The sequence below is a fragment of the Microbacterium sp. HM-570 genome, assembly GCF_054165885.1.
Genome location: NZ_CM135111.1, coordinates 229858 through 287364, shown reverse-complemented (window position 1 = coordinate 287364; position 57507 = coordinate 229858). Strand labels below are relative to the sequence as shown.

Genomic DNA, 57507 nt, shown 5'->3' with positions numbered 1-57507 from the left:
GAACGAGATCCGGTCGAAGGCATCCGCTCGCAGGGAATCACGGTCGATGGCACTCACGGCGGGACTGAGACGGTGGTTGCCGCGTTTGAACGGCATCGCGGTGGACGGGATGTTTCGGACGGCCCGGTTCGCTCGGCTGCGGCTCGTGACGCCGGACGACGCCGATTGGCCGCGCGGCCTCGAGGATCTCGGCGCCCACGCGCCGATCCTCCTCTGGGTGCGCGGAAGAGGAGAGGCCTTGTCGCTGCGGGGTCCGCGCGTGGCGCTCGTGGGGGCACGCGCATCCAGCGCCTACGGTGAGCTCGTGGCGGGCGAACTCGCCGCGGACCTGGCCGATCGCGGCGTGTGTGTCGTGTCCGGTGCTGCGTTCGGAATCGACGGCGCCGCTCATCGTGCCGCGCTCGGGACGGGCGGTACCACGATCGCCGTGCTGGCAGGAGGGGTGGACCGCCCCTATCCGACGAGGCATTCCGAGATGATCGCGCGTATCGCCGACCACGGCGCTGTCATCGGCGAGGTCGCGCCCGGCGCCGCCCCGACTAAGTCTCGCTTTCTCGAGCGCAACAGGCTGATCGCGGCGATGTCGGACGCGACCGTCGTCGTCGAGGCGGGTTGGCGGAGCGGATCGCTCAACACGGCGGGGCATGCGGCCGCGCTCGGCCGGCCCTTGGGCGCTGTGCCCGGTCCGATCACGTCCGCAACCTCCGCAGGCTGCCACCGCATGCTGCGGGAGTTCGACGCGACCTGCGTAACGTCGGCCGCGGACATCATCGAGTTGACCGGATGGGAAACACACCCGCTACAGACCGCGGCGCGACCGGTTGCTCGGGATGCGGCCGGGCGAGACGGGATGCCGGGCGAGAGGACCCAGACCGATGGGTCCGCGGAGCACACGCCGAGCAGCTCGGGGACGACAGCAGGGCGTGGCGTGCTCGATGCGCTGGGCACCCGCACGCGGAGATCCAGCGATGAGATCGCGCGACGAGTGGGATTGGCGCCGACCCAGGTGGAGGCGCAACTCGGTCTGTTCGAGCTCGAGGGGCTCGTCATGCGAGAGGACGGCGGCTGGCGGCGCGCCGCCGCGCGACCGGAGCGGGGATGAGCGCATGCTGGGATCGTGGACTGGCACGAGGCATCCGAGGCGTTCGAAACGCACCTCAGCACCGTGCGTCGCCTCTCGCCCGCGACGACCCGCGCTTACCGCTCCGACCTCCGAGACCTGATCGAAGTCGCCCTGCTGACCGGTGTGCAAACGCCCGCCGATACCGACCTCGAACTGCTCCGTGAATGGCAGGGACTGGCGAGTGAGCGCGGCGACGCGCGGGCCACCCTTGCACGTCGAACCGCGGCCATTCGGTCTTTTTTCGCCTGGGCGCTTGAAACGGGAGTTGTGACGCAGGATCCGAGCCTGCGTCTGGTCGCACCCAAGCGTGGACGCACGCTCCCGACCGTCGCGACCGCTCCTGCTGTCGCTGAAATGCTCGACGGGCTCAACGCGCTCGCTGAGGGGGGCGATCCGCTACCGCTGCGCAACCGGGCGATGCTCGAACTGCTGTACGGGGCAGGCGTTCGCGTCTCCGAGTTGTGCGGCCTCGACCTCGGCGATCTCGACCTCGACCGGGGCACGGCACGGGTGCTCGGCAAGGGATCGAAGGAGCGCGTCGTGCCGTTCGGCGCGCCCGCCCGTCGCGCGATCGACGCTTATGTCACGCGGGGACGGCCCGAACTCGTTGTGGAGACCTCAGACAGCGAAAGCGGCCCGGCCTCGGCGGGAGGCTCCGAGACAGGGGGGAGCGGCAGCGCGCTGTTCCTCGGCTCGCGCGGTGGCAGGATTTCACCGCGGGCCGTCTATGCCGTCGTCTCACACCGGTTGGCACCGACCCTCGGCGTCGAGCACGTCGGCCCGCACGCGCTCCGGCACTCGGCCGCGACCCACCTGCTCGACGGCGGGGCCGACCTGCGGACGGTGCAAGAGATCCTCGGGCACGCGAGCCTCGGCACGACCCAGATCTACACGCACGTCTCGAGCGAGCGGCTCCGCGCCGCCTATCGCCTAGCTCACCCGCGCGCGTAACGTCGAGGCGGTCATCGAACGGACGCGACTCGCCGCGCGACGTGAGTGACATGCGGCGAGTCGCGACCGTTCGCGAGTGGGCGGATGCTGACGGTTGCTGTGCTTGTCAAAGCGACCCGTGGGCCCGGCGGTCACCTCGACAAACTCAGTGACCGGGTGCTCAGTGAGCGGCTCGGCGTGCGGCGTACGGAAGCAGGACCGCCCGGGGCATTGCGCCGAGCAGCACCAGCGGGTTGAGATATTCGCCGTCCATGCGGGCACCGAGATGCAGGGCCCCGGGTTCCGTATGTCCACCGACCGACAGCATCCCGACCACGTCACCGCGCTGCACCCATTCGCCGGCAGCCACTGTTGCTTCGACGGGCTCCAGCGTCGAAACGATGCCTCGGCCGTGGTCGATCGTCACGACGCTCCGGTCAACGACGCGGCCCGCGAATGCGACGACGCCGTCATCGGGAGCGCGGACGGATGTCTCACCGCGCGGCGCAATGTCGATGCCCCGGTGGCCCGGACCATAGGCGTGCGCGGGTGCCACGTAGTCTCGGACGATTCGAAACGGTGGCGCCACCGGCCACGACCAGGCATTCGCATCGCCGCGGTCCGTTCCACCGATTTCCGTCTCATCGGCCAGCGCGGCGGCGCCGAACGAGCCGGCGAGCAGCACCGCCGTGAGGACGACCGCGCCCGCCCGCACGAAGCGGAACGGTGCGGCACGAGGCATCCGATCAGCATGCGTCCCTCAGTGCAGCGTCGACCGTCGGTCGCCGACGTCGGGGGAAACCACCCGCCGCCCGGATGCGGGGGAGGAGCCGTGTGCGGCGGCCACCATGTCGCTGTCCTCGACTGATACACTGGCAGAGCACCTCGTTTACGGGGTGACTTCGCGTGCCCAGAGCGCTGTGATCCGAGGATCACGCGTGGCACATACTCCCCACGGTCTCGCCTCACGGCGAGTGGGAGTGTGCCGGACACCAGGACACGTCGCCCGACCGGAGCGACGAATCAAACCGCAAGAGGCGCCGCGTGGTGCCAAGACAGGAGTCGGCCATGGCCGTCGTTACCATTCGCCAGCTGCTCGATTCGGGCGTGCACTTCGGACACCAGACGCGTCGGTGGAACCCGAAGGTGAAGCGCTTCATCCTCACCGAGCGCAGCGGCATCCACATCATCGACCTGCAGCAGTCGCTGTCGTACATCGACAAGGCGTACGACTTCGTCAAGGAGACGGTCGCCCGTGGCGGCACCGTGCTGTTCGTCGGCACGAAGAAGCAGGCCCAGAGCGTCGTCGCCGAGCAGGCGACCCGCGTCGGCCAGCCCTACGTCAACCAGCGCTGGCTCGGTGGTCTGCTGACCAACTTCCAGACGATCTCCAAGCGTCTCGCGCGTATGAAGGAGCTCGAAGAGCTCGACTACGAGGTTCCCGCGAACAGTGGCTTCACCAAGAAGGAACTGCTGATCAAGAAGCGCGAGCTCGACAAGCTGCACAAGTCGCTCGGCGGAATCCGCAACCTGACCAAGACGCCCTCGGCCATCTGGGTCATCGACGCCAAGCGCGAGCACCTCGCGATCAACGAGGCCAAGAAGCTCGGTATCCCCGTGATCGGCATCCTCGACACGAACGCCGACCCGGACGAGTTCCAGTACCCGATCCCCGGCAACGACGACGCGATCCGCTCGGTGGGCCTGCTCACCCGCATCATCGCCGACGCTGCCGCCGAGGGTCTGATCCAGCGGCACCAGCCCTCGGGCGAGGCCGAAGCGGCAGAGCCGCTCGCCGACTGGGAGCTTGCGCTTCTTGAGCAGGGCACTCCCGAGCAGTCCTCCGCTGACACCGCGAAGGTTGCGGAAGAGGCTCCTACCGAGGCCGTCGCCAGCGAGCTCGTCGCCGACGAGCAGGCCATCGAGGGCGCTTCCGCCACCGAGTCCGCCACGGACGCCGAAGGCGCCACCGGTCACGACCAGACGATCGCCGAGGCCGCGGGTCTCGACGCCGCGGACGTGAAGGCCGCCGAAGACGCAGCCGCGCCGGCCTCCGCCGAATAAGCGCGTGGGCTCGCCGGGCGGGATTCCGTCCGGCGAGCCATCACCCCGACATCCACGACACACCGAAGACACCGCAAGGGGTTCACACACCATGGCAAACTTCACGATCGCCGACATCAAGGCGCTGCGCGAGCAGCTCGGCACCGGCATGGTCGACACGAAGAAGGCGCTCGAAGAGGCCGACGGAGACGTCGAAAAGGCCGTTGAGATCCTGCGCCTCAAGGGAGCGAAGGGCAACGCCAAGCGTGCCGACCGCTCCACCAGCGAGGGACTCGTCGTCGCCCGCGAGGTCGGCGGCAAGGTCACGCTCCTCGAGCTGGCCTGCGAGACCGACTTCGTCGCCAAGAACGAGCGCTTCATCGCGCTCGCGGACAAAGTCGCGGATGCCGCGGCCGCCGTTTCGGCCGACTCGGTCGAGGCGGCTCTCGCCGCGCCCGCGGGCAACGGGACCGTCGACCAGCTCATCTCGGACGAGGCTGCGATCATCGGCGAGAAGGTCGAACTGCGCCGCGTGCGCACGCTGACCGGAGATCACTTCGAGATCTACCTCCACAAGACGAGCAAGGACCTGCCGCCGCAGATCGGTGTTGTCGTCGCCTACTCGGGTGACGACGCCGAGACGGCGCGCAGCATCGCTCAGCACATCTCGTTCGCGAACCCGTCCTACCTCGCGAAGGCCGACGTTCCCGAGGTCGACGTGGAGCGCGAGCGCGACATCGTCACGAAGATCTCGCTCGAGGAGGGCAAGCCGGAGGCGGCGCTGCCCAAGATCGTCGAGGGTCGCGTGAACGCGTTCTTCAAGCAGGTCGCTCTGCTCGAGCAGGACTACGCGAAGGACAACAAGCTCTCCGTCGCGAAGGTTGCTCAGGATGCGGGTATCACAGTGACCGACTTCGCTCGGTTCAAGGTCGGCGCCTGACGCTGTGACGAAGGGGCCTGGTGCGATTGCACCGGGCCCCTTTCCTCTGCGCGCTTCATCTGCGGCGCGCGGCGAGACGACCTCTGCCGTTAGGTTGGAGGCAGACGGAAGGATGCTGAGTGATCGACGAGGCTACCGGGCGCCGACGCGTCCTGCTGAAACTTTCGGGTGAGGCGTTCGGCGGTGGATCCCTCGGGGTCAATCCGGATGTCGTCAGCCAAATCGCGCGCGAGATCGCCGAGGCGGTGGACCGCGTCGAGATCGCGATCGTCGTCGGTGGCGGCAACTTCTTCCGTGGGGCCGAACTCAGCCAGCGGGGCATGGATCGCGGTCGCGCGGACTACATGGGCATGCTCGGAACGGTGATGAACGCGCTCGCGCTGCAGGACTTCCTCGAGCAGGCGGGCGCGGCGACGCGCGTGCAGTCCGCAATCTCCATGATGCAGGTGGCCGAGCCGTACATCCCGCGTCGCGCGGAGCGTCACATGGAGAAGGGCCGCGTCGTGATCTTCGGCGCCGGGGCAGGACTGCCCTACTTCTCCACCGACACGGTCGCCGCCCAACGTGCGCTCGAGATCGGGGCCACCGAGGTCCTGGTTGCCAAGAACGGCGTCGACGGTGTCTACACCGCGGATCCGCGCACGGACCCCACTGCTGTGCGCCTGGACCGGGTGACCTACAACGACGCACTACAGCGCGGTCTGAAGGTCGTCGACTCGACCGCATTCAGCCTGTGCATGGACAACCACATGGACATGCGTGTGTTCGGAATGGAACCCGCCGGCAACGTCACTCGAGCGCTTCTCGGTGACAAGATCGGCACGCTCGTCACGGTCTGACCGCTACCCCGCGGTTAGACTGGGCGAACGCTCTACCCTCTGAAGGAGTCAACGTGATCGCGGACGTCTTGGCGGATGCCGCCACCCGCATGGACCGTGCCGTAGAGGCCGCGAAGGACGACTTCGCGACCGTGCGGACGGGTCGTGCGAACCCCCAGCTATTCCAGAAGATCCTGGTGGACTACTACGGCACGCCGACCCCGCTCGCTCAGCTCGCATCGCTCAACAACATCGAAGCGCGCACGATCGTCGTCACCCCCTACGACAAGTCCGCGCTGAAGGCCATCGAAGAAGCCATCCGCAACACTCCCAACCTCGGCGCGAATCCCACGAACGACGGCAACCTCGTTCGCGTGACCATGCCCGAGCTGACGGAAGAGCGCCGCAAGGAGTTCGTGAAGATCGTCCGCACGAAGGGCGAAGACGCGAAGGTGCACGTACGTGGCATCCGTCGTAAGGCGAAGGATGACCTGGATTCGCTCAAGAGCGATGTCGGCGAGGACGAGATCTCGCGCGGTGAGAAGGAGCTGGACGCGCTGACGAAGGCACACGTCGATCTGATCGACGAGGCACTCAAGCGCAAAGAGGCAGAGCTGCTCGAGGTCTGAGCCGCATCCCGACCATGAGCGACGCACCCGACGAGTCAGAGCTTCGAAAGGCGCCGTCCCCGACGACGCGCGCGGGCCGCGGGGGTGGTGATTCCACTGCTGCGTTCCAGGAGCACGTACGTCAGGCGCGCAGCGACCTCGAACAGCAGGTTGCATACGCTCGAGACCAGTTCGGCGAAGCGAACGAGCGGATCAAGCAGCGGACAGGTCGCGACCTGATCGTCGCGATCCTGATCGGCCTGGCCATCGGCGTCGTCGTGATCGCATCGCTGATCTTCTTCAAATGGGTCTTCGCGATCTTCGCGCTGGCCGTTGCGCTCTTCGGGACATTCGAACTGTGTCGTGCGCTGCAGGTGTCCGGTCGCAAGATCGACATCGTTCCGCAGGTCGCCTTCGTATTCGTCCTCGTCTCGGCGGGGTTCTTCCTCGAGCTGTGGGCCCTGTGGGTGCTCGTCTTCGTCGACATCGCGGTGGTGATCGTCTGGCGTGTCCTCGGTCAGATGATGGCGCAGGACGCTCGTCGCTACGGCGACGTGCTCTCGGATGTCTTAATCGGCGCCCTCGCTCAGCTGTACGTGCCGTTCCTCGGCAGTCTGGCCATGGTTTTGCTGCGCCAGGACGGCGGGCAGTGGTGGGTGCTCTCGTTCATCATCATCACCGTGGCATCCGACACCGGTGCGTACGCGACCGGACTGGCCTTCGGACGCACACCGATGGCGCCTCGGATCAGCCCCAAGAAGACCTGGGAAGGCTTCGCCGGTGCGGTCGCTGCGGCCCTGATCGCCGGAGTTCTGCTCGCGTGGCTCATGATCGGTCTGCCCTGGTGGGCGGGCCTCGTTCTCGGGGCGGTCATCGTCGTCACGGCCACGGCGGGCGACCTCGGCGAGTCGATGCTCAAGCGCGATCTCGGCATCAAAGACATGAGCTCGTGGCTTCCGGGTCACGGTGGCGTGCTCGACCGGCTCGATTCGATCCTCCCGTCCGCCGCCGCGGCGCTCGCGCTCTTCTATCTGCTTTCGCCCCTGGGAGTGGCATGACCGACCCGACCTCACCGACCACCCAAGACGATCTCACCGACCCCGCCAACGAGGATGACGCCGGTGTCGGCGCGAAGCGTGAAGAGAATCGGCCAACACCCGCGCTTTTTCCGGAGGCTCCGCGCCGAGTACTCGGATACGACAAGGCTGCGGTCGACGCTTTCCTCGAGCGCGCCCGTCAGGAGTTCGAGGGTGAGCCAGCCGCGGACGGTACTCCCTACCTCGACGCCGCCGCCGTGCGCACCGCGGCGTTCCCGCTCGTGAAGCGCGGTTACGCGATCGATCCCGTGGATGCCGCGCTCGCCCGTATCGAGGACGCTTTCGCGGCCCGTGGTCGGGAAGCGGCGGTAGCGTCGACGGGAACGAGGGTCTGGGTGGAACGCGCCCGCGACGACGCACAGGTTCTGCTCGAGCATCTCTCCCGGCCCCGCCGGCGACGTTTCGCCCGCGCCGGGTGGTTGCGATTCGGGTACCGGACGGACGAGGTCGACCTGGTCGCCGAGCGGCTGGTCGAGTACTTCGAGACGGGTCGACCCATCACGGTGGACCAGGTGCGCGCGGTCGCGTTCCGAATGCAGCGGCGCGGGTATCGCGAAGAGCAGGTCGACGCCGTGCTCGACGCCGTCATCGACGTCATGCTCGCGGTGCGCTGAACACAACTCGGATCCGCGCCGCGTGCATCCATAACGTGGCACCTCGCCGGGGTCGCGGCTAAGCTCGAAGCACTGTGAGCCAGGGCAACGAGATCATCCCGACGACGACATCCACCTCTGTGGGTCGTGTGCCGTCGATGAGTTCGTCGAATCTCGCTCGCCGGGTGCCCGCACCCCAGCCCGTCCGTTGGTCTCGGCGTCGGGGGGTCCTCGGGGTGTTTGCGACGGTCGCGGCGGTCGGATTCCTCGGCGCATACATCGTGGTTCCCACCGGGGCCGCGCTCGCCGAGGCATCCGCGGAGGACACGAGCGTGACGACGTTGTATGCGGCGGCACAGAGTGACGCCCAGTCCCTCGTGGTCGAGATCGCGGGCGAGGCCAGCGCTCCCGAGCTGTCGCGCGGCAGCTACCAGGTCTATGTAAAGCCCAAACCGAAGCCCGTCGTTCCCGCCGCGGCGGCCAGCACGAAGGCTGCGAGCGGGTGGGCGCCGCCGAGTGTCGTCCCCGACCCGGGATCCGCACAGGCGATCGCGTTTGACATGGTCGCGGCTCGCGGGTGGGGTACGGGAGAGTTCGACTGCCTCGTGGCGCTGTGGAAGAAGGAATCGGGTTGGCGCGTGAACGCGCACAACAAGTCCAGCGGTGCCTACGGCATCCCGCAGGCACTTCCCGGCACGAAGATGGCGTCGGCGGGTGCGGACTGGGAGACGAACCCCGCGACGCAGATCGCCTGGGGACTCGGATACATCGGCGGCCGGTATGGCACGCCGTGCGGTGCGTGGGGCTATTCTCAGGCCCGCGGGTGGTACTGACCGCGATGCCGCGGTCAAACCGACGCAGACCCGACCCGCCCGGTGACGGGCTCGAGCGCCTCATGGCGGGCTGGAAGAAGTCCGAGTCTCGTCGTGGCGTCGAATACACGGTTCAGCCGGTGTCGGCCCACCGCGCCGTGAAGTCGTACACCTGTCCCGGTTGTGGGCGGCCGGTCGCTGCACACACCGCGCACCTCGTCGTCTGGCGCGCGGACGGCGTGCTCGGTGAGGCGGCTGATCTCGCGGCTCGGCGACACTGGCACACGCACTGTTGGAGGATCGCTTGACCGAGATACGTGGACCGCTCCAGTTGCCCGCTCGTCGCGAAGACATCGAGCTGCGCACGTTGGACGGACTGACGCTGGTGGGGGAGTTGGCCCGCCCGCAGTCGACCGAACCGGTCGCGACGCTCGTGACGCTGCATCCGCTTCCCACCGCTGGCGGGTTCATGGACTCGCATATTTTGCGCAAGGCTGCGGGTCGCCTGCCGGCGCTTGCCGATCTGGCGGTGCTGCGGTTCAACACCCGCGGCACGACGTCGCCGCGGGGGACGAGCGAGGGATCGTTCGATGGTGGACACGACGAGGCCTTCGACGTTGCCGCGGCGATGGACTTCGTGCGCGAGCGAGGCTTGCGGAATCCGTGGCTGGTGGGCTGGTCCTTCGGTACCGAGCTCGCCCTGAAGTACGGCCGCGATCATGACATCGCGGGCGTCATTCTGCTCTCGCCGCCCCTGCACCGAACGAGCGACGACGAACTCGCGGCGTGGGCGGGGGATGAGCGCCCCCTTATCGCGGTGATTCCCGAACTCGACGACTACCTGCGTCCGGATGCGGCGGTGAAGCGTTTCGCGCCGATCCCGCACATCGTCGTGGTTCCCGTCGAGGGCGGTCGGCACCTGTGGGTCGGCGAAACGCAGACCCGGCGTGTGCTGACCGAGATCGTCGCTGCGGTCAATCCCGCGGCTCTGCCGCTTGCTACGGAGTGGGACGGCCCGCTCTAGTCTGCCCGGAGCGGCCGCCTACAGCTCGTTCATGCGCGGGATGACAACCTGGCGGTAGATGATCAGGATGCTGGCGGCCACCGGGATCGCGACGAGCGCGCCGAGCAGTCCCAGCAACGAACCACCGGCGAGGGCCGCGATCACGACAACCGCGCCGGGCACTGAGACCGCGCGGCTCATGATGCGCGGTGCGAGGACGTACGCCTCGAGCTGCATATAGATCAGGTAGTAGATCGCAGCTGCGAGGGCCGTACCGGGCGAGCCAACGCCGGGCAGCAGACAGGTCAGCACGATGATCGCTGATCCCGTCAAAGTTCCCACGAGGGGAATGATCGAGAACAGGAGGGCGACCACCGCCAGAACAGCGGTGAACGGCGCTCCGATGATCGATAGGAAGATGAAGCTCAGTACGCCGTTCGTCAAACCGAGACTGAGCTGGCCCATGACGAAGTACCCGACAGAGTCGGTGATCTGCTCGGCGAGATCGATGAACCGGGCTCGTCTGCTGGCGGGCACGAGCTGATAGACCGCTGCTTTCAGGTTCGGAGTAGAAGCGGTGAAGTAGATCGTGAGGATCATGACGATGAATCCGCCGGCGATTCCTGCGACAACGGCCGCTCCGAACGCGATCACACTTTCGCCGATCGCCGCGAAATCGAGCGAATTCACCCATTCGGTCACGTACTGAAGCACACGATCGACGTCGAGGTAGGGGAAGACGCCGCCAAGCCAGGCCCGGAAGTCCTCGAGGAATGGCTCCACTCCCTCGTCGAGGGCATCGGAGATCAACACGACCAGTTGGCTGATCTGATCGACGATGATCGGCACGATCATCAAGACGATCCCTGTGAACGCCGCCAAGATCACCGCGACCGTGATGAGCACCGCCAACCAACGCTTCATGCGCCGTCGCTCGAGGAACGAGATCGCCGGTTCGAGTCCGAGTGAGAGGAAGAGCGCCGTGCCGACGTACAACAAGATTGTCGAGAGAGTCTGAATACTCGAGATCAGAACAATCCCGAGCCCCACGCCAAGCGTCGCGATAAATGCGACGCGGAACGGGTTGTGAATCTTCACGTGCACCTCCGGCTGCGACGCGCCCGACGCGCGTCACGTCAGAATACGTGCGCCGCGCTCGGATCCGGCGCTTTACGCGCGTGCGGGTGACATTCAGGCGTACTTCGGTAGTCTGGGATGTCCGCTTCCGCGCCGAAACTCTCCCGGGCGCGTCGATGGAGGAGTTTTCGTTTGCGTTTTGTCTGGGCTGTCGCGGCATTCGTGCTCGCCGCCGTACTGATCGGTGCGGGTATCGCTCAACGAACGGTTTTCGTTGGTGCTGAGACCACCGAGACCGAGATCAGCACGGAAGATGCGCTTCCTTACACGCTGATCGACGGTGCGGTGCTGACCAGCCTGCCCGGTTCGCAGACCATGACGGCGACAGCCGACTCCGGTCCTGTCTATGCCGCGTACGGGCGCACGGCGGATGTCACCGCCTGGCTCTCCGAGGTCTCCTACACGCGTGTGACGCTCGACGACACGGGCGAGATCGTGACGGAACTCGTCGAACCCGAGGTCGTCGAACCCGAGGTCGTCGAACCCGAGGTCGTCGAACCCGAAGCTACCGCTCCCGATACTGCCGCTCCCGATACTGCCGCTCCGGAGACGGGCGCGGAGGGCGACGGCGCCACGGACGACGCGACAACGGATGCGTCTGCGGAAACGTCGACGGACGCCCCGGGGCGGAACCCTGCCGGTTCTGACCTGTGGCTGGACGAGTTCACCGACGAGGGGACCCTCACGGCGCAGCTGCAGATTCCGGAGACGATGAGCGTGCTGCTGGCTTCGGATGGCACGGCGGCGGCTCCCGAGACGATTGAACTGAGCTGGCCCCTGGATAACTCGACACCCTGGGCGGGTCCGCTGATCGTGGCCGGAGGCATCCTCATGGTGCTTGGCCTGCTGCTGTATCTGCTCGGTATCCGTCACGCGCGTCGTTCACGCGGCCCGCGACGCAAGGGCATCCCGCAACCCGTGACGCAGCCTCTCGACACGATCCCCGCCGGCGACGCCGAGGCGAAGGGTGTGATCAGTTCGGGAACTCCGTCCCGCCGAGCTCTGCGCGGTGGCACTCGGGGCTTCATCGTGATTCCGAGCCTCGCGCTTGCGGGTCTGCTCTTCACCGGCTGCACCGCCGCGTCGTGGCCGCAGCTCGGGCCTTCGGCGACCCCGTCGCCCACCGCGACCCTCCTCGACGCCGACGAACAGGACGCGCCGGCCGTCACCGAGACTCAGGCGAAGCGCATCCTCGCGAAGGTGGCTCAGACCGTCTCCGAGGCCGATGTCGCGGCTGACGGAGATCTCGCGGCCACGCGCCTCGCCGGCGCAGTGCTGGATGAGCGCAAGGCGAACTATCTCATCCGCAGCAAGGTGGCAGAACACCCCGCGCTGCCCGCGATCCCGACCGAGCCGCTGCAAATCGTCCTGCCGCAGGCGTACGACGATTGGCCGCGCACCTTCATGACGGTTGTCGGCGAAGAGGGCGAGACGACCGTAGCCCCCACGGTCGCCGTGCTGACGCAGGACGACCCCTGGTCCGAGTACAAGCTGACCTACCTGGCGAACCTCGCGGCATCCGCCGAGTTCCCGGGCGGTGTCGCCCCCGCCACGATCGGTTCGGTCCTGGTTCCGCCCGACTCATCCTTCCTGGTTCTCGAGCCCCAGGAAATTGCCGCTGCCTACGCAGACGTCCTGAACAACGGCGACAACAGCACTTTCGCCTCGCTGTTTGAGGAAGACGGCGACCAGTTCCGCGTGAAGGTAGCCGAAGATCGCCGCACGCGTCTCGAGCAGTTCAACCAGACGGGTGCTCAAACGGGGAGCCTCACCTTCTCGTCCGCCGCTGGCGCGTATCCTGCCGTCGGCCTGGCCACTCTCGAATCGGGTGCGATCGTCGCGGTGAGCCTCACCGAGACCGACACCGTCAAGCCGACCAATAGCGACGCGGTCATCAAGCTCGACGGCAACCCCACGGTCGAGGCGCTCGCGGGCACGGCGAGTTCGGCCTCGGGTTTCCAGACCATTTTCTCCGACCAGCTTTTCTTCTACGTACCGAACCAGGCGGACGGCGGACAGATCCGTCTGCTCGGCTACGCCTCGAACATCCTCAGCGCGGGAGTCATCCAATGAGTCAAAACGCTAATCCAGGTGCCATCCTCCGTGGCGCCGTCGACCTGTCTTCGCTGCGCAACCGTCCTCAGCCGCCTGCCCCTGGCACGGCCCCGGCGCCCGCTGATGCACCGGCCGCGGCAGGCGCAGTCGGCCTTGTCCGGGACGCGACGGACGAGACGTTCGGCGAAATCCTCGAGCTGTCCCGCACAGTGCCGGTCGTCATCGACCTGTGGGCCGAGTGGTGCGGACCGTGCAAGCAGCTGAGCCCGATCCTCGAGTCCGTCATCGGCGAGCTCGCCGGCCGTCTCGTGCTGGTCAAGGTGGACGTGGACGCGAACCCCCAGCTGGCGCAGGCCTTCCGTGCGCAGTCCATCCCGATGGTCGTGGCACTCGTCGCTGGGCAGCCCGTGCCGTTGTTCACGGGCGCGGTTCCCGAGCAGCAGGTTCGCGAGGTCTTCGCTCAGCTTCTGCAGCTCGCGGCGCAGAACGGGGTTACGGGAACGCTCACGATCGACGAAGCGGATGTCCCCGAACCCCACGAGGAGCCGACGGAGCCGCCGCTTCCGCCGCTGCACGCACCGGCGTTTGCCGCCATCGAGGAGGGCGACTACGACGCTGCGATCGCGGCATACGAGCAGGCGCTCGTCGAGAACCCGAAGGACGAGGACGCTCGCGCCGGGCTCGGGCAGGTTCGCCTGCTCAGCCGGGTCACGGGCCTCGAGCTCGAAGCGGCGCGCGCTGCCGCGGCCGCCGCGCCCACCGATGTCGCGGCCCAGTTCGCGGTCGCCGACCTCGACATCGCCGGGGGACACGTCGACGACGCCTTCGGTCGCCTCCTCGAGCTGTTCGCCGCGTTGCCCGACGACGAGCGCGCGCCCGTCCGGGAGCGCCTGCTCGAGCTCTTCGGCTTGATCGGCGACCCCGACCCCCGCGTCATCCGCGCGCGCAGTCGTCTGGCATCGCTCCTCTTCTAGGCGCACGGCTGCGTTTCGACTCGCTGCGCTCGCTCAACGAGCGGCGTGTGCTCGTTGAGCGAGCGCAGCGACGCGTCGATACGCCCGTCTCAGCGTGAGTGGTGCAGCCAGACGACGCCGAGGGGCGGCAGCGTGACCTGCGCACGCGCCACGCCTTCGCCGGTCGCCGAGGCGTTGACCGCTCCGAAGTTGCCCACCCCGGACCCGCCGTACTCGACGGCGTCCGAGTTGAGGATCTCTGTCCAGACCCCGGCCTCGGGTAGCTCGATGTCGTAGTCGTGCACGGGCACGCCCGAGAAGTTGCAGAGCACGGCCACGGTGTTGCCGTGCCAGTCCGCACGCGAGAATGCCACGACGTTCGGGTTGTGATGAGCCCCGAACAACCGCCGGAACGCCTCGCCGTCATGATCGCGCGCCCAGAGCGGAGCGTGCTTTCGATACGTTTCGTTGAGCACCGACACGTAGGCCTGAAGCTGCGCGTGCAACGGCTGGTCGAGAATCCACCAGTCGAGCGAACGTCCCTCGGACCATTCGGAGATCTGCCCGAACTCCTGCCCCATGAATAGCAGTTGCTTACCCGGATGTCCCCACTGGAATCCGAGGAACGCCCGAGCATTCGCGAGCTTCTGCCAGTGGTCACCAGGCATCCGTGACACGAGCGTGCCCTTGCCATGGACAACTTCGTCGTGGCTGATCGGCAGCACGAAGTTCTCACTGAACGCGTAGACGAAGGTGAAGGTGATCTCGCCCTCGTGGTGCTCGCGGTACATGGGATCGCGCCCGAAGTACTGGAGCGTGTCGTTCATCCAGCCCATGTTCCACTTGAGCCCGAACCCGAGGCCACCCTGGTCGGTCGGGGCCGTTACGCCGGGGTAGCTCGTCGACTCCTCGGCGATCATCGCGATCCCCGGGTAGCGCTTGTACGCCGTCGCGTTGACCTCTTGCAGGAACCCGATGGCTTCGAGGTTCTCTCGTCCGCCGTGGATGTTGGGGGTCCACTCACCCTCGTTGCGCGAGTAGTCGAGGTAGAGCATCGAGGCGACCGCATCGACGCGCAGCCCATCGACGTGGAACTCTTCGAACCAGTACAGGGCGTTCGCGACCAGGAAGTTGCGAACCTCGCGGCGTCCGTAATCGAAGATGTACGTGCCCCAGTCCTTGTGCTCGCCGCGGTGGGGGTCGGGGTGCTCGTAAAGGGGGCGCCCGTCGAACCGGGCGAGGGCGAACTCGTCCTTCGGGAAGTGGCCCGGCACCCAGTCCATGATCACTCCGATGCCGGCCTGGTGCAGTCGGTCGATCAGGTATCGCAGGTCATCGGGCGTGCCGAACCGGCTGGTCGGCGCGTAGTACCCGGTGACCTGATACCCCCAGGATCCGCCGAACGGGTGCTCGGCGAGCGGCAGGAACTCGACATGAGTGAAGCCGAGGGAGGTGACATGCCCGATGATCTCGTCGACCGCGGTGCGGTAGGTGAGACCCGGACGCCATGATCCGAGGTGGATCTCGTAGACCGACATGGGCTGGTCGACGGGCGTCGTGCGGGCGCGTCGCTGCATCCACGCGTCGTCCTGCCAGAGGTGGCGGGCCTTCGTCACGACGGACGCGGTCGCGGGCGGGACCTCGGCCCAGCGCGCCATCGGGTCTGCCTTGACGATCCAGCGTCCGTCGCTCGTGAGGAGCTCGTATTTGTAGGCCGAGCCTTCACCGACACCAGGAGCGAACAGCTCCCACACGCCCGACCCGCCCATGGAGCGCATCGGATGGCTCTGGCCGTCCCAGCCGTTGAAGTCACCGACGACGCGTACCGCCTGTGCGTTCGGGGCCCAGACGGCGAAGGAGGTGCCCGACACACCCTGGTGGTCACGCAGGTGAGATCCGAGCACACGCCAGAGCTCTTCGTGCCGGCCCTCGGCGATCAGGTGGAGGTCGAGGTCGCCGACGGTCGGGGTGAAGCGATAGGGGTCGTCGGCGGTCCACGTCGGCGCAGACGCGTAGGTCGCCTCGATGAGATAGGGAACCGGGGCTCCCTGATGGGTACCTTCCCAGATCCCACTGCGGACGTGCTCGAGCGCTGTTCGTTCACTACCGTTCGTGATGGCGGTCACGGTCTCGGCGAGGGGACGACGAACGCGAATCGTGGTGATCGCGCGGCCCGAGGCATCCTGACCCGCGTGATGACCGAGCACGCTGTGGGGCGAGTAGTGGGATCCCGTGGCAACAAGATCTAGATCGTTCTGAGATACGACAGTCATCGCGGGCTCCTCACCTTCAGAATGTGTACCGGCTCGGCGAAGGCATCGAGGCGGACATAGTTGCGGTCGGTCCAGGTCCAGACGGCACCGGTGACAAGGTCTTCGACCTCGAAGGGCGCCCCGGGCTCGACGCCCCAGAGGGTCGTGTCGAGATAGACCGTCGTCTCGCGGGCGGAATGGGGATCCACGTTCGCGACGACGATGATGGTGTCTGCCTGCCCGGTCGGCGAGAGGGCAGCGTCGAGGTGCTTCGAGTAGACCAGGATCGCCTCGTCGTCGCTCCAATGGGTGCGGAGGTTGCGCAGCTGCTGCAGCGCAGGATGCTCGTTGCGCACGCGGTTGAGCATCCGCAGATACGGCGCGAGAGAGTCACCGGATGCCTCGGCACCGGCCCAGTCGCGCGTCTTGTACTCGTACTTCTCGTTGTCGAGGTTCTCTTCCGACCCCGGTCGGGCCACACTCTCGTAGAGCTCGTACCCGGCGTAGACGCCGTATGTGGGCGCAGCCGTCGCGGCGATCGCGGCACGGGTCTTGTAGCCGGCCCTGCCGCCGTACTGCAAGTATTCGGTCAGGATGTCGGGGGTGTTGACGAACAGGTTCGGACGCAAGAAGTCGGCCGTCTCGGTCGCCAGCCCGGTCAGGAACTCCTCGAGCTCTTCCTTGGTGTTGCGCCAGGTGAAGTACGTGTAGCTCTGCTGGAATCCCGCCATCGCGAGACCCTGCATGATCGCCGGGCGCGCGAACGCCTCGGCAAGGAACACAACCCCGGGATGCTCCGCGTTCACGGTGCGGATCAGCCACTCCCAGAACTTCAACGGCTTGGTGTGGGGATTGTCGACGCGGAAGATCTCGACGCCTTGAGCGATCCAGTGCCGGATGACCCGCAGGGCCTCCGAGCGGATGCCCTCGTAGTCGTTGTCGAAGTTGATCGGATAGATGTCCTGATACTTCTTCGGAGGGTTCTCGGCGTAGGCGATCGACCCGTCGGGCAGTGTCGTGAACCACTCCGGGTGCTCGGTCACCCAGGGATGATCGGGTGAGGCCTGGAGGGCGAAGTCGAGTGCGACGTCGATCCCCTCGGCGCGTGCAGCCTTCACGAACGCGCGGAAGTCGGCGAGAGTGCCGAGATCGGGGTGGACGGTGTCGTGCCCGCCCGCGGCGCCGCCGATCGCCCAGGGCGACCCGGGGTCGCCCGGCTCGGTGACGAGCGAATTGTTGCGTCCCTTCCGGTGCGTCTCGCCGATCGGGTGGATCGGGGGCAGGTACAGCACGTCGAAGCCCATCGCTGCGACCTCCGGCAGGCGCTTCATCGCGGTGCGGAAGGTGCCGCTCTTGACGCGCCCGTCCTTGAGCCGCTTGGCGCCTTCCGAGCGCGGGAAGAACTCGTACCAGGCGCCGACGCCCGCCCGGCGACGTTCGACGAGCAGTTCTCGTGTCGCGCCGACGGTCACGAGCGAGGCGAGCGGGCGGGCCGCGAAGGACACGGCGATCGAGGCATCCTGAACGATTCCCAGCGCGTCCTCATCCGCGACCTCGGGGTCGAGCAGACGGGCAGCGGATGTCTGGAGCAGACGGCGCTCCGCGGCTGGCCGGGTACGTTCGCGTCCCGCACGTTCGAACAGATCGGACCCGATCCGGCGCATCAGGGGCGCATCGACACCCGCGGCGATCTTCAGGCTCGCGGCGTGCCGCCAGGTTGCGTACTCATCCGCGAACGCCTCGTACTGGAAGGTCCACACGCCCTCTTCGAGGGGGGCGACGAGCACCTGCCAGCGGTCGAATCCGTCCTCGAGAGCGGTGAGTCGGTGCAGCGATTCGTCGCCGCTGGGGGAGAAGAGGCGCAGGTGCACGCCGATGCGGTCGTGCCCCTCACGGAACGCGGTCACGATGAACGGTACGACCTCGGTCGCGTAGGCCTTCGGCCGATACTGATCGCCCGGCACGGAGGGTCGCGGCTGGAACATCGGGATGCGGCCGGAAGCCGTGATGTGCTCATCGGGCCACGCGCTGGCGGGGCGGACGGGGAGAGCGGCGGCACTGCGCCACGCTCGGGGGACAGCATTCACTGAAGGGGCAGCCACACCCCGAACCTACCTTGCATGCCGAGGTGAGGATACGCCTTGCGCGGTCCGTCGAAGGGTGTTATTCGGCGCGGAAGAGCCGCATCGATGTGCCCGGCAGCGGCACGATGTCGCCGGGTGCGAAGGTCTGCTCGGTGTCGCTCGGGCGCTCATCGATCGAAGACCACAATTCGACGTAACGGGTGACGCCCTCGATATCCGGCAGCGTGACGTCGATGGGGGACTCGTTACCGTGCACCATGAGCAGGATCCGGTTGAAGGCCTCGTGTTCTGGGGTGGACGCCGCGACGTATTGGATCGTCCTGTGCGCCGGATTCGTCCACCGATCGATGGACATCATCGCACCGCTCTCGTCGAACCAGTCCATGACGGATGCCGACGGAGTCGGCCGATCCTGAACCGCGAACCGGCTCGGCCGGAGGGCGGGGTTCTCACCGCGCAGGGCGATCAGCCGGCGGACGTGCTCCTGAAGATCCGTCTGCCAGCCGGCGTGTTCCCACGACAACCAGGTGAGGGCCGAGTCGTGGCAGTACGCGTTGTTGTTGCCGCGCTGCGTCCGGCCGAATTCATCCCCGGCCGTGAGCATCGGGATGCCCGACGAGAGCAGGAGCGTGCCGAGCAGATTCCGCATGGCCTTACGACGCGTGGCGAGGATGTGCGGATCGTCGGTCGGGCCTTCTGCGCCGTGGTTGAACGAGCGATTGGTGTCGGCCCCGTCGCGGTTCTGTTCGCCGTTGGCGAGGTTGTGCTTGACGTCGTATGAGACGAGATCGCGCAGGGTGAATCCGTCGTGGGCGGTGACGAAGTTGACGCTCGCGAGCGGCCCACGCTCGTGCGAGAACGTGTTGGACGAACCGGCGAGGCGTGTTGCGAAACCGCCGATCCCGACCGGGGCCGTCGAGGCGCGTCGGGCGTAATCGACGTCCGAGAGCCAGAAATTACGGACGCGGTCGCGATAGCGGTCGTTCCACTCGCTCCAGCCGGTGCCGAAGTTTCCGGTCTGCCAGCCGCCCATACCGACGTCCCACGGTTCGGCGATCATCTTGACCTCGGCGAGTGCCGGGTCGTCCAGGATCGTCTGCAGCAAGGGATGATCGGGCGTGAAGTGGTGCTGCGCGTCACGACCGAGGGTCGCGGCGAGGTCGAAACGGAACCCGTCGATGTGCAGGTCGTTCGCCCAGTAGCGGAGCGAATCGAGGATGAGTCGGGCCGAGGCATCCGTCGCCGTGTTCACCGCGTTGCCGCAGCCCGTCTCGTCGACGTAGGTGCCGTCGTCGAGTTGGCGATAGTACGAAAGGTTGTCGATGCCGCGGAAGCTCGAGCGCGGACCACCGACACCTTCTTCGGCGGTGTGGTTGTAGACGACGTCGAGGATGACCTCGAGTCCGGCCTCGTGCAGCAGGCGCACCATGCCCTTGAACTCGCGCAGGATCGCCTCGGGCCCCTCGCGACGGCTGGTCTCGGTGGCGTAGGCGGCATGCGGGGTGAAGAAGTTGAGGGTGTTGTAGCCCCAGTAGTTGCTGAGCCCCAGCTGGTGCAGCCGCGGTTCGCTCGCGAATGCGTGGACCGGCAGCAACTCGACGCTCGTGACGCCGAGCCCCACGAGATAGTCGATCATCGCCGGGTTGGCGAGCCCGGCGTAGGTTCCGTGCAGTGCTGGCGGGATCGCGGGATGGCGCTTGGTCAGACCCTTGAGGTGTCCCTCGTAGATGACGGTCCGATCGAGGGGTACGCGGGGTTTCTGGACTCCACCCCAGTCGAAGGAACCGTCGAGCGCGACCGAGCGCCAGTCGCTGAACCCGCCGGACACGAGTCCGCGGGCGTAGGGATCGAGCAGAAGGGTGCGGGGGTTGAAGGTGTTGCCGGGACCTGCGGGACCGCTCACCCGGATGGCATAGCGGGTGCCGGGCCGGAGCAACGGCGTCGTGACCTCCCACACCGACCCGCCGACGAGCCGCAGGGGGAGGGTCTCGACGATCCAGTCGAGGTCTGTGTCGTCGAAGACGACGAGGTCGATGCCATCGGCGTGGCCCGACCACACACGCAGGCAACCGCCCTCGTGCGTATACGTGACGCCGAGGTCGTCCAGCGCGGTCGAGAGGAGTGCAGGGCGCGCGTCGGTCGTCGGTGTCGGGATGACCATGGGGATAACACTAATGAGCACGTGAGTCCGGCGCGTTACGCGGGGCGATGGCTGGAAGGATGCCACGTGTCGGGCGGGTCGCTTCGACAAGCTCAGCGACCGTCTCGCGTCGGCCCCTGAGCCTGCCGAAGGGTCCGACCGTATGTGAGAGTTGTGGGGTGAACGCCCCCCTCGACCGCGCCTACCTGGATCATGCGGCCACCACCCCGCTGCGGGCCGAGGCGCGTGCGGCGTGGATCGAAGCATCCGAGATCGTCGGCAACGCGTCGTCCATCCATGGCGCCGGTCAAGATGCGCGGCGACTGCTCGAAGACGCCCGCGATCGGCTGGCGTCGGCGCTGGGCTGCGAACCGATCGAGGTCGTGTTCACATCGGGTGGCACCGAATCGATCAACCTGGCCATCGTTGGCCTGCTGAGGGCGCGGCGCGCGGCGACCGGGCGGAATCTGGTCGTGGCGCCCGAGGGTGAGCACCACGCGACGCTCGACACCGTCCGCTGGCTCGAGTCGAGCGGCCAGGCGGAGGCCCGATGGGTGCCGGTCGACAGGGATGCCCGGGTGGACCTGGACGCGTGGCGCGCGGCACTTGCGGAGGATCGCGCCGCTGTGGCCACCCTCCTCGGCGCCAATAACGAGGTCGGCTCGCTACAGCCCGTGGCCCAGGCATCCGCCGCAGCCGCGGACGCCGACGTTCCGCTGCACGTCGACGCGGTCGGCACCTTCGGACACGTGCCGCTGTCGTTCCGCGAACTGCGTGCGGATGCGCGCGGCGGTGCTGGACTCGTTGCGCTGAGTGTTTCGGCGCACAAGGTCGGCGGGCCGGTCGGGGTCGGAGCCCTCGTCGTGTCGCGCCACGTCACTCTCGAGGCCTTGCTGCACGGCGGCGGGCAGCAGCGGGGTCTTCGCGCGGGGACGCAGGATGTCGCGGGCGCAGTGGCCTTTTCGGTCGCCGCCGAGCTCGCCGTGGCCGAGCTCGCGGCTGAGGCGACGCGTGTTTCCGCCCTGCGCGCCGCGCTCGAGAACCGTCTGCGCTCGACGATTCCCGACATCGTGGTCTCAGCGGCCGACGTGGATCGCCTGCCCGGGCATCTGCATGTGGTTCTGCCCGGAGCGCAGGGCGACTCGTTGCTCTTGTTGCTCGATGCGGCGGGTGTCGCCGTGTCGACGGGTTCGGCGTGCCAAGCGGGTGTGCCCGAACCATCCCATGTGCTTCTCGCGATGGGCGTCGCGCCGGAGGTTGCCGCCGGGGCGCTGCGCCTCACGCTCGGGCGGACGTCGACACGGGCGGACGTGGAGGCGCTTCTCGGCGCCCTTCCCGCGGCCTACGACCGCGCCCGGCGCGCGGGGCTGTCGTCCCGCACCCCGCGCGCCTGATCGGGGCACTGCGGCCCGACCGGACCGCTCGCCTGGCAGTAGATGTGGTTTCGGGTGCCTTTTGGCCCCAACAAGTGCCAGGGGAGCGGTTCGACGAGCGGGCCCGGACCGCGTGCGGCGAGCCCCGCGTAGAATCGACGGATGCGTGTTTTGGCGGCGATGAGCGGCGGGGTGGACTCCGCGGTGGCTACGGCGCGCGCGGTCGACGCGGGTCACGACGTCACCGGGGTGCACCTCGCGTTGTCCCGGGCCGGCGGGACGCTACGTGCGGGCAGCCGCGGATGCTGCACGATCGAGGACGCGATGGATGCCCGTCGCGCTGCGGATCGCCTCGGCATCCCGTTCTATGTGTGGGACTTCTCGGAGCGCTTCCGCGACGACGTCATCGAAGACTTCGTCAACGAGTACGCCGCGGGACGCACGCCCAACCCGTGCATGCGCTGCAACGAGCGGATCAAGTTCGCGGCTGTGCTCGAAAAGGCTCTCGACCTGGGTTTCGACGCCGTCGTCACCGGGCACTACGCGATCGTTCGGCCCGGAGCATCCGGCGAACTCGAGCTGCACCGCGCGAGCGACGCCGCGAAGGACCAGTCATACGTACTGGGTGTTCTGACGGCCGAGCAGTTGCCGCACACGCTCTTCCCGCTCGGCGAGACGCCTTCGAAGGCGCTCGTGCGGGCCGAAGCCGAGGCGCGCGGACTCACCGTCGCGCAGAAGCCCGACAGTCACGACATCTGCTTCATTCCCGACGGTGACACGCGCGGCTGGCTGGCCGATCGCGTCGGTACGGCACCCGGCGACATCGTCGATGCATCCGGTGCCGTCGTCGGCGCGCACGAGGGCGCCCACGCGTTCACGGTCGGGCAGCGCCGCGGGCTTTCGCTCGGGGTTCCGGCGGCGGATGGCAAGCCGCGCTTCGTGCTCGAGGTGCGTCCCGTGTCGAACACGGTCGTCGTCGGGCCACGCGAGGCGCTCGCGATTGGCGAGATTTCGGGCGACCGTTTTACCTGGGCGGGTTCCGCTGCTCTATCTGTCGGGTCGGACCTGGCGTGCCATGTTCAGATCCGTGCTCATGCGGATCCCGTGCCCGCGACGCTGAGTTTCGTGGCGGGTTCAGACGGGGATGGTGACCGGATGCCGCGGCTCGTCGTGCGTCCGGACGTTCCTCTCGATGGCGTCGCGCCTGGCCAGACCGCGGTGCTGTACGCCGGCACGCGCGTGCTCGGACAGTTCACGATCGACCGTACGGTCTCCGCGGTGCCCGCGGGCGTTTGACCCGCTTCAGCTGAGCCTTCTCGCATCTGAGCCTTCCCGGATCCGCTCCCTCTCGCATCCGAGCCGTCGAGCGCCCCTTCGTCGTCCTCGAACGGTCGCGTCCGTTCGCGGACCGGTGGTGGGGGAGCGTCAAGCGGGGCTGGCAAGCCCGCACTGAACGCGAGGACGGATGTCGGGGGTCGAACCTAAACTGAACCGGTGGCAGCTGAAGCACCGGTGGATTCCGAAGCATCCGAACTTCCCGACCTGACTCTCGAGCAGGCGCGCGATGAGACCCGGACGCTGGCCGAGCAGATTCTCGGAGCGCGGGATGCCTATTACGGACGCGACGCCGAGCTCGTCGATGACGCGACCTATGACAGCTGGATGCATCGGCTCGAGGCGATCGAGCGGCTCTATCCCGAGTTGCAAGGCCAGGACTCGCCGACGCTGACGGTCGGTGCCGCTCAGGGGACGCAGTTCGCGCCGGTCGAACACGCCGAGCGGATGCTGAGCCTCGATAACGTCTTCTCGCTTGATGAGTTGCGGGAGTGGTGCGCGAAGGCCCAGGCGGGCGCGGGCCGAGCCGTGCGGTGGTTGACCGAGCTGAAGATCGACGGCCTCGCCATCAGCCTGCGCTACGAGAACGGCGTGTTGACGTCGGCCGCGACTCGCGGGGATGGACGGATCGGTGAGGACGTCACGTTCAACGCGGTGCGCGTGAATGGGATCCCGAAACGGCTTGCGGGCACGGGGCATCCGCCGATCGTCGAGGTCCGCGGGGAGGTTTTCATCCCCGTCGCCGCCTTCGCGGCACTCAACGAGCTACAGGCGAACATGCGGGATCGTGCGATCGAAGAGACCCGCGCACGCTCTCGCGCATTCGACGAGGAAAAGGCACGGACCAGCGCGGAGCGTCGTTTCCCCGCGTTCGCGAATCCGCGGAACGCCGCGAGCGGTGGTCTACGCCAGCAACTCGACAAGAAGGACGGGCTCGAGCTCGAAGCCGGGCAGGCGCGCCTCGACTCGCTCCGCCTTTTCGTGCACGGCATCGGAGCGTGGGAGGGCCCGCCCGTCGACTCGCAGAGCGAAATCTACGCTCTGCTCAAGGAGTGGGGGCTTCCGACGAGCCCGTATTTCCAGACGACGGACTCTATCGACGGTGTCACGGCGTTCGTCGAGCACTACGGCGAGCACCGCCACGATGTCGAGCACGAGATCGACGGAATCGTGGTCAAGGTCGACGAGCTCGTGCTGCACGATGAGCTGGGCGCCACGAGCCGCGCGCCGCGCTGGGCGATCGCGTACAAGTACCCGCCCGAGCAGGTCAACACGAAACTGCTCGACATCGTGGTCTCCGTGGGACGGACCGGAAGGGCCACGCCGTTCGCGGTCATGGCACCGGCGCGCGTGGCGGGCTCAGTCGTGCGCCAAGCGACCCTCCACAATCAGGATGTCGTCCGTGCCAAGGGCGTCCTCATCGGCGACACCGTGGTGTTGCGCAAAGCGGGAGATGTGATCCCCGAGGTGCTCGGGCCCGTCGTGGAGTTGCGCGACGGCACCGAACGCGAGTTCGTGATGCCGAGGGACTGCCCCGAGTGCGGCACGCCCCTCGCCCCCGCGAAAGAGGGCGACATCGACCTGCGGTGCCCGAACACGCGCGCGTGCCCCGCCCAGGTGCGAGGACGTGTGGAGCACATCGGATCCCGCGGCGGCCTCGACATTGAGGCGCTCGGCGAGGTGACGGCAGCGGCTCTGACGCAACCGTCTTCGCCGACCACTCCGCCGCTCGAGACCGAGGCCGGGTTGTTTGAGCTGACCCTCGAGCAGCTCGTCCCCATCGAGGTCGTCGTTCGCGATTCCGAAACGGGTGAGCCTCGTGTCGACGACAAGACGGGGGAGAGGGTCCGCCGCGCGCCGTTCCGTCGCAATCCGTCGTCCGCCGAGAAGAAGCAGGGACTGACCGGGCCTCAGCCATCCGCTCAGGCGATCACGCTCCTCGAGGAGTTGCAGAAGGCGAAGACGAAGGACCTGTGGCGGTTCTTGGTCGCGCTCAACATCCGCCACGTCGGTCCGGTCGCGGCGCGCTCTCTGGCGCAGTGGTTCGGCTCCGTTGACGAGATCCGCAAGGCGTCGCGAGAAGATCTGGCCGCCGTCGAGGGCGTCGGAGGCGTCATCGCGGACGCTCTGATCGACTGGTTCGAGATCGACTGGCACAGCGAGATCGTCGAGCGGTGGACCGCTTCGGGCGCTCAGCTCGCGACTCCTGGACACCCGGGCCCGGGTGCCGCGGTCGTCGAGGGCGGTGTGCTCGAGGGGATCACCGTCGTCGCGACCGGGTCTCTCGAGGGTTACACCCGCGAAGGTGCGCAGGAGGCGATCATTGCTGCGGGAGGAAAGTCCGCGTCGAGCGTCTCGAAGAAGACGGACTTCGTCGCAGCCGGGCCGGGTGCGGGTTCGAAGCTCGGCAAGGCCGAAGAGCTCGGGGTTCGGATCATCGATGCCGAACAGTTCCGGCTGCTCGTCACGCAGGGGCCGGCAGCGCTCGACGCGCTCGACCCCGACGCGGGCTGAGTGTCGTAGGTATGTTCTACTCTCATCGAAACGAGAGGGGAACAACATGTCATCCAATTCCGACCTGGAGATCCAGGCATGGCTCGACCAAGAAGACGAGCACACGGCGCAGATTATTCGTGCCCATGGCGTCTACTTGCAGTATGTCGGCGGCGACGACACGCATTGCGAAGCATCTTTCGCCTACACGGTGGGATTATTCGGTGTCGGCCATCCGGAGTTGCTGATCGTCGGAGTGGGGCCGAACACGGCATCGGGCGTGCTGAACGAAGTGTCGGCGATGATCAGAGGCGGTCGCAACATCGTCGTGGGCGAGATGCTGTCATTCGCGGATTGGCCACATCGGGTCGTGGCCGAGGTCGTGCCGAATCCGGGTGAGATCGCGTTCGCGGCCAACCGCTTCTATCAGCGTCCCGCGGAAGCATCGGTGCCTCTTCTGCAACTCACCTACGACGACAAGAACGGGCGATTCCCCTGGGAAGACGGCTACGCGAACGCGCCATGGGTGCAGCCGCGCCCGGGGGAGCTGCGCGCCTGAGCGCTCACAGATCGCGCTAGCGCCCGGTCGTGAGCTGGAGGAGCGACTCACGCACCTGTCGGCGCAGAACCTTGCCGATCAAGGACTTGGGTAGCTCGTCGACGACGAAGATTCGGCGGGGAACCTTGTAGGGCGTCAGGATGCCGCGGGCAAATTCGCGCACGGACTCCTCGTCCAGGGTCACCCCGGCGACGGGGACGATGGCGGCGACGACCTCTTCGCCGGAGTGCTCGCTGGGTAGCCCGACAACGGCCGCATCCTCGACCTGGGGATGCTGTCGCAGAGCGATCTCGACCTCGGTCGGGGCGACGTTGAACCCACCCGTGATGATGAGCTCCTTGATGCGATCGACGATCCGGACAAATCCCGCTTCGTCGATCGTGACGATGTCGCCGGTGCGGAACCATCCGTCGACGAACACCTTGTCGGTCTCTTCGGGCTTGCCGTAGTAGCCGCCGAAGACCTGGGGTCCGCGGACGAGCAGTTCGCCGCGCTCACCGGCGGGAACATCGCGAGTCGGCTCATCGGGGTCGACGACCCGGCACTCCGTACCGGGGAGCGGCAGGCCGACGGTTCCCGGTACTCGGTTGTCGGCGACGGGGTTCGCCATCAGAACGGGGGAGCACTCGCTCAGACCGTAACCCTCGACGAGGTATCCGCCCGAGGCGGCCTCGAACGGCACGACGAGGTCGTGGGGGAGCGCCATCGCGCCCGAGATCGCGACCTCGGTTCCGGCGAGCGAGACTCCTTGCTCGATGGCGGCTTTCAGCAGGCGATCGGCGATAGGCGGCACGAGGGGGAGGAACGTCGCGGGGTGCTTCTTCGTCACCGCGAGCACCATCTCGGGATCGAAGCGCGGGAAGAGCACGAGTCGCGCGCCCATCGACATCGCGAAGGTCAGGCACAGGGTCAGGCCGTATGCGTGGAACATCGGAAGGACGGCGTACACGACGCATCCTTCGCCGCGCCGGATCGACGGGACCCATGCGCGCGACTGGGCGGCGTTGGAAATCAGGTTTCGGTGAGTGAGCGAGGCACCCTTCGGGGTTCCCGTGGTGCCGCTCGTGTATTGGATGATCGCGAGATCATCGGTCTCGGGCTTCGGAACCGTCGAGGACAGCGGGTCGCTTCCGGCCACGGTCTCCCAAGGGACCGTGCCGCTGACCCGCGTCGTCAGCGCCGCTCGAGCTTCGCGGGCTTTGGCGACCGGAAGCCTCAGCGCGAGCCGCGTGCGCGCCGGCATGGCTCGCGTGACGTCGACGGAGACGATCGTCTGCAGCGCGAGATCGGCGGGGAACTGCTGCACGGTCTGCACGACTTTGTTCCACACGATCGCGTGCACCGCGCCGTGATCTTCGAACTGTTTGCGCAACTCGCGCGGGGTGTAGAGCGGGTTGTGCTCGACGACGACGGCGCCGAGGCGCAGGACGGCATAGAAGGCGACGATGTGCTGCGGACAGTTCGGCAGCACCATCGCGACGGGATCGCCGCGCTTCACACCCTGGGCACGCAAGCCTGCGGCGGCGCGTTCGATCTGCTGTTGCAGGTCGCGGTACGACGTGGTGCGGCCGAAGAACTGCAGGGCGGGAGCATCCGGATAGTCCCGGGCGGATGCTTCGACGATGTCGACGAGCGACCCGGTCACTGGTTCGAGTTCGGCCGGGACTCCGTCGGCATAGCTCTGGATCCACGGCCTCGGCGGCTCATACGTCGTCGTCATTTCGCCAGCCTATTGCGGGGGGCAGCGGGCGGGCGACAGGGCGGACGCGCGCGCGGGGCAGCGCCAAGCCCGACGCCTAGAATGGGGCAGTGTCTGAAATCACCCCCGAACTCGTGCGCCATCTGGGCGTGCTCGCCCGGATCCAGCTGACCGACGAGGAGGTGGACCGCCTCACCGGAGAGCTCGACGTCATCGTCGACAACATCGCGAAGGTGTCGCAGGTCGCCACCCCCGACGTCCCCGCGACGAGCCACCCCGTGCCCCTCCGGAATGTCTTCCGTCCCGACGTCGTCAGCGAGACGCTGACCCTCGAGCAGGCGCTCCAGAATGCCCCGGATGCTGCAGACGGACGTTTCCGCGTGACCGCGATCATGGGGGAGGAACAGTGAGCGACCTCACGCGCCTGAGCGCGGCTGCCCTCTCCGAAAAGCTTGCGCGGGGCGAGGTCTCGAGCGTCGAGGCCACGCGCGCGCACCTGGACCGCATCGCCGCCGTCGACGGCGACGTGCACGCGTTCCTGCACGTCAGCGACCACGCTCTCGACGTCGCGGCGGACATCGATCGCCGCCGCGCCGCCGGTGACGACCTCGGCCCTCTCGCCGGCGTCCCCCTCGCGATCAAGGACGTGCTGGTCACGACCGACATGCCCTCGACCAGCGGCTCGCGCATCCTCGAGGGGTACATGTCGCCCTTCGACGCAACCGTCGTCGCACGCTCGCGCGCCGCGGGACTCGTGCCGCTCGGCAAGACCAACATGGACGAATTCGCCATGGGCTCGTCGACCGAGCACTCGGCGTACGGCCCGACGCACAACCCGTGGGATCTCGACCGCGTTCCGGGCGGCTCGGGTGGCGGTTCCGCCGCGGCAGTCGCCGCCTTCGAGGCGCCCCTCGCGCTCGGCTCGGACACGGGTGGGTCGATCCGCCAGCCCGCGCACCTGACCGGCACCGTCGGCATGAAGCCGACCTACGGTGGCGTGAGTCGCTACGGCGCCATCGCCCTCGCCTCGAGCCTCGACCAGGTCGGTCCCGTGACGCGCTCGGTGCTCGACGCTGGCCTGCTTCATGACGTCATCGGCGGGCATGACCACCGCGACTCCACGTCGCTGACCGATGTCTGGCCCTCGTTCGCCGAGGCCGCCCGCGACGGCGCCCGCGGCGATGTGCTCAAGGGGCTGCGCGTCGGCGTGGTCCGTGAGCTTCCCGACAGCGGCTTCCAGACCGGCGTCTCCGCATCTTTCCGTGCATCCCTCGCGCTCCTCGAGGCGAACGGCGCCGAGATCGTCGAGATCAGCGCCCCCCACTTCGAGTACGGCGTGGCCGCGTACTACCTGATCCTGCCGGCCGAGGCTTCCAGTAACCTGGCCAAGTTCGACTCGGTACGTTTCGGTATGCGGGTCACCCCCAACGCCAACGCGACGGTCGAGGATGTCATGGCCGCGACGCGCGAGGCGGGCTTCGGCGATGAGGTCAAGCGCCGCATCATCCTCGGCACCTACGCCCTGTCGGCTGGCTACTACGACGCCTACTACGGGTCGGCTCAGAAGGTACGGACGCTGATTCAGCGAGACTTCGACGCCGCGTTCGGTGCCGTCGACGTGATTGCGACGCCGTCCGCTCCGACGACAGCGTTCCGCCTCGGCGAACGGGTCGACGACCCGCTGCAGATGTACCTCAATGACGTCACGACGATCCCGGCGAACCTGGCCGGTGTGCCCGGCATCTCGATCCCGTCGGGTCTGGCCGAAGAGGATGGCCTGCCCGTGGGCATCCAGTTCCTCGCGCCCGTCCGCGAGGATGCTCGTCTCTACCGCGTCGGCGCGGCGCTCGAAACACTGCTCGAGGATGCCTGGGGCGGACCGCTGCTAGACCGAGCCCCGGCGCTCACCACCCGAGGAGGGGTTTCCTGATGGCCAAGGCCCCGCTGATGGACTTCGACAAGGCGCTCGAACTGTTCGAGCCCGTCATGGGATTCGAAGTGCATGTGGAACTGAACACCGTCACGAAGATGTTCTCGGGTGCTCCCAACCCGGCGCACGGTGCGCACGACGCCGCCGCACCGAACACGCTCACCGCAACTGTCGATCTCGGGCTGCCCGGCTCGCTACCGGTCGTCAATGAGCTGGCCGTGCGCTATTCGATCAGCCTGGGCCTCGCCCTCGGCTGCGAGATCGCGCCGTCCAGCCGCTTCGCGCGGAAGAACTATTTCTACCCTGACCTGGGTAAGAACTACCAGATATCGCAGTACGACGAGCCGATTGCGTTCGAAGGCAGTGTGACGGTCGAACTCGCCGATGGCACTGAGGTCGTGGTGCCGATCGAGCGGGCGCACATGGAAGAGGATGCTGGCAAGCTCACCCACGTCGGGGGAGCGACGGGCCGTATTCAGGGCGCGGAATATTCGCTCGTCGACTACAACCGTGCCGGAGTGCCGCTGGTGGAGATCGTGACAAAGCCGATCTTCGGGGGTGAGCACCGCTCGCCCGAGATCGCCAAGGCCTATGTGCAGGCGATCCGCGACATCGTGCTGGCACTCGGCATCTCGGACGCACGCATGGAGCGGGGAAACCTGCGCTGTGATGCGAACGTCTCGCTGCGCCCGCGCGGTCACGAGAAGCTCGGCACCCGCACCGAGACGAAGAACGTGAACTCGATGCGGTCGATCGAGCGCGCCGTGCGGTACGAGATCCAGCGCCAGGCCGCGATCCTCGCGTCGGGCGGCACGATCATTCAAGAGACGCGGCACTGGCACGAAGACACCGGCACGACGTCGCCGGGACGTCCGAAGTCGGATGCCGACGACTATCGCTATTTCCCCGAGCCCGACCTGCTGCCCGTGGTGCCCGCACCCGCGCTGATCGAAGAGCTCCGGGCCGCGCTGCCGGAGGCGCCGCCCGCGCGCCGCCGCCGGTTGAAGGCCGAGTGGGGCTTCACAGACCTCGAGTTCCAGGATGTCGCCAATGGCGGCCTGCTGGCCGAGTTGGCGGCGACTGTCGCTGCCGGCGCGTCCCCCGCCGCGGCGCGGAAGTGGTGGACGGGCGAGATCACGCGACTGGCGAACGCTGCCGGGCGTGAGGCATCCGATCTGATCGCTCCCGCGGATGTCGCGGCCGTGCAGGCTCTCGTCGATGCCGGAACCCTCAACGACAAGCTCGCGCGCCAGGTGCTCGAGGGCGTCATCGCGGGGGAGGGAACCCCGCAGGAGGTCGTTGACGCGCGTGGGCTGGCCGTCGTCTCGGACGACGGGGCGCTGATCGCAGCAATCGATGAGGCGCTGAAGGCCCAGCCGGACGTTCTCGAGAAGATCCGCGACGGCAAGGTGCAGGCCGCGGGCGCTGTCATCGGTGCGGTCATGAAGGCGATGCGGGGGCAGGCCGACGCGGCCCGGGTGCGCGAGCTCGTCCTGGAGCGCGCCGCGTCGTTGTAGTCGGTAGGGATCACTAGATGAGTGAGTCCGTTTGGCTGGGTCGGCGTGGATGCTGTTAATCGCAGGCGGAGGGTGTTAACCCCGGTGTGTGAAAACTGAACTCAACACCCTCCTGATCACACTCTACGTCCACCTCGATGACCGGATCCTGCCCGCGATCGGCTTCACCCGCGATCACCACCCGGGCCGCAAACCCGCCCTCAACGACGCGGAATTGCTCTGCCTGCTGGTCGCGCAACACCTGCTCGGGATCGCGTCGGATCGGAAATGGATCCGATACGCGCACGCTCACCTGAAGGGCATGTTCCCGAACCTGCCCGGCCAGTCCGGGTGGGGCAAACGCGTCCGCCAATCCACCGGGCTTCTCTCTGCGGTGATCACCGAGCTGGCCCGTGACACCCCGTCCTGGGGTGAGATCACCCGGCTGGTGGACTCGACCCCGTTACCGTGCGGGAAATCGCGGGAGACCGTGAAACGCTCAGACCTTGCCGGGCACGCCGACTACGGATACTGCGCATCCCACTCCCGATACTTCTGGGGCTTCCGGCTCTATCTGATCTGCACTCCCGACGGAATGCCCGTGATCTGGGGACTCGCGAGCCCGAAGATCGGTGAACGCGAAGCCACCCAAGCGATGCTCGACCACGACAGACACCTCATCCAGCCTGGACAGGTCATCGTTGGCGACAAAGGCTTCGCTGGGAAGCAGTTCGAGGACTTCGTCACCAACGAACTCGGCGCGCACCTGATCCGCCCCGACCGCAAAGACGAGACCCCCAGGTTCGGGAAACTCGGCAGCATCCGACAATGGGTCGAGTCCGTGTTCGACACCCTCAAAGGCCAACTCACCCTCGAAGACCACGGCGGCAGAACCCCCGCAGGCGTCTACTCCCGCGTCGCCGCAAGACTCCTCGCCCTCGCCGCCGGCATCTGGCACAACTGGCTCACCAACGCCCCCGCCAAACGCTCCCTCATCGCCTACGACCACTGAACCAAACGGACTCACTCATCTAGGGCCGAGAGTGCACGTTCGCTACGCGAACGTGCACTCTCGGCTTTTCGAATCCCGAAGGGATCGAAACCCAGGGGCGCGGCAATGTCGGAGGCCGGGGCGAGAATGAGTGCATGGGACGCGGCGACGGCAGTGGGCGGATCGTCTCCGCCGATGGCGCGGATGACTCGGGTACCGGAATCCTGCACGTCGATATGGATGCGTTCTACGCCGCCGTCGAGGTGCTCGACAACCCATCGCTGCGCGGCAAACCGATCATCGTCGGCGCGCCCGAGGGCCGCTCGGTCGTCTCGAGCGCGTCATACGAGGCGCGACGCTTCGGGGTTCGTTCCGCGATGCCGGTGTCGCATGCGCTCCGGCTCTGTCCCTCGGCCGTTGTCGTGCTGCCGCATTTTGATCGATACCAAGCTCTCTCGACCCAGGTCATGAGCATCTTTCACGATGTCACGCCGCTCGTTGAACCACTGTCGATCGATGAAGCGTTCCTCGACGTCCGCGGCGCACGCAGGCTGTGGGGAAGTCCTGGGGAGATCGCCCGGATGCTCCGAAAGCGCGTGCAGGAACAGACCGGGCTGACGTGCAGTGTCGGCGTCGCGGCGACCAAGCATGTTGCCAAGATGGCCTCGACCATCAGTAAACCCGACGGCATGCTGATCGTTTCGGCCGCCGAAACCGAAGCCTTCCTCCGTCCGCGCTCCGTTCGCGCGATGTGGGGGGTCGGACCGAAGTCCGCCGAGTCCCTCGAGTCGCGAGGTATCCGGACGATCGCCGACATCATCGAAACGCCGCGCGACGTTCTCGACCGAATCGTCGGCGTCGCGTCGGGTGAGCGTCTCTCGCAACTCGCCCGCGGTATCGATCCCCGCGAGGTGTCTACGACACGCGTCGAGAAGAGCATCGGGCACGAAGAAACGTTTCATGAGGATGTCTGGGACCCGGCGTTCCTGCGCTCCGAACTTCTCCGACTGTCCGACCGCGTGGCGCGGCGGCTCCGCAAGGGCGGATGGGATGCCGCGACCGTGGCCATCAAGGTCCGCTTCGCCGATTTCACGACGATCAGTCGGTCGCGCACCCTCTCCGAACCGACGGACGTCGGCCAGCGCATCGGCGACGAGGCACGCGATCTCTTCGCATCGGTCGAGGCCCGCCAGCCGATCCGTCTGCTCGGGGTGCGGGCCGAGAATCTTCGGCCGGCGGCCCGCGGGCAGTCCCTCTGGGATGACGACGAAGACCGCCGCAAGCTCGAAGACACGCTGGATGCGGCATCCGCACGCTTTGGCGGAGCCGCCGTCATGCGCGCCACCTTCGTGGGCCGGTCGGCGCGTCCGACGGCTCTGCCCTCGCACCCCCGACCGCCTGCATCTCGCGACTGACGACATCCGCAAGCCACTCGTCACTGGTGCGAACCCGCGCTAGCGTGGGGGAATGCCCAACATTGCACAGGACCTCGCCCAGCAGTCCGTTCACTTCGGCGTCAGCAGCGCGTACGGCGACCAGCAGGACGTCGATGGTGTGCGGATCATCCCCGTCGCCGCGACGTGGCACGGATTCGGTGGTGGTTCGGACGAGAAGGGCAATGAGGGTGGCGGCGGCGGCGGGTACTCGCTGCCTTTCGGCGCCTACATCCGACGCGGTGACGATCTGCGCTTCGAACCGAACGTGATCGCGCTGCTCGGCGTCGGGATCCCGTTCGTGTGGGTTGCCGGACGGGCACTCAGCCGTGTCATCCGCGCACTCAAGAAGTAGACCCACGCCCGACGATCCCCTCACCGCAGCATCCGACGCCGCCGTGGCCCGGATCGTGCGGGAACTGCGCGGTCTCGACGCTCTGAACCCCGTCGTGCTGATTGACGGGCAGAGCGGCGCCGGAAAGACGAGGCTCGCGGCGGCTCTCGTGCGGAATTGGCCAGCGGCAGGCCGGGTCCAGCTGGTCGCGCTCGACTCGATCTATCCCGGCTGGGACGGACTGGAATCCGGCGTCGAGATCGCGCGTCAGGACATTCTCGTCCCGCACGCGCGCGGGTTGATGGGCGTGTGGCGCAGGCATGATTGGGAGACGGATGCTCCGGCCGAGGCGCATGCGGTCGATCCGTCTCTGTCGCTCATCGTGGAGGGCTCGGGCATCATCACGGCCCAGACGCTCCGGTTGAGTGACATAGCCGTGTGGGTGGAAGCGCCCGAAGAGGCACGGAAACGTCGCGCCCTCCTCCGCGACGGCGACACCTATCGCCCGCACTGGGATCGCTGGGTGGCTCAAGAGCAAGCGCACATCCGTGCGGATGATCCCGCGCAGCGGGCAACGCTCGTGGTCTCGATGCCCTGATGCCGCGCTGACTGCGAGACCGTACCCTGGGCCAGCGGGCTGTTTCAGTCGGCGGTTTCCAGCGCGCGGACGATCCCGTCCAGTCGGTAACCGATCCAGTCGTAGACGGCGAAACGGTCGTCGTCGGGGTCGTGATCGTCATCGCCCGAAATTCCCAGGCGCGTGGCGATGACGAGGCGGATGGCGGTGAGTGTGCGCATCCAAGCCCAACCGGCGTCCCCTTCGATTGCCAGGTCTATCGTGTCCGCCGCCGGATTGGGGTCATCCGGATCTCCCGAGGCGAATGAGGGCGCGAGATCGGCGAGCACACGCAGCGCGTCATGCTGGCGGCGCTCGAGCAGATCGTGCCGCGTCGCGTCGTGGAATTCTGCCGCGGCGCCCGCGTCATCGGGGTACGGGTTCGGCGCGAGTCGCGCGATCGCAGGGTCGTCCGACTCATCGGTTGCGTCGGCATCGGCGACGGCGTGTGGCTCGAGCAGCTCCGAGAACTGAGCGACGAGGTCGGCGAGCTGCTGAGCCTCCAGCCGCGAGATCGTGAGGATGAGCGTGTTCTCGGTCATTGGGGGATCCTCCGGACGGTGGCCCAGAGGCCGTAGTCGTGCATGGCCTGCGCATGCAGTTCCATCTGTTCGCGCGGCCCCTCCGCGAAGACCGCATGACCGCGTTCGTGGACATCCATCATCAACGCCGTGGCGCGGTCGGTCGAGAAGCCGAAGTAGCTGCGGAAGACGTGAACGACGTAACTCATCAGGTTCACGGGATCGTTCCACACGACGGTCTGCCAAACGGCCGGATGCTCGGGGTTCTCGCGCTGTCGGACCTCGCGGTCGACGTCGGGCAGGGCAATGGGCATCAGGCCCAACCCAGCTCGTGCAGGCGGTCGTCGTCGATCCCGTAGAAGTGCGCGATCTCGTGGACGAGTGTCGTATGGATCTCGTCGCGAAGTTCGTCCTCGTTGTCGCACACGGCCAGGTGTGGCTCGCGGTAGACGATGATGCGATCGGGCAGCTCACCGATCCCGTAGCGGTCCCGCTCCGTCAGCGACGTGCCGTCGTAGAGGCCGAGCAGGTCGAGTCCGCCGTCTTCGGGGCGGTCCTCCACCACGAAGACCACGTTATCGAGCCCCTCGACCATCTCGTCGGGGAGCGCGTCGAGCTCCGAGACGACGAGCGCCTCGAACGCCTCGGCATCCTGTTCGATCATTGGGGTGAGTAACGGGGCTCGAACCCGCGACATCGGCCACCACAAGGCCGCGCTCTACCAACTGAGCTATACCCACCATGTACCCGTATGCCCGGGTAACCCAGCAATTGTATTACACACCCGGGGTGTAAGAAGACACGGCGGCGGCGGCGGCAGCGCGCGCGCCATCGCTCGTGGGGCCGGGCTGCGGCACGAACACGGCCTGACGGTAGTAGGCGAGTTCGCGGATCGATTCGCGGATGTCTGCCAGCGCGCGGTGTCCGCCGTCTTTCGCGGGGGCGTGGATGTACGCCCGCGGATACCAGCGCCGAGCAAGCTCTTTGATGCTCGACACGTCGACGCTGCGGTAGTGGAGGAAGTGATCGAGTCTCGGCATGTACTTGGCGAGGAATGCGCGGTCGGTGCCGATCGTGTTGCCGGCGAGAGGCGCCTTGCCCTCGTTCGCGAAACGCTGGACGTACTCGAGGGCGAGGAACTCCGCCTCGGCGACGCTCACACCGTTGGGGATCTCGTCGAGCAAGCCCGAGCTCTCGTGCATCCCCGTGACGAAGTCGTTCATGTGCTCGAGCGCCGACGGGTCGGGCTTGATGACGATCTGGAACCCGGGGTCGAGCACGCGCAGTTCGAAGTCCGTGACGACGACGGCGATCTCGACCAGTTCGTCCTGGTCGAGGTCGAGCCCCGTCATCTCGCAGTCGATCCAAACGAGCCGGTCGTTCTCGTGCGCTGGCATCTCGACATCCTATCCATGGGTATGGACCCATCCGACGACCTCGGCGGCGAGGCGATAACCTGAACGGACGCCCTCGTAGCTCAATGGATAGAGCATCGGCCTTCTAATCCGGTGGTTGCAGGTTCGAGTCCTGCCGGGGGCACCGCCGGAGAGGAGCCCGAGATGGCGATGCCGCTGTGGTTGGCCGATACGGTCGCGAAGCTGATGCAGAGGCTTCCGAGTAACGTCCCGGCGAGTGGTGATCTCTCCTTCACCGAGATTCCCGTGACTCTTCGCGACGCGACGATTCCGACGCGTCACGGCGCCGCGGATGCAACGCTGTATGTGCCCCCTACCGGTTCCTCCGGCAAGGGCGTCTATGTGAACTTCCACGGCGGAGGTTTCGTCATGCGGCATCCGGAGCAGGATGACGCGCTGTGTCGCTATATCGCTGCCGAAGCCGGGGTCACCGTCCTCAACGTCGACTACATTCCGGCGCCGCAGTCTCGTTTCCCCGGACCCGTCGAGCAGGCGTATGACATCGCGGTGTGGGCGGCCGCCATCGAACGCCCGTGGCTGGGCGAGAAGCTGGTTCTTGGCGGACAGTCGGCGGGCGGCGCACTTGCCGCGGGCGCGGCACGTCTCGCGCTCGAAAGGGGAACGCCGCACGTCAGCCTCCAGGTGCTGATGTACCCGCCGCTGGATCTGACGGTGCCGGCCAAGACCAAGCTCTCGGAGGGGAAGGAGACGCTTCTCGCTCGTATGGGGCCAATCTTCGACACCGCATACTGTCCGGATGCGGGGCGACGGACCGACCGATTGATCTCGCCCGCCTCGAGCGCAGACAGAGCAGATCTGACGGGTATCTCGCCGGCGCTCATCGTCACCGCAGAGAAAGACATCCTCCGGGAGGAAGAGATCCGCTACGCCGAGCGGCTAGCGGGCGTGGGTGCCCTGCGCGGGCATATCGATGTGCCGAACGTCGGCCACGGGTTCAATACCAGCGACGCCCCTCGCGAGGTCGTCGAGACGGTTTATGCGACGATCGCACGACATGTGCAGGGAAGTCTGTCCTGACCCCTGGCGATGTCCCCGGGGCAGGCGTAACGTCGCCACGGTCGGAAGGAGTTCGATGATGAATAACGCGACGCTCGGTCAGATACAGCAAACCCGGACGATCTGGGTCGCATTCGGTGAATCCGGTGTGGTCGGGACGATCCGCAAGGATTCAGACGGGTACACCGTCACGATGGCAGGGGCCGAGGCATCCGCGGGGACGTATCCCACAATGGATGTCGCGAAGTCCGCGCTCTACGCGCGGATGCGCCCGGGGAGCGATTGGCCTACCTTCCAGGAGCACTGAACCGGATTCTCCTCTTCGGGATCAGGTCCGGGCCGTGGGGCCTGGCCCTCGGCGCGCGGGTCGTTGAGTGTCGAACAATCGCAGGGCTGCATGGCTCGCGGGTCCGATGACGAGCGCGTAGACGAGAGTGCCCACGCCGACCGTGCCTCCGAGCGTCCACCCGATCGCCAGCACGGCGACCTCGACCGCTGTGCGTGCCACCCACAGGGGCCAACCCCAGCGCGCCGAGATGCCGGTCATCAGGCCGTCACGCGGACCCGGTCCGAACCTGGCCCCGATATAGAGGCCGCCGGCGATGCCCACGAGTGCGACCCCGCCCAGAAGCAGGGCGCTGGACTGCAAGAGGTTTTCGGGCGCCGGCACCAACGGCAGTGCGAACTGCAGGGCCGTGCCAACCACCAGGATGTTGGCGATAGTCCCGATCCCCGGCTTCTGTCGCAGGGGAATCCACAGGGCGAGCACGGCGAGTCCGATGATGTTCGTGATCCAGCCGAGGCCGATCCCCGTCCGTAGGGCCAGACCTTCTGCCAGCACGGTCCACGGATCCACCCCGAGGCCCGCGACCACGACGATGGCCACCCCGACGCCGTAGAGAATCAAGCCGATCATCAGCTGGGTGACCCGCCGGACCTGGAGCGAGGCCGTCGGCGATGCCGGGAGACCCCGCTCGGCTGACGCGCGTGCCGGTCGGACGGTTGGGTGGAACATGATAAAGAGCCAATATCAACATTGGCCTTTTTGATAGATGCCAATCGCCGTAGGGTGGACGTATGGCCGACTCCCGACTGTCTTCCCGCGCACTCGTTCAACTTCTTGGAGAGTGGCGCGACAGCGCGCCCGCGTACCGTGGGCTGGCGGATACCGTTCGGATGTTGTGTCTCGACCGGCGCATCGCACCAGGCACTGCCCTCCCCGCGGAGCGCGATCTCGCAGCCCGGCTCGAGTTGAGTCGAACGACCGTGGCCGCCGCGTATCGCGATCTACGCGAGTCCGGCCACGTCGCGAGCTTGCGCGGTTCGGGCAGCGTTGTCCGTGCCGTCGGGCCTGTCGCGGACATCCCCGAGCCGGGGGACGAGGACACGATCGATCTGCACCGGGCAAGCCCCGCGGCCTGGCCGGGCTTGAGTGCCCTGTTCGTCGATGCAGCGACCGATGCGCCGCGTTGGGTCGGGCGATGCGGCTACGACCTCGTAGGTGCGGTCAAGCTTCGTACCGCGATCGCCGACCGATACACCGCGCGCGGACTCCCGACGGAGCCCGACCAGATCATCGTGACGACCGGCGCACAGAGCGCCATCGCACTCGTGACGGACGTGCTCGTGCGGCGCGGGGATCGCGTCGCGATCGAGACGCCGACGTATCCGCACGCCGCCGATGCACTCAGGGAGGCGGATGCGAGGCTCGTGGCAATTCCGGTCGACGCAGAGTACGGGTGGGACCTCGAGCGCGCCGATCACGTCCTGCGTCGCGCGGCACCGAGCCTGGCCTACCTGATGCCTGACTTCCAGAATCCGACCGGCGCCACCATGGATGAACACACGCGCCGCACATTGGCCGAGTCGGCGGCAGATGCCGGTGCCGTCGTCGTTGCGGACGAGACAACAGCTGACCTCGACATCGATCGGCCCTTCGAGAGCCTGCCATTCGGGCTTGGCCTCGACCCCTACGTTCAGCGGAACATCGTCACGATCGGATCGCTGGGCAAGACCGTTTGGGGTGGCCTGCGGATCGGGTGGATCCGCGCGGACCTCGACCTGGTCCCGAGGCTCATTGCGGCACGACCCCGGCGCGAGCTGGGGACTCCGGAGTTGGAACAGCAGGTCGCGATTCTTGCGTTCGAGCGGCTACCCGAGATCCTGCAGCAGCGTGCCCAGCTCCTGCGTGAGGGACGTGACACGCTCGTGCGTGCGCTGACCGAAGCTCTACCCGAGTGGACCGTCCCGACCGTGCACGGGGGAGTCTCGCTGTGGGTGGGTCTCGGTGCGCCTGTCAGCTCGCCCCTGGCGCTGGCTGTCCGGAGCCGCGGCCTCATTCTCTCCTCCGGACCCCGCTTCGGGGCGGACGGCGGGCACGAACGGCACCTGCGTGTGCCGTTCACGGCGCCCCCAATCGAGCTCACGCGAGCGGTGGAGATTCTCGCGGAGGCGTGGCCCGAAGCCCGCGATCGCGGTCGTCCCGTGACGGAGACGGTGCTGGCCGCAGTGGTGTGACGGTTTCCACGACCAATAGTCGACAGTGGACAGTGGACTGGCGTCTCACGGACCTCCCGGTGACGCGTCGGCCGCGTCAGACGCCTGTGCCGACGCGTCAGCGGTTTCGGAGTGCGCTGACGGCCTCATCGACAGACCAGAACTCCCCAACGGTCCGGAAGCCTTCCACCCCGTCGCGGTAGCGGCGCGCGGCCCATCGTGAACCGAGTGTGTGTTCGCGTTGGTGCAGATGGCCGACAATGCGCCCTGTTGCATCGAGCACGCGCCACAGCGACGGCCCGGCTGAGGTCAGCCGGACTCGGAGACCGGGGGAGGGCACGGGGGGCGCGGCGTCGAGGTGAATCGACAGAGAAGCGGTGAGTGTGAGGTTTGTCACGAGAAACTCCTTTCGATATCGAATGTATGTTCGACATCCGACATCTGACATCCGACATTTGACATCCGCTCGCCCGTCCGTGTGGGCGGCGCATGGTGGGCTTCCTCCCCAGGCGCGCACTACGCGGCACTGTCCCCGAATCAGGTGATCGGACGTCGCACCGGGAGCGCCGCGCAACATGCTGTCCGGAGAGGGCACCGTGCTCTCAGTCGGGAGGCGCACCTCCCGTGCGAAAGGAGTCGGGTCATGAGCGACCACATCACGATCGTCGGCAACATCGCGGGGGATCCGCGGCATACTCACACCCCTTCCGGAATCCCGATCACGACTTTTCGTGTCGCGAGCTCCCCGCGCCGGTTCGACCGCACGACGGAGAAGTGGGTGGACGGCGAGACCAGTTGGTACTCCGTGTCGGCTTTTCGCGCGCTCGCCCTCAACGCGGCCGGATCGCTCCAGCGCGGCGAACGGGTCATCGTCAGCGGGCGGCTCAGGATTCGGACGTGGGAAAAGGGTGATCGCAGCGGGACCACCGCCGAGATCGATGCCGAGGCGATCGGACATGACCTGTTGTGGGGAACGACGCGCTTCGAGCGAGCGGGTGCGCGGGAAACGGCGCCCGCCTCGACAAACCAGGGCTCGGCAGATGCCGAGGGATGGTTCGCGCCCGGTACGCATCGTGACTCAGGTCCCGACGAAACGGTCGCGGGGACGACGGAGGGTGCATCGGTGCCCGCCGAGTCCCTGGTGTCGCACGAGCCGGATCGTGAGCCTGTTCCCTTCTGACACGGCCGGTGTGGACCGGCGGTCGCCGTCGGCTGTGTGGGGTGCTCGGTGGGCGCGCATAGACTTTGCTTGTGCAACTCCGTCCATCCCTTCGTGCTGTCGCCGGTGGAATCGTCCTGATCGTCGCCGCGGTGACTCTCAGTGCCTGCGTGCAGTCCCCGGCGCCAGACGGCACGCCGACGTCGGCGGCCCCCGCGGTGTCCATCACCCCGTCGGCGACGCCCACTTCACCGCCGGCCCCCACGCTGCAGCCCGAGGGAAGCGCCGCCGACAACCAGCCGTACTTCACCCTCGTGGTTCAGCAGGTCTGGGCGGGCCCCGAGCGCATGGCCGGACGCGCATATATCGACGCGCTCGTGACGGCGGGCTTCGACAAGAGCCGGATGCAGGTCACCAAGGACCAGACGACGATCGGCAACGTGGCGGACAGCATCCAGTTCTCGGTGGCATGGAATAGCGAGTGCCTGATCGGACAAGCGGGAGCCGCGTTTGCGGAACCCGCGGTGGTGGTGGTGCCCATCCTCGAAGGCGGGGCATGCCTCATCGGGGACACCCGTCCGATCGACTGGTGACGCCCGCGTCGCCGTGCCAGGAGGCCGGCGAAGCTCAGCCGATGGTGTGCCGCCCGTAGACTGGACGCGACATGGCTGAATATATCTACCAGATGGTGCGCGCCCGCAAAGCGGTCGGCGACAAGGTAATCCTCGACGACGTCACGATGGCGTTCCTCCCCGGCGCGAAGATCGGCGTGGTGGGCCCGAACGGCGCCGGTAAGTCCACGATCCTCAAGATCATGGCCGGGCTCGACATCCCCTCCAACGGCGAGGCCCGGCTGTCGGCGGGCTACAGCGTCGGCATCCTGATGCAGGAGCCTGTGCTCGACGAAGACAAGACCGTCCTCGAGAACGTGGAGCAAGGCGTCGGGCCCATCAAGGCTCAGCTTGACCGCTTCAACGAGATCTCGGGCCTGATGGCCGATCCCGACGCTGACTTCGACGCGCTTCTCGCCGAGATGGGCACGCTGCAGGAGGCCATCGACGCCGCCGACGCGTGGGATCTCGACTCCCAACTCGAGCAGGCGATGGATGCCCTACGCACACCCCCGTCCGAGGCCATCGTCTCCAACCTCTCCGGTGGAGAGAAGCGCCGTGTTGCGCTCTGCAAGCTGCTCCTCCAGAAGCCCGACCTGCTGCTGCTCGACGAACCCACGAACCACCTCGACGCCGAAAGCGTCCAGTGGCTCGAACAGCACCTGGCCAAGTACCCCGGCGCCGTTCTCGCCGTCACACACGACCGGTACTTCCTCGATCATGTCGCGGAATGGATCTGTGAGGTCGACCGCGGACGCCTGTACCCCTACGAGGGCAACTACTCGACCTACCTCGAGAAGAAGCAGGAACGTCTGCAGGTGCAGGGTAAGAAAGACGCCAAGCTCGCGAAGCGTCTCGCCAGCGAACTCGAATGGGTTCGCAGCAACGCCAAGGGTCGCCAGACCAAGTCGAAGTCGCGTCTCGCCCGCTACGAAGAGATGGCGGCCGAGGCGGACCGCACCCGCAAGTTGGACTTCGATGAGATCGTCATCCCCCCGGGGCCGCGCCTGGGACAGATCGTGCTTGAGGCGAAGAAGCTTCAGAAGGGCTTCGATGGCCGCAGCCTGATCGATGGCCTGAGCTTCTCGCTGCCGCGCAACGGCATCGTCGGCATCATCGGCCCCAACGGTGTCGGAAAGACGACGCTGTTCAAGACCATCGTGGGCCTCGAGCCCCTCGACGGCGGAGAACTCAAGGTCGGTGAGACCGTCGAGATCTCCTACGTCGACCAGACGCGTGGTGGCATCGACCCGAACAAGTCGCTCTGGGAGGTCGTCAGCGACGGCCTCGACTGGATTCAGGTCGGCAAGGTCGAGATCCCCTCGCGCGCATACGTTTCGCAGTTCGGCTTCAAGGGCCCCGACCAGCAGAAGAAGGCCGGCGTTCTCTCCGGTGGTGAGCGCAACCGTCTGAACCTCGCACTCACGCTGAAGCAGGGCGGCAACCTACTGCTCCTCGACGAACCGACGAACGACCTGGACGTCGAAACGCTCGGCAGCCTCGAGAACGCGCTCCTCGAATTCCCCGGATGTGCCGTGGTCATCACGCACGACCGGTGGTTCCTCGACCGCATCGCGACGCACATCCTGTCGTACGAAGGCACCGAAGAGGATCCCGACAAGTGGTACTGGTTCGAGGGCAACTTCGAAGCCTACGAGGAGAACAAGATCGAGCGCCTTGGCCCCGACGCGCTCAACCGTTCGAGTTCGACGTATCGCAAGCTCACGCGTGACTGACGATCTGAGCGCCGGCACCGGCGGCGTGCGGCTGCACGTGCCGATGCCGCTCCGCTGGGGCGACCTCGACGCGTTCAACCACGTCAACAACACGTCGATGCTCAAGCTGCTCGAAGAAGCGCGCATTCGCGCCTTCTGGCGGTCGACGGGCGAAGACGCTGAGGATGCGCCATCCACCGCGGTTCTCGACTCCGGGATCGAGCACGGCGTGCTTTCTCTGATTGCGCGGCAGGAGATCGAGTACCTGCGCCCCGTTCCGTACCAGCGGCGACCGTTGGACGTGCAGATGTGGTTCGGCCGCATCGGCGGCTCGAGCATCGAGATCTGCTACGAGGTCTATAGTCCGCTCGGGGCCGACTCTGACAAGCACGAGACGCAAGAGTTGTATGCGCGCTCGTCGGCGGTGCTGGTGATGGTGAATGCCGAGAGCGGTCGACCGCAACGTCTCACGGACGAGCAGCGCGTTGCCTGGACGCCGCTTCTCGGCGAGCCGATCGTCTATGCGCGCCGCGGCTGACGCGTCCGGCCTGGGTGCTCTCTTCGACAAGCTCAGGAAGTGTGTGGCCGGTCGCTGAGCCTGTTGAAGCGACCCTCAGGAGTCGGTGGGCACCCGGATGACGATCTCTTGCGCCGACGTTGCGACGAGCAATCCGTCGCGCGTGTAGATGCGGCCGGTTGCCAGCCCGCGTCCGGAGCTCGCGCTCGGCGACTCCTGCACGTACAGCAACCACTCATCGACACGGGCCGGCCGATGCCACCACAGCGCAGCGTCCAGGCTGGCGACCTTGATGCCGGGGCGGGTCCACGCGATCCCGTGGGCCCGCATCACCGACTCTTGGATCGTGTGGTCGGATATGTACGCGAGCGCCGCACGATGCAGCGCCGGATCATCCGGCAGTCGACGCCTGGTCCGCACCCATGCCGCGTTCTCGGGGCGAGCATCGGGATCGGGGTGGAGGTAGATCGCGGGCAGAACATGCCGCACCTCGACAGGTCGGTCCGTCAACAGACGCTTCGACATCGGATGCACCTGATCGGCGCCGCGGGGCAGCTCAGAGAGCGACTCGGGATCAGGGATCCCGTCCGGCATCGGTGTCGCGTGCTCGAGCCCTGCGCCCGCCGTTTGGAAAGACGCGATCATCGAGAAGATCGGCTCGCCCTCTTGGAAGGCTTGGATGCGGCGGGCCGAGAACGAGCGCGCGTCGTTGATGCGGTCGACGGAGAACGTGATCGGCTTCAGCGAATCGCCGGGCCGCAGAAAGTAGCCGTGCAGCGAGTGCGCCAGACGTTCTTCGGGCACCGTGCGCTGCGCCGCGATCACGGCCTGTCCGAGCACCTGCCCGCCGAACACACGCCCGCCGGGCATCGGTTCGGACTGCCCGACGAAGATGTCCTCGGTCGGCCGTGCCTCGCCGCCCTGGAGCGACAGCACGTTCAGAAAACGGTCCACCGGATCGTCGGAGCGGAGGGTGGGAACGGCTGTCTCAGTCACGAATATTCTCCCGCGGCATCGGGACGCCGCCGCCTGGATCTGACCGGGGCGCCGCCACCTTGATATCTTAGAGGGGATGCCGCAGACCCTCAGATTCCCCGATTCCGAGGCGCGCGACGACTTCCTGACCTTCACGTCCCGTGCCTCGCGCTTGAACGACCCCGAGGTGCGTCTCGAAGCATCCCGCGGCACGCTCGCCACCTGGGCGCCGATCCTGGTGCCGCGCGGACTGCTCGACCGCACGCCGACGATCCTCGCCCTGCGAGCCCTGCCCGTCGATCCCGAACTCGTCTGCGATCTCGTTGTCGCAGCGTCTGGTGTCGCGGCCTCCGCGAGCGACACGCAAGCAGCCGAGCTGCCTGCGACCGCCCTGCGCGCGACGTGGGCGGGCGTCTCTGCGCCCCGCGGCGGGTGGGTGCCGGTACGGACGATCGATAGCGCGGATGTCGCGGCCCGAGCGCACGAGGGGATGGCGCGCGTCGCAGAGATTGTCCCGGCCGATGCCGGAGCGGAGGCGGTTCAGCGCGTGCGGTCATCCGTCTGGAGCGAGCCCGTCGAGTCTTGGTCGGGTCTGTCCCTCGGTGCCGGGTTCGCCGCCGTGGCGCTCGGCTTCATCGTGGGATCCGAACAGGTGCAGCTTCTGAAGTCCGGCGCGTGGGCGCGACTCAGCTTCGCCCGCGGCCACGTTTTAGTGCGCGGCGCGGCGATCACCATCTGACGTCGACGCGTTTCAGACCGAGGCCGCGGCTGCACGACCCGCCGCGCGTCCCGAGAACAGGCATCCGCCGAGGAACGTTCCCTCGAGTGCGCGGTAGCCGTGTACACCGCCGCCGCCGAAGCCGCTCGCCTCGCCGGCGGCGAATAATCCGGGAACGGGGGTGCCCCCGATGCCCAGCGCACGTGACTGCAGGTCGGTCTCGATCCCGCCGAGCGACTTGCGCGTTACGACGTGCAGCTTGACCGCGATCAAGGGTCCCGCCGACGAGTCCAGGATGCGGTGGGGTGGAGCGGTGCGGATCAACCGGTCGCCGCGATAGGCGCGAGCCGACCGCAGCATCGCGATCTGCGCATCCTTCGTGAAGTCGTTGTCGATCTCTCGGTCGCGCGCCTCGAGTTCACCCCGCGCGCGCTCGATGTCGAGGGCGTCGCCGCCCGGCAGAGCCGCCATTCCTGTGAGGAGGCGGTCCAGTGTGTCTGCGACAACGAAGTCCGCGCCACGGTCCATGAAAGCCTGCACGGGGTCGGTCGGGCCCTTCGCCAGTCGTGACCGAACGAGGAGCCCTAGCCTCGGGCTTTCACGCTTGTGGTCCGGCGACCGTGCGTGTTGGATAGGGAAAGTGCTCCTGACCTGGGAGAATAAGGCTTGTCGAGAGTCGTATTGATCCGCAAGAAGGAGCACCTTCAGGGTGAAGAATACCGGAGCGTATCCCCGCGTGAATGTTGACACCGCGAGGGTGTCCGCGATCGGTCAAGCGGGCGGTGTGCTGCTGACCGAAACCGCACGCGCCACTGGTCTTGACCGGGCGCTGTCCGAGGCTCTCGGGCCGTGGCGGAAGCCGTTTGCGATCCATGATCCCGGGAAAGTTGTCGTGGATCTTGCGATCGCGCTCACGTTGGGTGGTGACGCTCTCGCTGACATCGGGGTGCTCCGCGGCGAGCCAGGGGTGTTCGGGCCGGTCGCATCAGACCCGACGGTGTCCCGCACGATCGCGGCCCTCGCTGCTGACCCGGACCGCGCGATCGCTGCGATCAACACCGCGAGAGCCACTGCTCGGGAGCGGGCGTGGTCGCTGGCCGGTGAGCACGCGCCCGGTCACGCCGCGACGGTGAAGGACCCGCTGATCATCGATCTGGATGCGACGTTGATCACCGCGCACTCCGAGAAAGAACACGCCGCACCGACATACAAGCGCGGCTTCGGCTTTCATCCGTTGTGCGCGTTTCTCGACCACGGGAAACCCGGGGCGGGTGAGGCGCTCGCGATCAAGCTCCGCCCGGGCAACGCCGGCTCGAACACCGCCGCGGACCACATCGACGTCGTGAAACAAGCGCTCGCGCAGTTGCCCGGAGGTTCGGCCCGGCCGGGGAAGAGCGTGCTGATCCGCGCCGACGGTGCCGGTGGAACGCACGAGTTCGTGAAGTGGCTCAGCGGGCGCCGGTTGGCGTATTCGGTGGGGTTCACGCTCCCTCAGTTCACCCCGGAGCTGTATCGGAAGATCCCCGAGAAGGTGTGGGCACCGGCCTACAACGCGGCCGAAGAAGGCCGCCCGGGTGCGGATGTCGCCGAGTTCACCGGGATCCTCGACCTCACGAAATGGCCGCCAGGGATGCGTGTCATCGTGCGCCGCGAACGACCACACCCCGGCGCGCAACTGCGGTTCGATGACGTCGACGGTTACCGCCTGACCGCGTTCGCCACGAACACGGCCCGCGGGCAACTCGCCGCCCTCGAGCTGCGGCACCGTCGGCGGGCGCGCTGCGAGGACCGCATCCGTATCGCGAAAGACACCGGACTGCGCAACCTGCCCCTGAAAGCGTTCGATCAGAACCGCATTTGGTGCCACCTCGTGGCCCTCGCGTCCGAACTGATGGCCTGGATGGGAATGCTCGCGCACCCCACCGATGCCGCCCGCCGGTGGGAACCGAAACGGTTACGGCTGCGGCTGTTCTCCATCCCGGCAGCGATCGCGCGGCACGGCCGGCGCACGACCCTGCACCTCTCCGACCGGGCAACCTGGGTCGCCACGGCCCTCGCGGCGATCACCGGGCTGCGCGCTCACGCGCGGGCGCCCGGCTGACGCCGGCAGCCTTCAGTCCACCCACGACAGCACCGCCCCGGACCGGAACCCCGCCCACGCAGCGACACGCGACTCATTGTCGTACCCAGGCGACAGAATCAGGTTCAAGCGAGCGCACCCACGCTCATTCGACCCCGCTCACAACGACCATGAAAGGTCGAGGCTAGGTCTTTGCCGGTCAGGTCGGGATTCTGCTCACTCCCCGAGAGGGCGAACTCCTTCTCGATGATGCGCCGCGAAAGAACGAACCACGAGTGGTCGTGCCCGGTCGTGCGCAGGTGAGCGAGCGTCCCGAGGGTGTCGAAGCCGGGGAACAGCGGCACAGGAAGACGTTTACCGGTCGCATCGAGCCACACAGATGACGGTCCCGGGAGGATCCGGATGCCGTGATTCGGCCAGACGGGATCGTGGTTCTGGATCCCCTCGACGTAGTGCCACATCCGGTCGCCGTTGATCTGGTGTGCTCCTGCCCTCTCGGCTACGTCGAGCATGGCCCCGTCGACGTAGGCCGGGACTCCGGAGAGCATGTGTCTCGGGGGAGTGCCGAGCCGCCCGGGCCACCGGCTCCGCACGAGCGCGTGATTGCCGCCGATTCCGCCGGAGGCGACGACGGTCGCACCCGCCGTGATGTCGAACGATCCGACGACCTCTCGGGATGTCGCCTCGCCGCGCGGCGCTCCGGAGGGGGCGAGGATCTCGCCCGCCGCGCCGACGATGCCGCCGTCGTGAGTCACCAGGGCGGTGACTCGGTGACGCGCGAGCACCGTCGCGCGTCCCTCAGCTTCGCCGCGCTCGACCCGCGCCTGGAAAGCCGCGACCAGCGCGGGCCCGGTGCCCCAGGCGATGTGGAAACGGGGCACCGAGTTGCCGGGACCCATGGCTGTGTACCCGCCGCGCTCCGCCCAGCCGACGACGGGAAAGAGGCCGATGCCCAGTTCGCGGAGCCAGGCACGCTTCTCGCCCGACGCGAACTCGACGTAAGCCTCGGCCCAACGCCTGGGCCAGGCATCCTCCTCGCGGTCGAAGCCGGCGGTGCCGAACCAGTCCTGTCGCGCGAGGGCGAGCGAGTCCGTGATGCCCATCCGCCGCTGCTCGGGCGAATCGACCAAGAACAGCCCGCCGAACGACCACCACGCCTGCCCGCCGAGGTTGCTGCGGGGCTCCTGGTCGATGATCGTGACCTTCTTGCCCGCGTCCAGTGCGTGCGCTGCCGCGACGAGTCCGGCGAGACCCCAGCCGATCACGAGAACATCGGTCGTGTGGGAGGTATCGGCCATGGCGACTCCTTCGTCGATGGATCCGTGTGAGGTGGCGTCGAAATCAGTCTGCTGCGGGCGTCTTCGGAACGGGTGGATGGTACGGGCCCGCCACGCTCGCGGTGAACGCGGTCCGTCCGCCGCTCGGCGGACCGATCGGCGACGATTCGAATGTGTTGACCATAGCCATCGCGGCGCGTTCGAGATAGTCCCACAGCGTGGCCTCGTGTAGCGGCGGCAGGTCGAGTTCGTCGAGCGAGGCGCGCATGTGACGCAGCCAGCGGTCGCGGGCATCGGGATTCACGTGGAAAGGGTTGTGGCGCGCGCGCAGGCGTGGGTGGCCACGTTGCTCGCTGTACGTCGTGGGTCCGCCCCAGTACTGCTCGAGGAACATGGTCAGCCGCTCGGCCGCGGGACCGAGGTCTTCTTCCGGATACATCGGCTTCAGGACCTCGTCGGTTGCGACACCGCGGTAGAAGCCGTCGACCAGGCGGACGAAGGTCTCATGGCCACCGACCTCGTCGTAAAAGCTCAGGGGCGACGCGTCCGTGCTGTCCGTCATGTCGTGCCGCCTGTCTTCGGGTTTGTGTCGTCGTCCGGCGGTGTGCCATCGCCAGCGGTGCTGGCGCCCGCCGAACTATCGGGTGTCGTCTCGGCTGGGGGTGCCGTTTTGCGTGTGCGTTTCGCCTTCCACAGCGGGCGCTCCGGCAACGGCGCGGCCTCGGGCGCAACCGGGGTCGGCCGGGTTTTCGGGGGGTTCGCGCCTCGCACGCGCTGCGCGCCCTCCAGCCCGGTCAGCACGATCGAGTTCAGCTGGGGGAGTGTCAAACCCATCGCGTCTATCGCACGCTTGAGGCGCATCCGCAGCTCGCGCGCCACGTCGTCCTTTGCGTTGGCGCGCGTCTTCATGACGAGCCGGATGACGAGGGCGTCACCCGAGACGGACTCGAGACCCCACACCTCGGGCTTCTCGATGATGCGGGTGCGCCACTTCGGTTCCTTCGCGAGATCCTTGGCGGCCTCGAGCATGGCCGACTCGACCTCGTCGATGTCGGCATCGACCGGAACGGCCAGGTCGATGATGACCCGCGACCATCCCTGCGACATGTTGCCGATGCGCGTGATCTCGCCGTTACGGACGTACCAGAGCGTGCCATTGACGTCCCGGACGTGCGTGACACGGACGCTGACGTATTCGACGATGCCGGTTGCAAGCCCCAGATCGACGACATCGCCGATCCCGATCTGATCCTCGGCGACGATGAAGATGCCGTTCAGCACGTCCTTGACGATGTTCTGTGCACCGAAGCCGAGGCCTGCACCGATCGCGGCAGTGAGCAGGGCGAGCGAGCCGAGCGCGTTCGGGGCGAGTGCGTTGATCACCAACACGATGGCGACGACGCCCACCGCAACGTTGACGATGTTCTGCAGGATCGACCCGAGCGTGCGGGTGCGCTGAACGAGGCGGACTGCCGCCAAGGGTGAGCGTTCCAGAGCCTGGGTATCGTCGACATTCGCCTTGCTTTTGGCCCCGTTGACGATGCGCGTCACGACGCGGCGGATGACGATGCGGAGAATCCACGCCAGGAGAAGTGCGCCGACGATGATAGCGACGGCGTTGAGCACGCGGAAGCCGGCGGTGCTCAGCCGCTCGAGCAGTTGCGCCCACCACTCCGGGTTGGTAACGGTGTCGTCGACGGGCGAGAGGGCGAACATTCCGCCGATTCTACCGGCGGGCACTATGCCGTTCCTGTGACGCCCAACCGGTGGGCGAGGATCACGGCCTGCACCCGATCGCGCGCGCCCATCTTCGCCAGAACCCGTCCGACGTGGGTCTTGACGGTGGATTCGCTCACGAACAGCGCGGCGGCGATCTCAGAATTGGTCAGGCCCCGACCGATCGCTGCGAAGACGTCGCGTTCCCGCTCGGTGAGCGTCGCGAGCGCGGCGAGATCCGTGCCCCCGCCGGCGGCATTCGGCAGACGCCCGCCGAGAAGTTCCAGCATCCGTCGCGTCACGCGTGGCGACAGCGTCGCATCTCCCGAATGCACGGCCCGGATAGCCGCGGTCAGTTCGCCTGCCTGCACGTCCTTCAGCAGAAAGCCGCTCGCCCCCGCGGCGAGCGCTCCGAACGCGTACTCGTCGAGGTCGAAGGTCGTGAGGACGATGATGCGGGAATCGGGGTGCTGCTGCACGATCTGCTCTGTCGCGGCGATGCCGTCGAGCCGAGGCATCCGGACATCCATCAGCACGACATCCGGCGCGAGCTCGCGCACCGCCTCGATCGCCTCGGCGCCATTCGCGGCCTCACCGACCACGACGAACTCCGGCGAGGCCTCGAGCACCATGCGAAAGCCCATCCGAATGAGCTGTTGATCGTCGACGAGCAGGATGCGGATGGCTGCGCGGTCATTCATGCGGTGGCTCCAGGGGGATTCGGGCGCGGAGTCGCCAGTGGTTGGGAGAGATCATGCCCGCTTCGAGGTCTCCGCCGAGATGGGCGAGGCGCTCGCGCAGGCCCAGGAGCCCCAGACCACCCCCGCCCGACGGCTCGTCGGGACGCGAGCCGTCATTGTCGATGGTCAGCGTCAGGAGGTCGGGGGTGTGGACGACGTCTACCTGGATGAAGCGGGGGTCATGGGCGTAGCGCATCGCATTGGTGAGGCCCTCTTGAACGATACGACGAACCGCCTGACGAATCGCGGGCGGACCCTCGGGCACGCCCGTCACCGAGAGCGACACCGGGAAGCCTGCCCAGCGAGCAGCGTCGACGAGATCGTCGAGCGAGCCATCCTCCATGGGCGAGAGGGGCGCCGCGTCGGGGTGGTCTTCGCGAAGAACTCCGAGCATCATGCGCATCTCGGTCAGGGCGTCGCGTGCGGTCGCGGCGACGGCTCGTGATGCCTCGCGAGAGCGTTCGGGGTCGGCCGTGACGCTCGCACCCTCCGAGAGCGCGACGATGACCGTGAGCGAGTGCGAGACGACGTCGTGCATCTCACGAGCTATGCGCGCGCGTTCCGCAGCCGCCGCGAGTTGCGCCTGCTGGTCGCGTTCGACGAGCAGCTGCCGCGAGCGCGCGATGATCGCCTCGACATAGCGTTTCCGATTGCCGACGTTGACCCCGATCAATGTGCCGAGCAGCAGGCTGACCCCGAAGCTGATCGCGATATTGAGCAGGAGCGTCAGATCGCCGAAACCCATCATCGAGCGAACGAGCATGTTCAAGCCCAAGGCGACAACGGCTGAACCGAGCGCGATCCACGATGCGCGTGAACTCCGGTAGACAGCCACCGAGTAGACGGCGACGACGGTAGCCGGTCCGTTGATCGTGTTGATCTCGTCGGGTCCGAACAAGAACACGGGGGCCATTGTCACGATGAAGACCGCAACGGGCCAGCGGCGTCGCCAGACCAACGCGACACATCCTAGGATGGCCAGCCCGATCATGAGCGCGAGCAGACCGCCGGTCGGTGGGTCGGCGCGATCGGAACGGATACTGAGAGTCGGCACCGACAGGAAGAAAGCCAGGATGGCGATCAGGATGTCGGCAAAGAGCGGATGCCTCGCCCAAAAGCGCCGAAAGACGCCGGGTGGCCGCGGCAGACGCAACTCGTCCTCGGCCGGGCGGGTGCCCGGGCCGAGGACGAGTTCGCGTGCTGCGGACATCGATCGACTCTACGCGTCGCGCGTCTTCAGAACCGCGATCCCGCCGATGAGAGCTGCTGCCGCCCACGCGATCATCGTGATGACCGCGGGGATGGTGTCGAGCGAGTCGCCGGACATCCCGCCGCCGAGGAAGAGCGACTGCCCGGCGTTGGAGGGCAGGTAGCTCGCCAGATCGTGGATCCAGGCGAAGTTGTCGACGCGGGGGAAGAAGCTGACGAGCAGCGGCGCCACGAAGACGAGTCCGATGCCGATGGCCAGGGCGCCGGGGCCGTTGCGGATGACGAACCCGATTCCGACACCCATCATCGCCATGAGGGTGAGGTACGACGCGGCGCCGAGCAGCGGCATGAGCGACGTGTCGAGTTCGCTCAGGTCGAGCGCGTTCGTCGACAGGATCGGCGCTGTGACGACCGCGATGATGGCGAACGCGATGATGCTGGTGACGAACATCGTCACGCCCACGATCAGTGCCTTGGCGAGGACGGCGCCGCTGCGTCCGGGTGCCGCGGTCAGGGTCGAGCGAATCATCCCGGTCGAGTATTCGCCGGTGACCGTGATGGCGCCGAGGATGACGGCCAGCAGCTGCGTCAAGACCGTGCTGAACACGATTACCTGAACGGCTATCGCGTTGCCCTGAGGCATCCCGTCCACTGCGGCTTCGGCCGCGAAGCTTGCGAACGAGGCCGCCATCAGCAGGCTGAGGCCGATCGAGAGGACGAGCACGAGGGCGATCGACCACCAGGTCGAGCGGACCGTCGTGAACTTGATCCATTCCGATCGCACCAGGCGAGCGAAACTGAGGTGGATGCCGGGATCCGCCGGGGTGGGGGTCGCGGGCGCCGCGGTGGGCGCGGTCAGGTTGAGGGTGCTCATGCGATGTCCTTGGTGTTGTATTCGACGGAATCGCCGGTCAGACGCAGGTAGGCGTCCTCGAGCGTTCCGGATGCGGGAGTGAGTTCGTGCAGCGCGAACCCGCGCGATGCCGCCAGGTCGCCGACGGTCGCGGCGGTGACGCCGACGATGTCGAGCAGGCCGGGCTCGGAAGTGGTGATGGTCACGCCGTCCGCGGAGAGCGCTTCGGCAAGGCCGGTCGCGTGCGGGCTGCGAACACGGACCGAATGCTGGGTCCACTGCGAGACCAGGTCGGCGACGGGTGCGTCCGCGAGCACCTTGCCGCGGCCGAGCACGATGATGTGGTCGGCGGTTACGGCCATTTCACTCATCAGGTGGCTCGAGAGCAGGACGGTGCGTCCTTCGGATGCGGCGTGGCGGACGAACCGGCGCACCCACATGACCCCCTCGGGGTCGAGGCCGTTGACCGGCTCGTCGAGGATCAGGGTGTGCGGGTTGCCGAGCAGTGCCGCGGCGATTCCCAGTCGCTGACCCATGCCGAGCGAGAAGCCTCCGGCGCGCTTCTTGGCCACCGAAGTGAGTCCGGTGATCTCGATCACCTCGTCGACGCGCGAACGCGGGATGCCGTGGGTCGCCGCCATCGCGCGCAGGTGGTTCTTGGCGCTCCGGCCCGTGTGCACGGCCTTCGCGTCGAGGAGGACGCCGACTTCGGTGAGCGGCGAACGCAGGCCTGTGTAGGCGCGGCCGTTCACGGTGACGCGACCACGGGACGGCCGGTCGAGTCCCACGATCATGCGCATCGTGGTGGATTTTCCGGCGCCGTTCGGGCCGAGGAATCCGGTGACTTTTCCGGGTTGGACGGTGAAGCTGACATCCGAGACGGCGTGCTTTGCCCCGAAGTCTTTGCTGAGGTTCTCTGCAACGATCATGTGCTTCACGCTACGGAAGAACCCTCCCTCGGCGCGTCCGTCCGGGGAGGGTTCTTCCGTTGCTCTGGCGTGGTACCTAGGTACCGCCTGGCCTCAACCTGGGGCGTCAGAATCCCCCTGGGGCGCGAGGTTCCGCGCCCCAGGGGGATTCCAGCGCCCCAAGTGAGAGTAGGCAGGCCGGGTCAGGCGGCGTCGCGCTCTTGCACCGCGATGGCGCGCTCGACGCCGGCGAGGTTCTCGTTCACCAGGCGACGTAGGGAGGCCGGGGCATCGGCGTTCGCCTCGAGCCACGCGAGGGTCGCATCGCGCAGGGCGGCGTTCGCGAGCGGTGCGGGGTACAGACCCGTGATCAGGTACTGCGCGATCTGGTAGCTGCGTGCCTTCCAGATCGGCAGCAGCATCTCGAAGTAGGGCGTGACGAACTCCTCGAGCAGGTCAACGCCGGCCGGATGCGTGAACCCGAGCGCCGTCGAACGCACGATCGTGTTCGGCTGGTCCGAGCGCACGATCAGCGAGTCCCACGCCGCGAGCTTGGCCTCGACGTTCGGCAGGGCGGCCTTCGCCTGCGCGGCGAGTTCCCCACCCTTGGAAGTGTTGTCCTGAGCGAGCGCCTGCTCGATGTGCGCGGCGGTCGCGAAACCACCCGCGGCGAGAGAGATGAGCAGCTGCCACGACAGGTCCGTGTCGATCTCGAGCCCCTCGAGCACGGTCTCGCCGTCACGCAGGCGACGGACCTGTTCCCACTGCGTCGCTGTCGAGGCGGCGCTGGCGAAGGCGGTGACGAACTGCAACTGGCTGTCGGTACCGGGCTCGGCCTGTGCGGCCAGGGCCCAGAGGCCGTCGGCTACGCGCTCGCGCGTCGCCTTTCGCTTATCGGGCGCGACGTACGAGTTCGCGGCGAGCTGCAACTGAGCGAGCGTCGTGCGTACCGTCGTCGACTCGGTCTCGGAGCCGATGTTCAGCAGAACCAGATCGACGTAGTCGGTCGCGGAGGCCTCGGCATCCCGCGTCTGATCCCACGCGGCGCCCCAGACGAGTGAGCGGGCGAGGGGATCTGAGATATCGCGCAGGTGTGCGATCGCGGTGGCAAGCGACCGCTCGTCGAGACGGATCTTGGCGTACGCCAGGTCTTCGTCGTTCAGCAGCACGAGGTCGGGACGCGCGATGCCCGCGAGTTCGGGAACCTCGGTGAGCTCGCCGTCGACGTCCAGCTCGACCTTGTGGACGCGGGTGAGCGCGCCGTTCTCGAGCGCGTAGAAGCCGACGCCGAGCCGGTGCGGGCGGATCGTCGGGTAGTCGGCCGCGGCGGTCTGCGCGATGGCGAATCGCGTGATGGTGCCGTCCGCGTCCTCTTCGATCACGGGGATGAGCGTGTTGACCCCGGATGTCTCGAGCCACAACTTCGCCCACGAGCCGAGCTCGCGGCCACTCGTCTTCTCGAGCTCGACGAGCAGGTCGCCGACCTCGGTGTTGCCCCACTGGTGCTTGTCGAAGTACGCGGCAACGCCCGCGAAGAACTTCTCGATGCCGACCCAGGCGGCGAGCTGCTTGAGCACCGAACCGCCCTTGGCGTAGGTGATGCCGTCGAAGTTGACCTGCACGTCGTCGAGGTCGCGGATCTCGGCGACAACGGGGTGCGTCGAGGGCAGCTGGTCCTGGCGATAGGCCCAGGTCTTCTCCATGGCGTTGAACGTCGTCCAGGCCTCGGTCCACTCGGTCGCCTCGGCGGTGGCGATCGTCGACGCCCACTCGGCGAACGACTCGTTCAGCCAGAGGTCGTTCCACCACTTCATCGTGACGAGGTCGCCGAACCACATGTGGGCGAGCTCGTGCAGGATCGTGACGACGCGGCGCTCCTTGACCGCATCCGTCACCTTGCTGCGGAACACGTACGTCTCGGTGAACGTCACCGCGCCCGCGTTCTCCATCGCCCCGGCGTTGAACTCGGGCACGAAGAGCTGGTCGTACTTGGCGAAGGGGTAGGGGAAGTCGAACTTCTCCTCGTAGTACGCGAATCCCTGGCGCGTCTTCTCGAACACGTAGTCGGTGTCGAGGTGCTGCCACAGGCTCTTGCGGGCGTAGATGCCGAGGGGAATGACGCGACCCGAGGCGTTCGTCAGCTCCGAGAACGTCGACTCGTAGGGGCCGGCGATGAGCGCCGTGATGTACGAAGAGATGCGCGGGGTGGGCTCGAACGTCCAGGTCGCGGTGTCCTCACCAGCCGGGCCCTGAGCCTGTCGAAGGGCGGGCTCGGGGGTGGGGGAGTTCGAGACGACGGCCCACTGCTTGGGCGCGGTGACCGTGAACTGGAACGTGGCCTTGAGGTCGGGCTGCTCGAACACCGCGTACATACGGCGAGAGTCGGGCACCTCGAACTGCGAGTAGAGGTACACCTCGCCGTCGACGGGGTCGACGAAGCGGTGCAGGCCCTCGCCCGTGTTCGTGTACATGCAGTCCGCGTCGATCACGAGTTCGTTATCGCGCTCGAGACCGGTCAGGGCGATGCGCGAGTCGGCGTAGGCCGTGGCCGGGTCGATAGAGCGGCCGTTGAGGGTGACCTCGCGGACGTCGCGCGCGATCAGGTCGATGAAGGTGTCTGCGCCCTTCGTGCCCGTGAAACGGACAACGGTGCGTGAGCCGAAGATCTCGGCGCCGCGCGTGAGGTCGAGGGTGACTTCGTACTCGTGCGTCTCTACGACGGCGCGGCGCTCT

Annotated in this window: 53 protein-coding genes, 2 tRNA genes and 2 pseudogenes (2 of these 57 cut by a window edge); 34 read left to right on the top strand and 23 right to left on the bottom strand. The window is 67.2% G+C overall.

What is annotated here, in order from left to right:
- A protein-coding gene (gene dprA, locus ACT9TC_RS01345) for a DNA-processing protein DprA (RefSeq protein ID WP_458041684.1) crosses the window boundary here: on the top strand, nt 1-1102 show its 3' portion. Its footprint begins 185 nt before the window's first position; only the last 1102 of its 1287 coding nucleotides appear in the window; its start codon lies beyond the left edge, outside the window; the stop codon is at nt 1100-1102.
- Between the two features lie 15 nt (nt 1103-1117).
- Nucleotides 1118-2074, top strand: a complete 957-nt coding sequence (locus ACT9TC_RS01340; protein WP_458041683.1) for a tyrosine recombinase XerC — start codon at nt 1118-1120, stop codon at nt 2072-2074.
- Between the two features lie 160 nt (nt 2075-2234).
- On the opposite strand, the gene ACT9TC_RS01335 is transcribed toward ACT9TC_RS01340, so the two are convergent.
- Nucleotides 2235-2795: a murein hydrolase activator EnvC family protein gene (locus ACT9TC_RS01335; RefSeq protein ID WP_458041682.1), complete on the bottom strand. Its 561-nt coding sequence runs from the start codon at nt 2793-2795 to the stop codon at nt 2235-2237.
- Nucleotides 2796-3121: 326 nt separating this feature from the next.
- Between ACT9TC_RS01335 and rpsB the strand changes: the two genes are divergently transcribed.
- The 9 genes from rpsB (at nt 3122) to ACT9TC_RS01290 (ending at nt 9988) form a co-directional block, all read left to right on the top strand.
- Nucleotides 3122-4117 (top strand): 30S ribosomal protein S2, encoded by a 996-nt coding sequence (gene rpsB, locus ACT9TC_RS01330; protein ID WP_458041681.1) that lies wholly within the window; start codon nt 3122-3124, stop codon nt 4115-4117.
- Nucleotides 4118-4208: 91 nt separating this feature from the next.
- Nucleotides 4209-5036: a translation elongation factor Ts gene (gene tsf, locus ACT9TC_RS01325; protein WP_458041680.1), complete on the top strand. Its 828-nt coding sequence runs from the start codon at nt 4209-4211 to the stop codon at nt 5034-5036.
- A 119-nt stretch (nt 5037-5155) separates the two neighbouring features.
- Nucleotides 5156-5875: a UMP kinase gene (gene pyrH, locus ACT9TC_RS01320; RefSeq protein ID WP_458041679.1), complete on the top strand. Its 720-nt coding sequence runs from the start codon at nt 5156-5158 to the stop codon at nt 5873-5875.
- A 53-nt stretch (nt 5876-5928) separates the two neighbouring features.
- Nucleotides 5929-6483 (top strand): ribosome recycling factor, encoded by a 555-nt coding sequence (frr, locus tag ACT9TC_RS01315; RefSeq protein WP_036294335.1) that lies wholly within the window; start codon nt 5929-5931, stop codon nt 6481-6483.
- Between the two features lie 14 nt (nt 6484-6497).
- Nucleotides 6498-7520 (top strand): phosphatidate cytidylyltransferase, encoded by a 1023-nt coding sequence (locus ACT9TC_RS01310; RefSeq protein ID WP_458041678.1) that lies wholly within the window; start codon nt 6498-6500, stop codon nt 7518-7520.
- Complete coding sequence (locus ACT9TC_RS01305; protein WP_458041677.1) at nt 7517-8173, top strand: DivIVA domain-containing protein; 657 nt, start codon at nt 7517-7519, stop codon at nt 8171-8173. The genes ACT9TC_RS01310 and ACT9TC_RS01305 overlap by 4 nt, the downstream gene beginning before the upstream one ends.
- 74 nt (nt 8174-8247) lie before the next feature.
- Complete coding sequence (locus ACT9TC_RS01300) at nt 8248-8985, top strand: aggregation-promoting factor C-terminal-like domain-containing protein (RefSeq protein ID WP_458041676.1); 738 nt, start codon at nt 8248-8250, stop codon at nt 8983-8985.
- 5 nt (nt 8986-8990) lie between these two features.
- Nucleotides 8991-9272, top strand: coding sequence for a hypothetical protein (locus tag ACT9TC_RS01295; RefSeq protein WP_396641268.1), 282 nt, complete (start codon nt 8991-8993; stop codon nt 9270-9272).
- On the top strand, nt 9269-9988 hold the full coding sequence (locus ACT9TC_RS01290; protein WP_458041675.1) for an alpha/beta hydrolase: 720 nt from the start codon (nt 9269-9271) through the stop codon (nt 9986-9988). Before ACT9TC_RS01295 ends, ACT9TC_RS01290 begins: the two co-directional genes overlap by 4 nt.
- A gap of 18 nt (nt 9989-10006) precedes the next feature.
- Here the strand turns inward: ACT9TC_RS01290 and ACT9TC_RS01285 are convergent, their stop codons facing one another.
- Nucleotides 10007-11065, bottom strand: coding sequence for an AI-2E family transporter (locus ACT9TC_RS01285; protein WP_458041674.1), 1059 nt, complete (start codon nt 11063-11065; stop codon nt 10007-10009).
- Nucleotides 11066-11236: 171 nt separating this feature from the next.
- Here ACT9TC_RS01285 and ACT9TC_RS01280 point away from each other — a divergent pair, with 171 nt between their 5' ends.
- Nucleotides 11237-13177 carry a glycosyl transferase gene (locus ACT9TC_RS01280; protein ID WP_458041673.1) on the top strand — a complete coding sequence of 647 codons (1941 nt, stop codon included), beginning with the start codon at nt 11237-11239 and terminating at the stop codon, nt 13175-13177.
- Nucleotides 13174-14133, top strand: a complete 960-nt coding sequence (locus ACT9TC_RS01275; protein ID WP_458041672.1) for a tetratricopeptide repeat protein — start codon at nt 13174-13176, stop codon at nt 14131-14133. Before ACT9TC_RS01280 ends, ACT9TC_RS01275 begins: the two co-directional genes overlap by 4 nt.
- Before the next feature lie 89 nt (nt 14134-14222).
- Here ACT9TC_RS01275 and glgB read toward each other — a convergent pair whose 3' ends face one another.
- The 3 genes from glgB to glgX all read right to left on the bottom strand — a co-directional run bounded on the left by glgB (nt 14223) and on the right by glgX (nt 20609).
- Nucleotides 14223-16385 (bottom strand): 1,4-alpha-glucan branching protein GlgB, encoded by a 2163-nt coding sequence (gene glgB, locus ACT9TC_RS01270; RefSeq protein WP_458041671.1) that lies wholly within the window; start codon nt 16383-16385, stop codon nt 14223-14225.
- Nucleotides 16382-18349, bottom strand: a complete 1968-nt coding sequence (locus tag ACT9TC_RS01265; RefSeq protein WP_458042977.1) for a maltotransferase domain-containing protein — start codon at nt 18347-18349, stop codon at nt 16382-16384. Before ACT9TC_RS01265 ends, glgB begins: the two co-directional genes overlap by 4 nt.
- Nucleotides 18350-18527: 178 nt before the next feature.
- The gene (gene glgX / locus ACT9TC_RS01260) at nt 18528-20609 is read right to left on the bottom strand and encodes a glycogen debranching protein GlgX (RefSeq protein ID WP_458041670.1); all 2082 of its coding nucleotides are present in this window, start codon (nt 20607-20609) and stop codon (nt 18528-18530) included.
- 158 nt (nt 20610-20767) lie between these two features.
- Here glgX and ACT9TC_RS01255 point away from each other — a divergent pair, with 158 nt between their 5' ends.
- The 4 genes from ACT9TC_RS01255 (at nt 20768) to ACT9TC_RS01240 (ending at nt 26348) form a co-directional block, all read left to right on the top strand.
- On the top strand, nt 20768-21982 hold the full coding sequence (locus ACT9TC_RS01255) for a cysteine desulfurase family protein (RefSeq protein WP_458041669.1): 1215 nt from the start codon (nt 20768-20770) through the stop codon (nt 21980-21982).
- A gap of 141 nt (nt 21983-22123) precedes the next feature.
- A complete protein-coding gene (gene mnmA / locus ACT9TC_RS01250) occupies nt 22124-23257 on the top strand; it encodes a tRNA 2-thiouridine(34) synthase MnmA (RefSeq protein WP_458041668.1) in 1134 nt (377 codons plus the stop codon).
- Nucleotides 23258-23455: 198 nt separating this feature from the next.
- The gene (gene ligA / locus ACT9TC_RS01245; RefSeq protein WP_458041667.1) at nt 23456-25810 is read left to right on the top strand and encodes an NAD-dependent DNA ligase LigA; all 2355 of its coding nucleotides are present in this window, start codon (nt 23456-23458) and stop codon (nt 25808-25810) included.
- Between the two features lie 46 nt (nt 25811-25856).
- Nucleotides 25857-26348, top strand: a complete 492-nt coding sequence (locus ACT9TC_RS01240; RefSeq protein ID WP_458041666.1) for a DUF4262 domain-containing protein — start codon at nt 25857-25859, stop codon at nt 26346-26348.
- Between the two features lie 16 nt (nt 26349-26364).
- Here ACT9TC_RS01240 and ACT9TC_RS01235 read toward each other — a convergent pair whose 3' ends face one another.
- Entirely contained in the window at nt 26365-28068 is a 1704-nt protein-coding gene (locus ACT9TC_RS01235; RefSeq protein WP_458041665.1) for a long-chain-fatty-acid--CoA ligase, read from the bottom strand.
- 89 nt (nt 28069-28157) lie between these two features.
- On the opposite strand from ACT9TC_RS01235, the gene gatC reads away from it, so the two are divergent.
- From gatC to ACT9TC_RS01200, 7 genes are all read left to right on the top strand, one after another.
- Complete coding sequence (gene gatC / locus ACT9TC_RS01230) at nt 28158-28457, top strand: Asp-tRNA(Asn)/Glu-tRNA(Gln) amidotransferase subunit GatC (RefSeq protein WP_458041664.1); 300 nt, start codon at nt 28158-28160, stop codon at nt 28455-28457.
- The gene (gene gatA / locus ACT9TC_RS01225; protein ID WP_458041663.1) at nt 28454-29977 is read left to right on the top strand and encodes an Asp-tRNA(Asn)/Glu-tRNA(Gln) amidotransferase subunit GatA; all 1524 of its coding nucleotides are present in this window, start codon (nt 28454-28456) and stop codon (nt 29975-29977) included. Before gatC ends, gatA begins: the two co-directional genes overlap by 4 nt.
- Nucleotides 29977-31494: an Asp-tRNA(Asn)/Glu-tRNA(Gln) amidotransferase subunit GatB gene (gene gatB / locus ACT9TC_RS01220; protein ID WP_458041662.1), complete on the top strand. Its 1518-nt coding sequence runs from the start codon at nt 29977-29979 to the stop codon at nt 31492-31494. Before gatA ends, gatB begins: the two co-directional genes overlap by 1 nt.
- Before the next feature lie 88 nt (nt 31495-31582).
- Nucleotides 31583-32485, top strand: coding sequence for an IS982 family transposase (locus ACT9TC_RS01215; protein WP_458040813.1), 903 nt, complete (start codon nt 31583-31585; stop codon nt 32483-32485).
- A gap of 134 nt (nt 32486-32619) precedes the next feature.
- Nucleotides 32620-33879 carry a DNA polymerase IV gene (locus ACT9TC_RS01210; protein ID WP_458041661.1) on the top strand — a complete coding sequence of 420 codons (1260 nt, stop codon included), beginning with the start codon at nt 32620-32622 and terminating at the stop codon, nt 33877-33879.
- A gap of 52 nt (nt 33880-33931) precedes the next feature.
- The gene (locus ACT9TC_RS01205) at nt 33932-34252 is read left to right on the top strand and encodes a hypothetical protein (protein WP_458041660.1); all 321 of its coding nucleotides are present in this window, start codon (nt 33932-33934) and stop codon (nt 34250-34252) included.
- The gene (locus ACT9TC_RS01200) at nt 34227-34829 is read left to right on the top strand and encodes a hypothetical protein (protein WP_458041659.1); all 603 of its coding nucleotides are present in this window, start codon (nt 34227-34229) and stop codon (nt 34827-34829) included. Before ACT9TC_RS01205 ends, ACT9TC_RS01200 begins: the two co-directional genes overlap by 26 nt.
- Before the next feature lie 44 nt (nt 34830-34873).
- Here ACT9TC_RS01200 and ACT9TC_RS01195 read toward each other — a convergent pair whose 3' ends face one another.
- The 5 genes from ACT9TC_RS01195 to orn form a co-directional block, all read right to left on the bottom strand.
- On the bottom strand, nt 34874-35389 hold the full coding sequence (locus ACT9TC_RS01195; protein ID WP_458041658.1) for a DUF2017 family protein: 516 nt from the start codon (nt 35387-35389) through the stop codon (nt 34874-34876).
- Nucleotides 35386-35691 carry an ATP-dependent Clp protease adapter ClpS gene (gene clpS / locus ACT9TC_RS01190; protein WP_458041657.1) on the bottom strand — a complete coding sequence of 102 codons (306 nt, stop codon included), beginning with the start codon at nt 35689-35691 and terminating at the stop codon, nt 35386-35388. The genes ACT9TC_RS01195 and clpS overlap by 4 nt, the downstream gene beginning before the upstream one ends.
- Nucleotides 35682-36032: a metallopeptidase family protein gene (locus ACT9TC_RS01185; protein WP_458041656.1), complete on the bottom strand. Its 351-nt coding sequence runs from the start codon at nt 36030-36032 to the stop codon at nt 35682-35684. Before ACT9TC_RS01185 ends, clpS begins: the two co-directional genes overlap by 10 nt.
- Nucleotides 36033-36108, bottom strand: a tRNA-His gene (locus ACT9TC_RS01180).
- Between the two features lie 36 nt (nt 36109-36144).
- A complete protein-coding gene (gene orn, locus ACT9TC_RS01175) occupies nt 36145-36765 on the bottom strand; it encodes an oligoribonuclease (RefSeq protein WP_458041655.1) in 621 nt (206 codons plus the stop codon).
- Between the two features lie 69 nt (nt 36766-36834).
- Between orn and ACT9TC_RS01170 the strand changes: the two genes are divergently transcribed.
- The 3 genes from ACT9TC_RS01170 (at nt 36835) to ACT9TC_RS01160 (ending at nt 38107) form a co-directional block, all read left to right on the top strand.
- A tRNA-Arg gene (locus tag ACT9TC_RS01170) sits at nt 36835-36907 on the top strand.
- 20 nt (nt 36908-36927) lie between these two features.
- On the top strand, nt 36928-37821 hold the full coding sequence (locus ACT9TC_RS01165) for an alpha/beta hydrolase fold domain-containing protein (protein ID WP_458041654.1): 894 nt from the start codon (nt 36928-36930) through the stop codon (nt 37819-37821).
- A 55-nt stretch (nt 37822-37876) separates the two neighbouring features.
- A complete protein-coding gene (locus ACT9TC_RS01160) occupies nt 37877-38107 on the top strand; it encodes a methyltransferase (protein WP_458041653.1) in 231 nt (76 codons plus the stop codon).
- 21 nt (nt 38108-38128) lie between these two features.
- Here the strand turns inward: ACT9TC_RS01160 and yczE are convergent, their stop codons facing one another.
- Nucleotides 38129-38815 (bottom strand): membrane protein YczE, encoded by a 687-nt coding sequence (yczE, locus tag ACT9TC_RS01155; RefSeq protein ID WP_458041652.1) that lies wholly within the window; start codon nt 38813-38815, stop codon nt 38129-38131.
- A 62-nt stretch (nt 38816-38877) separates the two neighbouring features.
- On the opposite strand from yczE, the gene yczR reads away from it, so the two are divergent.
- Entirely contained in the window at nt 38878-40317 is a 1440-nt protein-coding gene (yczR, locus tag ACT9TC_RS01150) for a MocR-like transcription factor YczR (RefSeq protein ID WP_458041651.1), read from the top strand.
- A 97-nt stretch (nt 40318-40414) separates the two neighbouring features.
- Here the strand turns inward: yczR and ACT9TC_RS01145 are convergent, their stop codons facing one another.
- Nucleotides 40415-40693: a hypothetical protein gene (locus ACT9TC_RS01145; RefSeq protein ID WP_458041650.1), complete on the bottom strand. Its 279-nt coding sequence runs from the start codon at nt 40691-40693 to the stop codon at nt 40415-40417.
- A 246-nt stretch (nt 40694-40939) separates the two neighbouring features.
- Here ACT9TC_RS01145 and ssb point away from each other — a divergent pair, with 246 nt between their 5' ends.
- From ssb to ACT9TC_RS01125, 4 genes are all read left to right on the top strand, one after another.
- A complete protein-coding gene (gene ssb, locus ACT9TC_RS01140; RefSeq protein ID WP_458041649.1) occupies nt 40940-41476 on the top strand; it encodes a single-stranded DNA-binding protein in 537 nt (178 codons plus the stop codon).
- A 71-nt stretch (nt 41477-41547) separates the two neighbouring features.
- Nucleotides 41548-42048: a DUF6993 domain-containing protein gene (locus ACT9TC_RS01135; protein WP_458041648.1), complete on the top strand. Its 501-nt coding sequence runs from the start codon at nt 41548-41550 to the stop codon at nt 42046-42048.
- A gap of 71 nt (nt 42049-42119) precedes the next feature.
- Entirely contained in the window at nt 42120-43802 is a 1683-nt protein-coding gene (gene ettA, locus ACT9TC_RS01130; RefSeq protein WP_458041647.1) for an energy-dependent translational throttle protein EttA, read from the top strand.
- A gap of 43 nt (nt 43803-43845) precedes the next feature.
- Nucleotides 43846-44319 (top strand): acyl-CoA thioesterase, encoded by a 474-nt coding sequence (locus ACT9TC_RS01125; protein ID WP_458042976.1) that lies wholly within the window; start codon nt 43846-43848, stop codon nt 44317-44319.
- A 75-nt stretch (nt 44320-44394) separates the two neighbouring features.
- Here ACT9TC_RS01125 and ACT9TC_RS01120 read toward each other — a convergent pair whose 3' ends face one another.
- Nucleotides 44395-45294 carry an acyl-CoA thioesterase gene (locus ACT9TC_RS01120; protein ID WP_458041646.1) on the bottom strand — a complete coding sequence of 300 codons (900 nt, stop codon included), beginning with the start codon at nt 45292-45294 and terminating at the stop codon, nt 44395-44397.
- Nucleotides 45295-45370: 76 nt separating this feature from the next.
- Here ACT9TC_RS01120 and ACT9TC_RS01115 point away from each other — a divergent pair, with 76 nt between their 5' ends.
- Nucleotides 45371-46012: a hypothetical protein gene (locus ACT9TC_RS01115; RefSeq protein WP_458041645.1), complete on the top strand. Its 642-nt coding sequence runs from the start codon at nt 45371-45373 to the stop codon at nt 46010-46012.
- Between the two features lie 12 nt (nt 46013-46024).
- On the opposite strand, the pseudogene ACT9TC_RS01110 reads toward ACT9TC_RS01115, so the two are convergent.
- Nucleotides 46025-46573, bottom strand: a pseudogene (locus tag ACT9TC_RS01110) (FAD-binding protein); the annotation flags it as partial.
- A 127-nt stretch (nt 46574-46700) separates the two neighbouring features.
- On the opposite strand from ACT9TC_RS01110, the gene ACT9TC_RS01105 reads away from it, so the two are divergent.
- Nucleotides 46701-48092 (top strand): IS1380 family transposase, encoded by a 1392-nt coding sequence (locus ACT9TC_RS01105; protein ID WP_458041077.1) that lies wholly within the window; start codon nt 46701-46703, stop codon nt 48090-48092.
- Between the two features lie 131 nt (nt 48093-48223).
- On the opposite strand, the pseudogene ACT9TC_RS01100 reads toward ACT9TC_RS01105, so the two are convergent.
- From ACT9TC_RS01100 to pepN, 8 genes and pseudogenes are all read right to left on the bottom strand, one after another.
- Nucleotides 48224-49369 (bottom strand): annotated as a pseudogene (locus ACT9TC_RS01100) (FAD-binding dehydrogenase); the annotation flags it as partial.
- A gap of 43 nt (nt 49370-49412) precedes the next feature.
- Entirely contained in the window at nt 49413-49910 is a 498-nt protein-coding gene (locus tag ACT9TC_RS01095; RefSeq protein WP_458041644.1) for a globin, read from the bottom strand.
- Nucleotides 49907-51064 (bottom strand): mechanosensitive ion channel domain-containing protein, encoded by a 1158-nt coding sequence (locus ACT9TC_RS01090; RefSeq protein WP_458041643.1) that lies wholly within the window; start codon nt 51062-51064, stop codon nt 49907-49909. The genes ACT9TC_RS01095 and ACT9TC_RS01090 overlap by 4 nt, the downstream gene beginning before the upstream one ends.
- A 23-nt stretch (nt 51065-51087) precedes the next feature.
- Nucleotides 51088-51765 carry a response regulator gene (locus tag ACT9TC_RS01085; protein ID WP_458041642.1) on the bottom strand — a complete coding sequence of 226 codons (678 nt, stop codon included), beginning with the start codon at nt 51763-51765 and terminating at the stop codon, nt 51088-51090.
- Nucleotides 51758-53014, bottom strand: a complete 1257-nt coding sequence (locus tag ACT9TC_RS01080; RefSeq protein WP_458041641.1) for a sensor histidine kinase — start codon at nt 53012-53014, stop codon at nt 51758-51760. The genes ACT9TC_RS01085 and ACT9TC_RS01080 overlap by 8 nt, the downstream gene beginning before the upstream one ends.
- Before the next feature lie 9 nt (nt 53015-53023).
- Nucleotides 53024-53887 carry an ABC transporter permease gene (locus ACT9TC_RS01075; RefSeq protein ID WP_458041640.1) on the bottom strand — a complete coding sequence of 288 codons (864 nt, stop codon included), beginning with the start codon at nt 53885-53887 and terminating at the stop codon, nt 53024-53026.
- Complete coding sequence (locus ACT9TC_RS01070) at nt 53884-54795, bottom strand: ATP-binding cassette domain-containing protein (RefSeq protein ID WP_458041639.1); 912 nt, start codon at nt 54793-54795, stop codon at nt 53884-53886. The genes ACT9TC_RS01075 and ACT9TC_RS01070 overlap by 4 nt, the downstream gene beginning before the upstream one ends.
- Nucleotides 54796-54977: 182 nt before the next feature.
- Nucleotides 54978-57507, bottom strand: the 3' portion of a protein-coding gene (pepN, locus tag ACT9TC_RS01065; RefSeq protein WP_458041638.1) for an aminopeptidase N. Its footprint extends 35 nt past the window's final position; the window shows 2530 of its 2565 coding nt (coding positions 36-2565); its start codon lies off the right edge, out of view; it ends in the stop codon at nt 54978-54980.

Coding starts and splice junctions, on each gene's coding strand:
- ACT9TC_RS01335 (WP_458041682.1), bottom strand. CDS start 2,795: ATGCCTCGTGCCGCACCGTTCCGCTTCGTGCGGGCGGGCGCGGTCGTC.
- rpsB (WP_458041681.1), top strand. CDS start 3,122: ATGGCCGTCGTTACCATTCGCCAGCTGCTCGATTCGGGCGTGCACTTC.
- tsf (WP_458041680.1), top strand. CDS start 4,209: ATGGCAAACTTCACGATCGCCGACATCAAGGCGCTGCGCGAGCAGCTC.
- ACT9TC_RS01310 (WP_458041678.1), top strand. CDS start 6,498: ATGAGCGACGCACCCGACGAGTCAGAGCTTCGAAAGGCGCCGTCCCCG.
- ACT9TC_RS01305 (WP_458041677.1), top strand. CDS start 7,517: ATGACCGACCCGACCTCACCGACCACCCAAGACGATCTCACCGACCCC.
- ACT9TC_RS01295 (WP_396641268.1), top strand. CDS start 8,991: ATGCCGCGGTCAAACCGACGCAGACCCGACCCGCCCGGTGACGGGCTC.
- ACT9TC_RS01275 (WP_458041672.1), top strand. CDS start 13,174: ATGAGTCAAAACGCTAATCCAGGTGCCATCCTCCGTGGCGCCGTCGAC.
- glgB (WP_458041671.1), bottom strand. CDS start 16,385: ATGACTGTCGTATCTCAGAACGATCTAGATCTTGTTGCCACGGGATCC.
- ACT9TC_RS01265 (WP_458042977.1), bottom strand. CDS start 18,349: ATGTTCCAGCCGCGACCCTCCGTGCCGGGCGATCAGTATCGGCCGAAG.
- glgX (WP_458041670.1), bottom strand. CDS start 20,609: ATGGTCATCCCGACACCGACGACCGACGCGCGCCCTGCACTCCTCTCG.
- mnmA (WP_458041668.1), top strand. CDS start 22,124: ATGCGTGTTTTGGCGGCGATGAGCGGCGGGGTGGACTCCGCGGTGGCT.
- ACT9TC_RS01240 (WP_458041666.1), top strand. CDS start 25,857: ATGTCATCCAATTCCGACCTGGAGATCCAGGCATGGCTCGACCAAGAA.
- ACT9TC_RS01235 (WP_458041665.1), bottom strand. CDS start 28,068: ATGACGACGACGTATGAGCCGCCGAGGCCGTGGATCCAGAGCTATGCC.
- gatB (WP_458041662.1), top strand. CDS start 29,977: ATGGCCAAGGCCCCGCTGATGGACTTCGACAAGGCGCTCGAACTGTTC.
- ACT9TC_RS01210 (WP_458041661.1), top strand. CDS start 32,620: ATGGGACGCGGCGACGGCAGTGGGCGGATCGTCTCCGCCGATGGCGCG.
- ACT9TC_RS01205 (WP_458041660.1), top strand. CDS start 33,932: ATGCCCAACATTGCACAGGACCTCGCCCAGCAGTCCGTTCACTTCGGC.
- ACT9TC_RS01195 (WP_458041658.1), bottom strand. CDS start 35,389: ATGACCGAGAACACGCTCATCCTCACGATCTCGCGGCTGGAGGCTCAG.
- ACT9TC_RS01185 (WP_458041656.1), bottom strand. CDS start 36,032: ATGATCGAACAGGATGCCGAGGCGTTCGAGGCGCTCGTCGTCTCGGAG.
- orn (WP_458041655.1), bottom strand. CDS start 36,765: ATGCCAGCGCACGAGAACGACCGGCTCGTTTGGATCGACTGCGAGATG.
- ACT9TC_RS01165 (WP_458041654.1), top strand. CDS start 36,928: ATGGCGATGCCGCTGTGGTTGGCCGATACGGTCGCGAAGCTGATGCAG.
- ACT9TC_RS01160 (WP_458041653.1), top strand. CDS start 37,877: ATGATGAATAACGCGACGCTCGGTCAGATACAGCAAACCCGGACGATC.
- yczE (WP_458041652.1), bottom strand. CDS start 38,815: ATGTTCCACCCAACCGTCCGACCGGCACGCGCGTCAGCCGAGCGGGGT.
- yczR (WP_458041651.1), top strand. CDS start 38,878: ATGGCCGACTCCCGACTGTCTTCCCGCGCACTCGTTCAACTTCTTGGA.
- ssb (WP_458041649.1), top strand. CDS start 40,940: ATGAGCGACCACATCACGATCGTCGGCAACATCGCGGGGGATCCGCGG.
- ettA (WP_458041647.1), top strand. CDS start 42,120: ATGGCTGAATATATCTACCAGATGGTGCGCGCCCGCAAAGCGGTCGGC.
- ACT9TC_RS01125 (WP_458042976.1), top strand. CDS start 43,846: ATGCCGCTCCGCTGGGGCGACCTCGACGCGTTCAACCACGTCAACAAC.
- ACT9TC_RS01115 (WP_458041645.1), top strand. CDS start 45,371: ATGCCGCAGACCCTCAGATTCCCCGATTCCGAGGCGCGCGACGACTTC.
- ACT9TC_RS01095 (WP_458041644.1), bottom strand. CDS start 49,910: ATGACGGACAGCACGGACGCGTCGCCCCTGAGCTTTTACGACGAGGTC.
- ACT9TC_RS01090 (WP_458041643.1), bottom strand. CDS start 51,064: ATGTTCGCCCTCTCGCCCGTCGACGACACCGTTACCAACCCGGAGTGG.
- ACT9TC_RS01085 (WP_458041642.1), bottom strand. CDS start 51,765: ATGAATGACCGCGCAGCCATCCGCATCCTGCTCGTCGACGATCAACAG.
- ACT9TC_RS01080 (WP_458041641.1), bottom strand. CDS start 53,014: ATGTCCGCAGCACGCGAACTCGTCCTCGGCCCGGGCACCCGCCCGGCC.
- ACT9TC_RS01075 (WP_458041640.1), bottom strand. CDS start 53,887: ATGAGCACCCTCAACCTGACCGCGCCCACCGCGGCGCCCGCGACCCCC.
- ACT9TC_RS01070 (WP_458041639.1), bottom strand. CDS start 54,795: ATGATCGTTGCAGAGAACCTCAGCAAAGACTTCGGGGCAAAGCACGCC.